This window comes from Pseudomaricurvus sp., assembly GCF_965662505.1.
Taxonomy (GTDB): domain Bacteria; phylum Pseudomonadota; class Gammaproteobacteria; order Pseudomonadales; family Cellvibrionaceae; genus Pseudomaricurvus.
Genome location: NZ_CBFIHX010000005.1, coordinates 1 through 57,671 on the forward strand (window position 1 = coordinate 1; position 57,671 = coordinate 57,671).

The following is a 57,671-nucleotide window of genomic DNA, read 5'->3' on the forward strand; positions in this document are numbered from 1 at the left end:
TGGATACATCCTTCGACAGGCTCAGGATGAACGGTGATTCGAGCCTATTCCATTACCGCTCGCTCTGAGCCTGTCGAAGAGCATGTCTGGGTGGGTACATCCTTCGACAAGCTCAGGATGAACGGGGTCCGAACCTGCCGCTAAGCTTCACTCACTGCCAGCTGAATACCCGCCTGCTGAGCAAGCTCGATAAACGTCGGGAAAGATGTAGCCACATTGGCACAATTCTTAACCACGATATCGCCAGTGGCGCGCAAACCCGCAACCGTAAATGACATGGCAATGCGGTGGTCACCGTGGCTTTCCACTTCTCCGCCGCCGATAGGACCACCTTCAATCACAATACCGTCCGGTGTGGCTTCGGCTTTCACACCCAAAGTCACCAAGCCATCCGCCATCACCTGAATACGGTCGCTCTCTTTGACTCGCAGCTCTTCAGCGCCAGTCAGAACCGTCGTACCTTCGGCGCAGGCCGCGGCGACAAACAATGCCGGGAATTCATCAATAGCCAGCGGTACCTGATCTTCCGGCACATGAATGCCTTTCAGGGGTGCGTATTTGACGCGGATATCGGCGACAGGCTCGCCACCCACTTCGCGCTGATTGCTTAGGGTAATGTCCGCCCCCATCAAGCGCAGAATATTGATAACACCATCACGGGTAGGATTAATGCCTACATGAGTCAGAGTCACATCGGAACCCGGCGCAATAGCAGCCGCCACCATAAAGAAGGTGGCAGAAGAGATATCCGCAGGCACTTCAATTTTGGTGGAGGTCAGGCTGCCACCGGAACTCAGGCTTGCTTTCGCACCATCGCGCTCAACGGTATAACCAAAACCCGTCAACATGCGCTCAGTATGGTCACGGGTCGGCGCAGGCTCTGTAACCTGGGTTTTTCCGTCGGCGTATAAACCCGCCAACAACACACAGGATTTCACCTGAGCACTGGCCATCGGCATTTGGTAATCAATAGCCTTCAATGTTGCGCCGCCTTTGATTTTTACCGGAGGCAAACCACCCTCAGCGGTGTCGATCTGCGCTCCCATTTCACGCAGTGGATTGGCTACGCGATTCATCGGACGCTTGGAGAGGGATTCATCACCAGTCAGCTCAGAATCAAATTGTTGTCCTGCCAGCAAGCCAGACAGCAGGCGCATGGAGGTTCCGGAGTTGCCCACGTACAGAGGGCCCGGAGGTGCCTGCAAACCGTTCAGACCCACACCGTGAATACGAACGCGCCCCTGATCAGGCCCTTCAATAACAACACCCATATCGCGGAATGCCTGCAGGGTGGCAAGAGCATCCTCCCCCTCCAGAAACCCTTCCACCTCGGTAATGCCCTCGGCCAGAGAGCCCAACATGATGGAGCGATGGGAAATGGACTTGTCGCCGGGAACACGAAGCTCGCCGGACACACTGCCACCTGGTTTAACCGTGTATGTAATCTCTTGATCTTGCATGGATGGACTGTACGCCTGCTTGGTTAACATTTTAGTAAAGTGATCGCGAGCGGCTTTGGCGCGGGTAAACACCCCCAACAGATACTCGCTGTCTTCGCTGGCAATGGCCGAGCGCAGACGGTTAAGGTTTTCGCTGAACAAATCCAGCGCAGTTAACACGCTGTCTTTGTTGGCTTTCATAATATCGTGCCACATCAACGGATCGCTGGAGGCGATGCGGGTAAAATCCCGGAAACCGCCTGCGGCATAGCGAAAGATGTTTTCGTTTTCTGAATCGTGAGCCAGTGTATCCACCAACGAAAAGGCGATTGCATGGGGCAAATGACTGGTAGAAGCCAAAACCTCGTCATGCTCATCAACAGGCATGGACAGCACTTCGGCACCCACCGCCTGCCACATGGCGACCACTCGCTTGAGATGATCCTGACCCGATTCCGGCGTCGGCGTAATAATCACACGGTGGTTTTTGTACAAATCCGGATTACTGGCTTCGACACCGCTTTTTTCCGAACCGGCGATGGGATGACCGCCCACAAACTGAGGCGGCAAACAGCCATAAGCAGCTTCCACCGCAGCAATCACGGAACCCTTGACGCTCGCGCCATCGGTGATCGTAACGTCAGAAGACACACAGCCTTTGATTTGCTGCAGAATAGCTTCAACTGTCAGCGTGGGCACAGCAATGAATATCACATCACCCGCCGTCAGCTCGCTGGCGATCTCTTCAATGGACGTCACCGCACGATCAGCAACCCCCAGACGCACCGCATCCACACAGGTTTGCTCACGACGCGCGACACCAATAACTTCCTTGCAGGCTCCGGCTTGCTTTAAAGCAACCGCCAGGCTGCCTCCAATCAAACCAATACCAACAACGACTAAACGATTTACACAGGCTTCCAACTGACGGATTCCTAAATTAATTTTCTACCGGTTTTACCTCGTCATTGCGAGGAGCAAAGCGACGCGGCAATCCACTATTAGCACCATGTAACTACACCCCACCAAACATGGATCACCCAGGCGACACTCTCTTGCCTTGCAGGCAATTCACCTTGTTGCCGCGCTACGCTCGCAATGTCGGGACGCAAAATCAACAAAGTCTTACAAAACACCCTGCGGGTAGGAACCCAACATTTTGATGTCTGCCGCTCTGCTACCCACTTCTTTCAAGGCGGCCTGCACGTTGTCATCATCTTTGTGACCGTTGAAGTCGATGAAAAACACGTAATTCCAGTTGCCGGTACGTGAGGGACGAGTTTCAACGCGAGTCAAATCGATCTTGTGAGTCTGGAATGGCACCAACAGATCGTGCAAAGCACCCGGCTCATTGCGCATGGAAATCACGACGGTGGTTTTATCCACACCACTGGCATCAACCACCTGAGTACCAATAATCAGGAAGCGAGTGGAGTTGTCCGGCTGATCTTCGATATTTTCCGCGAGCTTGGTCAGGTCATATTTATCCGCTGCCATTTCGCCTGCAATGGCCGCTGCATTCCACTCACCTTTAAGGCGTTTGGCCGCTTCAGCGTTACTGTTCACCGCAACCCGCTCGGCATTGGGGTAATGAGCGTCCAGCCATTTTCGGCACTGCGCCAAAGACTGGGAGTGCGAGTATATGCGGGTAATGCTGTCAGTCTTGGTCACATCCGACACCAGCAAATGCTGATGAATGCGAAGCACCACTTCACCGCAAATTCTCAGATTGGACCCCATGAAACTGTCCAGAGTGTGATTCACCACACCCTCTGTTGAGTTTTCCACGGGCACGACGCCGTAGTGAACCGCGCCGGATTCTACTTCACGGAAGACATCATCAATCGCCGAGAAAGGCAAAGTAACGGCGGAATGACCAAAGTGCTTGAGCGCCGCCTGCTCGGTAAAAGTCCCCTCGGGCCCCAGAAACGCCACCTTGATAGGCTGTTCCAGAGCCAGACACGCAGACATTATCTCCCGAAAGAGACGCGCCATTTCTTCGTCGCCCAAAGGCCCCTGATTGCGCTCCATCGCCTTGCGCAGCACTTGTGCCTCACGCTCCGGACGATAGTAAATAATGTCGCTGCCGTCGCTGTTGGCTTTTTTCACCTCTGCGACTTCCTGCGCGCACACTGCACGCTCACTGATCAACTGCCCAATCTTCAGGTCAATGTCATCAATGCGGTCACGCAATGCCGCCAACTGAAGCTTTTCTGTATCTTGTGTCATACCTGTAAACCCTGCCATCGGACAAACCGTGAAGTCTTGTACCTTACCGACTCAATCATCCGAGATAATCAACCTGTAAAAACCAAACTGCCCGATTAATCTTAGCAGCATCACAGTCCATCAGGACTGCTCCATACCGCCAGGATTCAATCGGGCAATTTCAAACTCTAAAGAGAAGAACCAAGCGACGAATTACGCTTCGCCGCCCTCTTCACTGCTCTCTTCTTCGGCCTCTTCAACGACGCCGCTACCCTCTTCAATACGCTCGACACCCACCAGGTGTTCATCCGTCTTCAGCTTGATCAGACGCACGCCCTGGGTATTCCGGCTCAATACAGACACTTCAGCCACGCGAGTCCGGACAAGAGTCCCCTGATCCGAAATCAGCATGATTTCGTCAGTGTCGAAGACCTGAACAGCACCAACCACGGCACCATTACGGTCTGTAGTCTGCATACCAATGACACCCTGGTTGCCACGTCCCTTGGTTGGGAAATCTTCAACACTGGTGCGCTTGCCGTAGCCGTGCTCACTGACTGTCAGCACGTAACCGTCTTCCTGCGGAATAACCATGGAGATGACGTACTGATCTTCTTGCATACGGATACCACGAACACCGCGAGAAGTCCGTCCCATAGCCCGAACATCGCTCTCTTTAAAGCGAGCGGCTTTACCACTGGACGCAAACAGAACCACGTCGCAGTTGCCGTCCGTAATCGCCGTACCCACCAGACGATCACCTTCGTCCAGATCAATGGCGCGCAAACCGACACTCCGTGGACGGGAAAACTGACTCAGAACTGTTTTCTTCACGGTACCGTTGGCGGTCGCCATAAAGATAAAGTGCTCATCCGTGTATTCTCTGACCGGCAGAATCGAGGTAATGTGCTCACCATCTTCCAACGGCAACAGATTGACCATCGGACGCCCGCGAGATTGACGACCCGCTACTGGAATCTGGTACACCTTCAACCAGTAAACCTTACCGGAACTGGTAAAACACAGAATGGTATCGTGCGTGCTGGCAATCAGCAGGTGCTCTACAAAATCTTCGTCTTTCACCGAGGTCGCCGCTTTACCCATGCCACCGCGACGCTGAGCCTGATAAGAATCCAGCGGCTGGGTCTTGGCGTATCCGCCGTGGGAAATGGTCACCACGCGGTCTTCTTCGGTGATCAGATCTTCAATGGTCAGATCCAACTGAGAACTCTGGATGTCAGTACGACGCTCATCGCCGTAGCTGTTCATCACTTCTTCCAATTCTTCACGGATCACTTCCATCAAACGGTTTGAGTTACCCAGGATCTCCAGGAACTCAGCAATCATTTCCAGCTTCTCTTTATACTCTGCCAGCAGCTTGTCGTGCTCCATGCCGGTCAGACGATGCAGACGCAATTCCAGAATAGCCTGAGCCTGGGCCGGAGACAGGTAATAGCGCTTGCCATCTCCTTCCCCTTGCAATCCAAACTGGGGATCCAGATCTTCCGGACGGCAGGCATCGTCACCGGCGCGCTCCAGGAATTCACTGATATCGCCCACAGGCCAACCGCGGGCAATCAGCCCTTCTTTTGCATCTGCCGGACTGGCGGAGGTCTTAATCAACTCAATGACAGGGTCAATATTGGAGATGGCAACCGCCAGACCTTCCAAAATATGGCCACGCTCGCGGGCTTTACGCAGCAAATAAACGGTGCGGCGAGTCACCACTTCGCGGCGATGACGCACAAAGTACACCAACAATTCTTTCAGATTCAGCTGCTTTGGCTGGCCATCAACCAGAGCCACCACGTTGATACCGAACACACTTTGCAGTTGAGTTTGTGCGTACAGGTTATTGAGGACAACTTCGCCCACTTCACCACGCTTCAGCTCAATGACTACGCGCAAACCGTCTTTATCCGATTCGTCACGCAGTTCGGAAATCCCTTCGATTTTTTTCTCTTTGACCAACTCGGCGATCTTCTCGATCAAACGTGCCTTGTTCAGCTGGTAAGGGATTTCATTAATAATGATGGTTTCTTTGTTGGACTTATCGTCACGTTCAATATCCGCTTTGGCGCGGATGTAGATGCGGCCACGGCCTGTACGATAAGCCTGCACAATGCCGGCGCGACCGTTGATGACGCCGCCGGTAGGGAAATCCGGCCCAGGGATGATTTCCATCAACTCATCAATGGTGATGTCTTCGTTGTCGATATAGGCCAGACAGCCTTTCACCACTTCGCGAAGATTGTGGGGCGGGATATTAGTGGCCATACCCACAGCGATACCGGAGGAACCATTGACCAGCAGGTTGGGCACACGGGTCGGCAATACGCTGGGCATTTGCTCGCTGCCATCGTAGTTGTCGACAAAATCTACCGTTTCTTTTTCGAGATCGGCCAACAGATCGTGGGCCATCTTTTGCATGCGGATTTCGGTATACCGCATGGCGGCTGCGCTATCGCCATCAATAGAACCAAAGTTACCCTGACCATCCACCAGCATATACCGTAGAGAAAATGGCTGCGCCATTCGGACGATGGTCTCGTAGACGGCAGAATCACCATGCGGGTGATATTTACCGATCACGTCACCGACCACACGAGCCGATTTTTTGTACGGCTTGTTCCAGTCGTTGTTCAGTTCACTCATGGCAAACAGAACCCGACGGTGCACTGGCTTCAGGCCGTCGCGCACATCTGGTAAAGCTCGACCCACAATTACGCTCATGGCGTAATCCAGGTAGGATTGTTTCAGCTCGTCTTCAATATTAACGGGCAGGAGTTCTTTTGCTAAATCACCCATAGGGTCGGCATTCCTTATTATATCGCTCAGCGCAATTGCGGCTGTGGTCCAGAGCCTGTGACAAGGCCCACATACAATATTCTAAATACGGTCAATATTCTAAGTACAGCGCCCCAACACTATATACAGCTCCCCAACAACAAGGCCGTTTCCATTCCGCATGCGGGGGACACTGGAAGTCTGAAAACTGTTAGAGCCAGAAAACCACTAAAGCCGTCAATACTACCATAAAATCAGTAGCATAGGCACACTGATAGATTCTCAATTACAGGTATCCAAACTGCTTTCGCACTGCCCTTCGGGTTATACTGCGCAAGAGCAGTAAATCGGGTGACAACAAGCCCCCAAAACCGTTCACTTTTCAGGCAAAAAGCACACTCAAAAGTCTATTGTGATACTTTTTATTCACTGTCCCACGACCCCTATTTCAGCTACGGTAAGGTTATGAATCAAGGCACAGCCATCACCTCAGTCGATTTGATGATCCATGCGCGCTGGATTATCCCGGTTGTCCCGGAGAACCAGATTCTCAGTCACTGCTCGCTGGTGATTGATGATGGCCAAATTCTGGCGATTCACCCTACCCCCGAAGCCAAACGCCGCTACTCGGCCGACCGCGAACATCATCTGGATCAACACATTGTCACCCCGGGTCTTGTGAACACCCACAACCACGCGGCTATGTCACTGTTACGGGGTTTTGCCGACGACCACCCGCTGCAAACCTGGCTGGAAGAGCACATCTGGCCCACTGAGGCGCAGTGGGTGACACCTGAATTTGTCCGCGATGGCACCGAGCTGAGCGCAGCGGAGATGATCCGCAGCGGCACCACCACCTTTGCTGACATGTATTTCTTTCCGGAAGAAACGGCCAGAGCCGCTCTGAACAGCGGTATGCGCTGCCAACTGCACTTCCCGGTTCTGGACTTTCCTACCGCCTGGGGGCAAGGGCCTGACGATTACATTCAGAAGGGGCTCGCCCTCTCTGACGACTATCGTTCACACCCAACCATCAATATTGCCTTCGGCCCTCACGCACCCTATACCGTGTCGGACGAACCCCTGCAGCGCATTGCCACTCTTGCCGAGGAGATGCAAGTGCCGATTCAGATTCACCTGCACGAGACCGCCACTGAGGTCGAAGACGCCGTTGCCGCTTCTGGAGAGCGCCCCATCGAACGGCTCAACCGGCTGGGATTGCTATCGCCTCTGACCCAGTGTGTGCATATGACACAGGTCTCTGCCGACGACATCGAACTGCTGAAGCAAACTGGCGCCCATATCATCCACTGCCCGGAATCCAATCTGAAACTGGCCAGCGGTTTCTGTCCGGTCCAGTCCCTGATCGACAACGGCATCAACGTCGCTTTGGGCACCGATGGCGCCGCCAGCAACAACGATCAGGATCTGTTCGGAGAGATGCGCACAGCGGCTCTGCTCGCCAAAGGCGTCAGCGGAGACGCCAGCGCGGTCGATGCCCACGCAGCGCTGAGAATGGCCACTCTGAACGGCGCCAAGGCCTTGGGACTTGATACTGAGATTGGCAGCCTTGAAGTGGGCAAGCAGGCAGATATCACCGCCATCGCCATTGATCAGCTTGAGCAACTGCCGCTCTATAACCCGATCTCCGCTTTGAGCTATAACAATATTTCGCAGCAAGTCAGTCACGTTTGGGTCAACGGTCATCCATTACTGGAAGAGCGCCGACTGCTGACACTGGATGAAAAACAGATTTGTGAACGAGCCAAATACTGGCAAGATCGCATCCAGTCCTGACGTGGTCCCCCTATCAAACCGGACACCCGCTAAACTATCCACTGAATGAAAACAGTCTTTTTGAGTAAAACACTATGAGCAATGTCGATCAGGCAGAAATTGCCAAGTTTGAAGCCCTTGCCAGCCGCTGGTGGGACAAAGGCAGCGAGTTCAAGCCGCTCCACGATATCAACCCATTGCGCTGCAATTACATTGACGAGCGCTCTCCGGTTGCGGGCAAGAAAGTGTTGGATGTAGGCTGCGGCGGCGGCATTCTCAGCGAGGCGCTGGCTCAGCGCGGCGCCGACGTCAGCGGTATCGACATGGGCGCAGCCCCTCTGGAAGTTGCCAAACTGCACAGCCTCGAAAGTGGCGTCAGCGTAAACTACCGTCAGATCACGGCCGAAGAACTGGCCGAGCAAGAAGCTGGACAATACGACATCGTCACCTGCCTGGAAATGCTGGAACACGTCCCCGATCCCGCCTCGGTTATCCGTGCCTGCGCGACCCTGTGCAAGCCTGACGGTCATGTGTACTTCTCGACCATCAACCGCAACCCGAAAGCCTACGCTTTCGCGGTACTGGGTGCAGAATACGTGTTGAAAATGCTGCCCAAAGGCACTCACGAATACAGCAAATTCATTCGTCCTTCCGAGCTCGGCAACTGGATTCGCCAAACCAATCTTCAGCTGCAGGATATGACAGGCCTCACCTACAACCCGCTGACCAAAACCTACAAATTAAAAGCCAGCGATGTCGATGTGAATTACATGGTGCACACAACCAAAGATGCCTGATACTGATATGCAGACACCTAACGAGATTGAGCCCCGCTCGATCAAAGCCGTGGTCTTCGATCTGGATGGCACACTGCTGGATACCGCACCGGATTTTGTTTACGTGCTGAACAAACTGCGAGACGAAGAAAACCTTCCTCCTCTCGATGCAACCACCATTCGCAACACCGTCTCGGACGGTGCTCGGGCACTGGTAACGCTGGGGTTTGGTCTGCTTGAAAGCGATGACGGTTTTGAGCCTCTGCGCTTGCGTCTGTTGGCGCTATACACCAAGCACCTTGCGGTCAAAAGTGCGCCGTTTGCTGGCATCACAGAGTTGTTGAAATTTATTCAGGATCAAAAACTGAGCTGGGGAATTGCCACCAACAAACCGGAAGTCTACACAACCCCACTTCTGGCAGCGCTGGATCTGACACCCGACTGCGTGATTTGCCCGGATCATGTGGAAAACCGCAAACCTCATCCGGAGTCCATGCACCTTGCCGCCAAACTGCTGCACTGTGCCCCGGAAGAAATTATTTACGTCGGCGACCACGCGAGAGACATCGAGTGCGGCCGTGAGGCCGGCTGCCCCACCATTGCTGCGGCCTATGGCTACATCAACAATCACGATGATATTGACAGCTGGCAAGCAACGCACCGCGTCAGTCACGCGCAGGAGATGATCGCCATCATCCAACGCTATCTGGCAAAAAGCTGAGCACAAACAGAACACGCAAAAGACAGATTAAGACAAGGTACAAACCTATGAATACACTGCCCGACGGCTACACCCCTCGTCAGGATCTTCTGCAAGACAAAGTGATTGTCGTCACCGGCGCGGGAGCCGGGATTGGTCGCTCTGCAGCGTTGAGCTTTGCCGCTCACGGCGCCACCGTCGTTCTGCTCGGACGCACTATTCCAAAACTGGAAATGGTGTACGACGAAATCGAAGCCGCCGGTGGCCCGCAACCTGCCATTTACCCCATCAACCTCGAAGGCGCCGTGGCCAAAGATTATGACGATATGGCTCAGACCCTGTTCGATGAATTTGGCAAAGTCGACGGCCTGCTACACAACGCCGCAGAGCTGGGTGAGCGTACGCCGATGAACAACTACTCACCGGATGTCTGGATTCGAGTGATGCACGTTAACGTCAATGCGCCCTTTATGCTGACAAGAGCACTACTGCCGGTGATGAATCACTCATCAGCGGGCTCTATTGCCTTCACAGGATCCAGTGTCGGCTATGAAGGCCGTGCTTTCTGGGGAGCTTACGCTGCTTCTAAAGCCGCCAATGAAAACATGATGCAAACCCTGGCGCAGGAGCTGGATCAAACCACCCAAATTCGCGTCAACAGCATCAATCCAGGCGCTACCCGCACCAAGATGCGAGCCACTGCCTACCCTGCGGAAGATCCAATGAAGGTCAAACCGGCTGAAGAACTCATGCCGCTGTATTTGTATTTGATGGGGGATGACAGTGTGGGGGTTAGTGGAAAGCAATTTGAGCATCTAGCGAGTTAACCTCTGCTTTAATCTTCCCTCTGGTGCCGCCTTACTGTGAAGGCGGCTTGCCAACGATGCGATTCTCAGATCAAATCAACCCTCATAATCGCCACATCCTGCCCTTGATAAGGCTCATGCTTTAACGTCTGCCACCCCAGTGTTTGATAAAAATACTCCTGCCCCGGTGTAAACAAATACAACTCTTTCAGCCCCGCTTTGGCGCTCTCTTCCATCACTGTCTTGACCAGTAATTGTCCGAGACGTTGACCGCGAAGATCGGAGTGAACATAAACGCTGGCCAGCCAGGGACCCAACTCCTGATTGGTGGTCATATCCTGTTCAATCACAGAAGCCGAGCCCCAAACTCCCCGTTCATCGACAAGCACCCAGGTGGAGGGCACGGCTTCACCTTGCAAAGATTCACGCAAATCCTCGGTAAAGCTTTCGAGGGTATCGTCCGGGTAGAGATGCGCCCACTGATCAAAATGCCAGCGGGCCAGTGTCGGAATTGCCTCGGGGTGTTTTGTGATGTGTTCAACGTTCATGAAAGGACTCTGATAAGGTTTTGATAATACCGGCAGCCCAGTTTTTGGCTGCGGGATAGGCCCGACTGTCGAGTACGAATTCCTGTCCGCGAGCCACGCTCTGCAAAAAACAATGACGACTGTTGCGGCTCCAGCGTTCAGTTTTGTGGTGAAAACTCAGGGGTTCACGCGTATCACCGGGGTAAAACCAGCGGGGAAGGCGCCAGGCACTGGGACGATTGGCGGCAGGATCAGTAAGCACACAACCCTCGTGTACCCGCTGACCAAAACCAGCGCCTGCCAAGGGTTGATCCACCAGGGTCAGTTGTTCAGATCCCAGATACAGCATATTGTTGCTGTCCACTTCGCGCTGGCAGTGCGGATGATAAGCCAGCCAACCGCGATCGCTCGGGGATAAATCATCAACACCGATCACCTGCCCTACCTGCAGCCAGCCCCAGACAATATGCCGTGCGGGAGCCTGGGGAACGAAGCGCCAGCACTGACGGTGCAGCTCTACCGGTCGGAACAACCCGAAAAACAAAAACAGATCGCCAGTATCAATGCCCTGCTTGCGCAAATGCCCCTGGGCAGAACCGCTTTGTCCCAACACCGGACGCCAGCCGGGTTGTCGCTCAAAATGATCAACACACAGATCAGGATCCAAATGAGCTCCGTCACCCGCCAGCACCCGACCATTAGTCAACTGTTCTACCAGCGCTCCAACATTGATACCCTGATGAGTCAGCTGTTGATAACGCACGACCGAACGTTGATCCGGTATGGGCAAAGCCAACAGGGATCCGTCAGGAAAAATGGGATTCGGGCATCCGCCAGAAGACGAATCAAACCCTTTGCGACTGAGGATAATTTTCACAGGATAAACAATAGCAAGCTGTACATCGGGTGGGCTATGTTAGCATCTGACATGATCCACGTAACCGGCAATCATTTAGGTGGGTCACCATCTCACAAGACAAAAAAGGAAACCGTGGCCAATGAGAACGGCTATTGTAATTGGCGCCACTGGCGTTACCGGTCGACCACTGACCCAATACCTGCTGAACTCAGACCACTACCAAAAAGTGATTGTGTTGAGCCGGCGACCGATCGACGTCGATCATCCCAAACTCATCAACCACCTTGTAGATTTCGGGCAGCCGGAGGTGTGGCAGGACAAACTCCTGTGGCAAAACCAACCGGCAGACGACTTGTTTTCCTGCTTGGGCACGACCCGCAAACAAGCCGGCAGCCGAGAGGGGCAATATCAGGTGGATGTGACCTATCAGGCCAATGTCATCAAAGCCGCCGCACAACAGGGAGTCCAACGGCTGTTTCTGGTGTCCTCCCCCGGAGCCAACGCCAACTCTCGGTTCTTTTATCCAAAGATTAAAGGCGAAGTAGACGCTCTGGCGGAACAGCAAGGATTTAAAAGCGTGGTGCTATTCAAGCCTTCGTTAATTGTCGGTGACAGACCCGAGGGGCGATTGGGAGAGAAACTGGCTCACACCCTGCTGACGCCACTGACAACCAAAGTGAAAGCCTTTGCTCGCTATCAACCCATCAGTGGCGAACAGCTGGGGTATGCCATAGGTCACTGTGCCGAACACTGGACACAAGACGGGATACACACACTTAGCCTCAACGAGATTTTTGCATATCTGCCAGAATAAATTCGGCACCTTTCTCGGCAATCATCACGGTGGGCGCGTTGGTATTGCCTGAGGTAATGGTGGGCATAATAGAAGCATCGACCACCCTAAGCCCTTCAATCCCGTGTACTTTGAGCCGATCGTCCACCACCGCCATGGCATCACTGCCCATTTTACAGGTGCCCACCGGATGAAAAATGGTGGTACCGAGATCCCCCGCTTTCTGCAGCAAGGCTTCATCAGATTGGGCTTCGTCTCCAGGCAACCATTCCTTTGGAGAGAAAGCTTGCAGAGCTTTTGAAGACATAATCTCGCGAGTCATTTTCAGCCCCGCCAAAGCCACCTGTCGATCTTCTTCCGTTGACAGATAATTCAGAGTGATCACCGGTGGTGTGCCTGCCTGATCATCGCGCAGGCGGATATGTCCTCTGCTGGTGGGTCTCAGATTGCACACGGCCGGTGTAATTGCGTTGAACTTGTGTAACGGTTCGCCGAATTTATCCAGCGATAACGGCTGAACATGCCATTCCATATTGGCACTGGGCTGAGAGGGATCGCTTTTGGCAAAGGCACCCAATTGTGACGGCGGCATGGTCAGTGGTCCCCGTTTGAACAACAGGTATTCCAGCCCCATCATCGCCTTCCCTACCAGAGAATTAACCCTCTGGTTGAGCGTGACTGTATTGGATACTTTATACACACTGCGAATTTGCAGATGATCTTGCAGGTTTTCCCCCACACCGGGCAGATGGTGTTTAACTGCAATCTGGTGCTTTTCCAACTCTTCACTGTTCCCCACACCGGACAACTTCAATATCTGTGGCGAGGCCACCGCCCCCGCCGACAGCACCACTTCACGTCGGGCGTTGAATACCACCTCTTCACCACCTTTCATGCGTACACGCACCCCTGTGGCTCTCAGACCCGAATCAGCAGTATCAAATTCCAGAGACTGAACCATGACGTTGGTTTTGATGGTCAAATTGGATCGGCTTTTGGCAGGCTCCAGAAAAGCTTTGGCAGCACTCCAGCGTTTGCCGGAACGCTGATTCATCTGAAAATAAGCATTACCAAAGTTATCACCGCGGTTGAACTCTTCCACTTTAGGAATCCCGCACTCTTCGGCAGCTTCCCGCCAGGCATCGAGGATTTCCCAATTCACCCGACGCTCTTCCACCCGCAGCTCACCGTCTTCACCGTGGAAATCGTTGGCGCCATGTTGATAGCTCTCGGACTTGCGGAATACCGGCAACACATCGTCCCAACCCCAGCCACGATTACCCAGTGACGCCCAGTGGTCGTAGTCACTGCGCTGACCGCGCATGTAAATCATGGCATTGATGGAAGAGCAACCACCCAGCACCTTGCCGCGGGCATAGCCAATGGAGCGGCCGTTCAGGCCAGCTTCCGGCTCGGTCTGGAAACACCAGTCTGTGCGGGGATTGTTAATGGTGAATAAGTAACCAACCGGTATGTTTATCCAGAAATAATTGTCCTTGCCCCCCGCTTCCAGCAGCAGAACCTGATATTTGCCATTTTCACTCAGGCGATTCGCGAGAACGCAGCCAGCCGTGCCAGCCCCCACTACGATGTAGTCGTAGGTCTTGTCATAGGTATTCATAGGGAAAAGATCTTATAGCTGTATTATCGTTTTGTGCAGCGGTTACTGACGATACTGATAGCGAATATCCACTGTCATGGATGAACCGCTGGGATCCATCAAATTACTGATGCCAGAATATCGGATCAGACGACGGGAATCACGCTGATAATACAGATCTATCGGATCAACAAATAGCCTGAGGAAGCCATTGGCAGGTGTAGCCTGTATCCAGATGGCTTGATTTGAACCTTCATCACGGTCAGAAGGTAAAGTGCGGTGGCGTAGCTGCAAGGCCACGTAATCAAGTCGGGAGGGCATCAAAAAGTTCATGGTAAGGCGCTCGCCAGACATTAGTCGATCCCAATTCTGGCGAACAAACTCGTCAAAACCCGCATCCACGACTGCCTGCGGCTTACGCGGGAGAGATGCCTCTTCAATCGGATCGCGCTGACTTTCACGGTATCGAACCGTAATCGGATCCCCGTCGCCCTGAACCTCCATCAGCCGGCCATTGAGCAGATTTTGGTGATCAACAGACGGAAACGTCAGCTCAGAAGGCTCACCAGACTGATTAAATTGTAAAGCCTTGGTCGCCAATAGCCGGTCATCTGGCAAACGATATTCGACTTTACGAGGCAGGCCACGCTCATCCAGCGTGTAAAACTCACGGTACAGAAGGTTGTTGGACTCAATATCCCTGGCTTCGCCAACAATATCCGGTGGGTGTTTTTCAGAACCCTGCGCTTGGGCAGCAACCGGATCAGCCAGCCACACAACCGGACAGAAGATCAGCCATAACACACTGGCACCTGATGATAACAAGCCGAAGTTAATTCTTGGTATAAACACGTTGAGCCAGCCCCACAAATAAGGGCATCAGCAATGCCCATGCAACCGCCAGAGCCAGTAGCGATTGCCACTGTGGCTCCCCCAAGGACAAACCACTGAGTTCTGCCCCTCCGAGATAAGACACAGGCCCTGCCACTGCGCCAAGAACGGCGGCGAGAACATAACGACCATGAAGCCAGGAGAAAACATGACAGAGCGTCATAGAAAACATGAGCCAAATGCAAGCCAGCCAGGCTGGCATAAACCAGCCACTCTGGACTTTAGCCAGCGGTTCTTCATTAGTAACCAAATCACCGGAAGCCAAATCGCCGAGAGCCAAAGGCTCTGCACCGGGGATTAGCACACCCTGAGCAAACCAGAAGCTGTCCAGGCAACAACCCAGCAAACTAACGACCAGTATCAGCCACCACTCTTTTGGAGAACGCACCCACCACAGGCTGTGCACAATCAACATCACTAACAAGGCAGTCACAGCCCAGGCATTGCCACCCAGGACAGCGGCAAACCAGCCAACCTGAAACAGCACGCCGTTCAGAAGTTTTTTCTGAAGTTCAGCTCCGGGCATGCGGCTAGAAACGTGCGTCAAAAATACGGGCATCGGGCTTGGCCATCATAAGCTGAACGGTACTGATTACACGCTCGCGGAACCCCCCTTCGCAGTACGCCAGATAAAAGTCCCACATACGGCAAAAGACGTCGTCAAAGCCCTGCTGTTTAACGTCCTCCATACGCTGATGAAAGCGTTCTCGCCAATCCGCCAGGGTTCTTGCGTAATCCAGGCCGATATCATGCAAATCCACCATCATCATATTGGTGCAGTCGGCAACACACTCAGCCATCACGGCATTGGAAGGTAAACCGCCACCCGGGAAAATATATTTCTGGATAAAGTCCACAGAACCTTTAGCCGCATGATATCGCTGGTCGGCAATGGTGATGGCCTGAATCAACATCAACCCATCGTCCTTCAACAGTTTGGAGCACTGGGTGAAATAGGTTCGATAGTATTCATGGCCGACGGCTTCAATCATTTCGATCGACACCAACTTATCGTATTGGCCCGTCAGATCCCGGTAGTCTTGTAATAGCAGGGTGATTTGATCTTCCAAGCCCGCTTCGGCGACGGCTTTCTGAGCATGCTGATACTGCTCTTTTGACAGGGTCGTGGTAGTGACACGACAGCCATAATATTTTGCAGCGTGTATGGCCAAGCCTCCCCAGCCGGTGCCAATTTCCAAAAGGTGATCATCTTCTGTCAGTCCCAGTTTTGAACACACGGCATCCAGTTTGTAGAGCGAGGCCTCTTCCAGAGTGCTGCTTTCTGAGGGATAAATAGCGGATGAATACATCAACGCCGGATCAAGGAACAGTTTGAAAAAATCATTCCCCAAATCGTAATGGGCGGCTATGTTTTTGCGAGATCCTGCGTGGCTGTTACGGTTCAGTTTATGCATCAGCCGATTCACCAAACCTTTCACGGATGACCAACGCCCATCCATCTGATTCAGCACATCCATATTGGCGCAAAGCACTCTGACCACACTCACAAGACAGGGCGTACTCCACTCTGCCATCATGTAGGATTCCCCAGCGCCGATAGAGCCACCAAACAACAGCTCTCGGTAAACGCCGGGGCTGTGAACTCGAATGTGAGCATGGAGCTCTGTCGCGTCATACTCTTCGCCAAAATGGTAAGTGGACTTTCCCTCCACCACGGTCAAAGAGCCATTTTTCAGTGACTGAAAGGTACCGAGCACCAACTTGCGGGAAATATTATCTAGCCACCCGGCATCCTGCTTCGCGGATAAGAAAGCATTATGTTCAACGGCTTTTCCTGAATGGGTCACCCCGCTAACCTCAAGATCACTCATAGCTACACAGTCCTGTTATTTTTGCTCGTTTGATTCATCGCTGTTTGATGGATGATTGTCTTATCCACGATTGTCTTATCAACGATTGTTTTATCCTTTAAGGGCTCTTGCGCGTCACCTGGATGAGAATAAAACGGCACCTTCTTGATAAACAATTTCAACGCGTTCCAGTAAATTAACCCTAGAATCTTCATAGTCATCAGAGGGTATTGATACAAAATTCGGTTCAATGCACTCGCAGTGATTTCCTGTCGGCTCATCGTCAAACTGGCATCCATGACCATCTCCTCCCCCTCCTGTCGCTGCTCTTGAACGTGTACCTGCTCTTGGCTCTGTTCTTGGCCCTGGACTTGGTCCTGAGGAATCATCCAGTTTTCCAGATGCAGAAATAATTTTTCATCCGGTAACCGGCTCCGCCAGTGGTACATCATCGACATGGGATTGAACGGCGACACATGCATAGCCTTTGGAAACTTTATACGCTGTAAGTTTTTATCCGGTTCACAACTCAGAACATACGCATGCTTTTCAGACCAGGGGGTATTTGTCACCTCTACGACGATATGAGACAAGCGCTCGGATTGATCGAAACAGTAATAACAAGTAATCGGATTGATGATAAATCCAAAGTAACGCAGATTCGTGAGCACCCGAACAGGGCCTGCTGGACGAACTCCTGTCTCTCTCTCTACCCGCTGCACTACCGCCTCTTTTAGCGGTAAATCCGTAGGACCGAGGTAATCTTTGCGTTTAAAGCAGGCCAGAGCCCATTTGGAATCGGACCAGAGTGATGTCAGTGAAAACACTTGATTCATCTCATCGAGATCCAGGTACATCATAAACACCGGATGCTTTAATAGATGAGACCGTGGCTGAAAGCGACGATGACGCACCCAGCCACGATAAATCGCGCTATGCAACATCACCTGTTCCCACCCGATTTTCAAAATCTACTACGTTCTCGTTTTCAGGAGCACCGGCAGTTTCAGAAATACTGGATTGAGACTGTTGGGCTATGGCTTCTGCCACCCGAATGCCACTCGTGCAACCATCCTCATGGAAACCGTTGGCCCAGTAGGCGCCGCAAAACCAGGTTTTGTTAACGCCATTAATATCCTCCCATCGTTCACAGGCCGCCACTGATTCCAGGGTAAACACGGGATGGCTATAATAATAACGGCCCAGAATATGCTCTGGCCGGATAGCGTCGGTGTAATTGAGGGTAACGCAGAAAGTCACCGGGGCTTCAATGCCCTGAAGAATGTTCATGTTGTAGGTCAGCACCGCGTCTTCCTGCTGCGTCTCTGGCAACCGATAATTCCAACTCGCCCACGCCAATTCTCTCTGCGGTAACAGCTGGGTGTCTGTATGCAGCACCACTTCATTCATCTGGTATTGCATCGCAGATAAAACGGTTAGCTCTTCATCCGTAGGATCTTCGAGCATCGCCAGAGCCTGATCGCTGTGACAGGCAAACACCACCTCATCAAAGACTTCGACCTCACCACTTTCCAGGGTGATCGAAACACCGCCATCTGAACGCCTGACGCTCTTGACGGCGCAATCTGTATGAATCCTGTCGGAGAAGCCTTGCGTTAACGGCTTCAGATAGCTGCCTGAACCACCCTCAATCACGCGCCACTGGGGTCGATCATTAACACTGAGCAATCCATGATTCTTGAAAAAGCGAATGAAAAACACCAAGGGAAACGACTTCATGGTGTCAATGGAAGCTGACCAGATGGCACTGCCCATAGGCACCAAATATTTATGGATGAAGGTTTCGCCATACCCCCTGGACTCAAGATATTCTCCAAGACTGGCGTTCGGTGGAATCACACCGTCCTCCAGGTCTTTCACCGCTTCTCGATTAAACCGCAAAATATCTTTCAGCATTCCCCAAAATCGGGGCTTTAGCAGGTTAGATCTCTGTGAAAACAACGTATTGAGGTTATTGCCACTGTACTCCAAACCCGTATTTTCACAGGCGACGCTAAAACTCATTTCAGTGGGTTTGGAGGCCACACCAAGGGTATCCATCAGCTCAATAAAGTTAGGGTAAGTCCAGTCGTTGTAAACAATGAATCCGGTATCAATCGCATAATGCTTTCCAGCGACCAGGACATCTTTGGTCGCGGTGTGCCCACCGATCGACGATTCAGATTCATACACTGTAATGTCATGGTGCTTATGGAGTCGGTAAGCGCAGGTCAATCCTGAAATACCCGAGCCAATCACTGCTATTTTCAATCTCTACTCTCCTTTAGCGAGTCAGTTTTGGAGCAACCCAGTTTCGCCAAAACCAGGGCAGTGAACTGCCAACGGCCAGCACACTGCTCAACGAACTCGGAAAACGAATAAAGGCGGGCTTTTTCATTATTCGCTTCAAAATATGGTCAGCAGCTTTATCAACGGTCATCAAAAAAGGCATGGGGAAATCGTTGTTGGCGGTTAACGGCGTCTCAACGAAACCCGGCTGCACAACACTCACTTGAATTTTCTGATCAGCCAGATCCACCGCCAGGGTTTCCATAAAGTATGTCAATGCAGCCTTGGATGCGCCGTAAGCCTCAGCTTTAGGAAAAGTCACTCTGCTGGCCTGTGAACCCACCGCGACGATATGGCGTGCACCGCGCTCATTGGCCTGCAGTAATGGCAGAGCTGCTTCCAGGCTCCTGATTGCGCCAAAGAAGTTCACTTCCATGACTCGCTCCATCATCTTCCAATCCGGGTTACTCACCTCAAGATATTCGCAGGTTCCGGCATTGAGAATAATGCGGTCCAAATAAGTCACGTGCTGCTTGAGTTGTTCGTTCAAACTGCGGCTGCAGTCCGGATCCGTGAGATCGCCGGGTATCGGGGTTATACCGGGATATTGTGCAGCCATGGATTCCAGTACTACGTGATTTCTGGCCGTGGCAAACACCTGATTGCCCTGCTCGGCCAGGCGTTCAGCGAGTTCACGGCCAATACCGCTACTGGCTCCGGTTATCCATATCTTTTCATTGGTGGGCATAGTCATTTCCTGTTGAGTGAGCATTCTCAGGCCGCAAGTCTGCGCTTCAGATAACGAGTGGCGACACCGAGCAACGGCAAATGCTCATACAGCATTTCACCCAGATCATAGATATCTTCGTGATAATGAATATGGTCGCCGAACTCAATGTGGCTCATGCCGCGCACGGTGTGAACTTCTTTGCCCAGACTTGGATGACGGAAATTCATATTCCATTTGATGTAGGCTTTGTTCTCAGTGATCAGCTCATCCAAGTATTCAAACTGGCACAACTCAACACGCTCACAGAGTCCCTCCAGATAACCCAGCAAATCACCGGCACCGCGCAGCTCGTGGACAGGGTCACGGAAGATAATATTTTCGGCATAGACCTTGGAGAATTCGTTCACCCGTACGCTGCTGAGATCCCGATAGAACCGCTTAAAGCGATCGACAACTGCTGGCTTGGTCTGACTTTGAAGAACTGGTGTGTCCATTGGCTTACTATTCTCCGAAGGGGTAATGCCCAGAGGGCTTAGATCTCTGGGGTTTTGTGTGCTGATGTCACTGATTACGAGGGAGGTTGAGAAGTGGATCATCATGAAGTCGTTTTTTGCAAAATTGGCACCTAAAGCAATATTAGGAGATATCAGCTACCCCGAAAGAGCTTATTCCCCTACCATCAAGCACGTCTCATCATTTGGTACGTCTTATCATTAGGTACGTCTTGGTAATTTATAGGTCAAGAAAGTGATCCGGGGGTGATCTGGCGGCGTATATACAGTAAATTCTGCCAACTGGTGCCAAAACCCGCTCAGGACCCCATGAAGCATGGTTCAACACAAATCAAAAACGTTAGAGATTGACCAGCTACAGGTATTAATTGGTCAAATCGCCACGGTTCGGGATCGCGAGGCCTTCTCGCGTCTGTTTGAACACTATGCCCCGCTGCTTAAGTCCTACAGCCTGGCCAAAGAACCTGGAGCCTATCTGGTCGCGGATGAACTGGTGCAAGAGGTTCTGATCAAGGTCTGGAATAAAGCGCATTTATACGACGCAACCAAGGCCAATCCAAACACCTGGATTTTTACGCTGGCCAGAAACTGTCGGATTGACTATTTAAGACGCAACGGTCGATACGCCAACGAAGTCACCTCAGAGGAAATCTTTGATCAGATTGAAGATACCCAGTCCGGCCCGTTCGAGCAGACACAGCAAAGGAAAACAGCCCAGCAAATTCACAGCGGTTTGAAGACACTGCCCAATGAGCAGTCACAGGTACTCCGAAAAGTGTATTTGGAAGGCAAAACCCAGCAGGAAGCGGCGGCTGAACTCAGTTTGCCACTGGGAACAGTGAAATCACGCATCCGTTTAGCGTTGCAGAAACTCGAAATTTTGATTCGAGGTCATGAGAAATGATGTCCACAACTGAAATGATGTCCACAACTACAGTCCAACACCCTCAAACCATGACTAAACATCACCCAGGCATAGACAGGCTTACGGCCTTTTCCGCTGGCAGCCTGCCTTTTAATCAGGCTCTGTGCATCAGCGCCCATCTGCAATACTGCCCTCAATGTCGGCAGGCGGTTAAGCGTCTCAATCAGGTAGGCTCCGAACTGTTTTCCGAGCTGCCCACGGTTACCGTTACCGATACCTTAAAAGAACGGGTTATGGCGCAATTGGACGCACCTGCTGCGCCCGAACTGACAGAACCACAAAGTGCTGTAGACGGAAGGGCAGAAAATAACGCAGGAAGCACCGCAGCTAACAGCAATGTTCCGCGCTGTTTACAAAAGCTCATTCCCAACGGTCTGGACGCTCTTCGCTGGAAACGCCTGAGCCCATCCATCTACGCCACCAAACTGTGCCGTGATGTGGATGGCAGCAAGGTTGAAATGCTCAGGATTAAACCCGGAGGCCAGGTTGCTGCTCACAACCACACCGGTGAAGAGGTGACTCTGGTACTGCAGGGCAGTTTTTCGGACAGCGAAGGTGTCTACAATCAGGGTGATATCATCTATCGCAACAAGGACGACAAACATCACAGGCCTCTGGCTAGCCAGGATGCCGAGTGCATTTGCCTCACCTCCGTACAGGCGCCAATTCAATTCACCGGGTTCTTTGCACGCCTGTTTAACCCGTTTATTCGTCGAAGCCATTACGCGAGTTAACAGAAACCCATTACGCCAGCTAACTCACTGGTGTAATGGGTTAACCCCTCCCTGACTGGCGACCGCTACATCAATCTGTCATCCTGAAACATCACAATCAATAGCCCAAAGGTTCGATGGTCAGTCTGGATGTCACAGAATCTCGGTAACAATTTAAAAACAGCAATCTTCCCTACGCTAGCTTTAGCAGGGCTATTGGCTTTAACTGCCTGTACGGATATCAGCGAGCCTGTGGCTCCCGCCTGCCCCGCCAACCCCACTAACCTTACAAATCAGCCCGCTAAGAGCGCAGGCTGTCTGAGTATTGATCAGGGAAAATTACTGGTCGTACAGGGATTAAATGGGAAGGTCAGTATTCCTGGTGGTAGCGGCAACCCTCAAGAACCCGCACACTGCACTGCTCATCGGGAGACTTGGGAAGAAACTGGACTCAGTACCAATCCCACCCGGTTGATTCGGGTGTTCGACAATGGCTTCCACTTGTTTGAATGTGAGGCCGACAGCCATGCGCCATTGCCAAAACCTCCTTTCTATCTGGAAATTAAACAGGCCTTGTGGCTTCGCAGCGATGACTTTGATCAGTTCCAGTGGCGCTTCCCTGAGCAGAAAGACTGGCTAAAACAGCAGCTGCTTAAATCTGCCCCTGCTCCAGATTGAATATTTCCTGCAGGATATTTTGCCACTTCTGGTACTGATCCTGCAGATTGCCATCCAGCTGCACCACATTGTCATCCAGGTTCAACACGGTTGGCAGAACCTCGTTGTTAAAGCCCGACGCCAGCTCGCTCAAATTCAGCTCCTGCATACGATACCATTCATAGTCACCGTAGACTTCATTCATAGAGGCCAGACTGCCCCGACGAAAACCACTGCTCTGCCCGGCTTGCCGCTGCTTGTAATCGCGCATGTATACCATCAGCTCACGACTGTACTGACGCCAGCGTTGATAGGTTTGTTGCATCTGCACAAACAGATTGGAGTATTGATCATCGACCGTATCGATAAAATAGTATTCGTACTCCCGCAGTTTCTGAACCCGTCGCAACATGGGGTCACCATGAGCGGGAAGTCGCTGTATCTGCAACTGTCCTAACTCATTCTGCTGCACGTATTGGCCGAACGCATCCGGTGCCAGCTGCTGACCGTAACGCAACACCGCCAACTGGCGAAGCTCTTCCAACTGCGAAGCTGTCAGACGATTTCTGGCTTCAATCAAATCCAAAGACAAGCGATCAAACAAGGACTGAAAAGGATCGAGCTGTGGATCCTCGTAGGCCTGAGCACCCACATTCTGACGATAGACCTTGTTCAACCACAACCGCTCGCTGCTGTCATGAGCCTGAATATGGATCTGCAACTGCTCACCATTGGATATCTGAATATCACCAGTCACCACCAGCTCTGCCGATGCGTGGGTATCTGGCATTACCCTCACCACCCCCCATTGACCTGAGGCCGCCATGGTCTGCCGCAGCAAATACGGCAAATAGCGAGACTCGGCTTTTCTGACCAACGGAAAAACACCCTGCTCTTGAAGCCGGGTATTACCCGTCACATCTTGGGATTCAAAAATCAGAATCCCCACATCGAGCTGAACAGAGGATCCTGCCGGTGCCGTTAGTTTTCCTGATGGCAAGGCCGGTAAATCTTTCAGTGCCTGGGCTGACTCACGGGTTGAGCGAGCCGCAGAGTTAATCACTACCGTATCGATTGCGTCTTCACTATCGGTCGGAGCGGAAGTTGCACATCCCGCCAATAACCAGACACAGGCGAACAACCACAAAGACAGGCGCATACCGCGGCCTGTCAGTCTTAAATTCATCATGCAGTAAAACTCATATCGCGTTTAATCGGCGTTCATAATAATAGGTTTAGGTGCGTCCGGTGCTGCAGGCCGCTCCTCGGGTTGAGAGGTCAATGTACACACTTTGCCCTTGCTAACCGTTTGCTCGCAGGTGTATCCACGACTGCGCTTATCAAACCGGGAATAGGAGCGATTCAGAGTGAAGGGCTCCGGTGCACGGTCAGACATCATCGTGGTTGCCACATTGATTTGATCGCCACTGGCGGCAAGACTAAAACGCTGCTGTACGAGCAGCCCTTCCGGCAACCTGAGTTGAAACACCAGCTGGTGCCCATCCCAGCCACAAACTTCAGTGGCGAATGGATTATCGGTTTGCTCCAAACCCTGACTCGGGAAATCACAATCCAGTGAAAATGTCCCTTCCCGATCAACACGGATATCGGTGTAGGTCTGTTCGATATCCATCACCTGAACCCGCGAGATCCTCTCAACAAATTGCGCCATGGCAATCACCGTTTGGGCCGTGCCAGGATGAATCGAAGGCATGCTGCCCCGTTCAAGCTGACGACCATCGGACTGACGGCTAAGCGTGCGACGCATACGGTAAAAATAGGCATCCAGTTTTCCCTCAACGCTGTCGTTCAGGCTGTAATCCATTTCCCAGCTGCCTGAAAGATCAGTCCGAACCGCTTTACGCGCTTCGATCTCGCCTTGAGGTGACTGACAACCGGCCAGAAACCCGCCACAAATCAGCAGCCATATTGGGAAAGCTATTTTAAACCGGTCAATCAAGCTCTATCCTTAATTCAATCGCAATTCGTTATGATCGGTGCCGCTATCATCACCTCTAGCCAGCCCCGACAACTGTCCAGTCCGACAACTGTTCAGCTCAAAAAACAGTATAGAGTAAAGAAGTTATAAGACAGTCTGACTGTCGCTTTGCTCTCAGGTTCACCTAATCGTTAAATAAGCGGTCACAAATTCAGAGTTTTGTGATCAAGCTGTACAGAGGTGGAAATGACCGACACAGCGTGTTTCAATATCTTCACCATCAACAGAAACTGCGGCTATTCAAAAGAATCAGTACTAAACCAGAATCAGTACTAAATCTGAAGCAGTACGACATCAGAACCAGGCACTGAGCCCGAAGCAGACACAAAGCCGGTCATCGATGGCACAATCCACCCTATGATCATTTCCCCAATGGACTCCCACTTATCCATAAGGATGTCAGCCATGAAAAACTCCACCGATCCAAGCACTGTAAAGTCATCCGACGCAGAGTATCCCCTTAACGGCGCCTGCCAGTGCAAACAGGTACGCTATCGATTATTACAAGCGCCCATTATGGTCGTGTGTTGCCACTGTAAAGAGTGCCAGAAACTGTCGACCAGTGCGTTCAGCATCACTGCCGTGGTCAAGCGCGAGCACCTGGAGTTTGAGGGCGATCTCAAACACTGGGAAAGATCTTCAGACAGCGGCAACATCAATGCCGCAGCGTTCTGTCCCGACTGCGGAAACCGGATGTATCATTTCGATCCGCAAAAACCGGATATCATCAAACTGAAACCCAGTACTCTGGAGAATACCGGCATCATAAAACCCAGTAAACATCTCTGGGTCAGCGAAAAACAGAATTGGTTTGAAATTCCCGAAGGTGTGGAACAGTACCCGAAACAAGCGGATTTGACGGAGAAATCATGAGCCTTACTCAACCTGCGGCCCTAAACCCCTGCTTTCGCTCTTTAACGTCTGGTTTATCCTTGTTAAAGCCCGGCCTGCTTTCAATCGGTTTGTTGATCGGCAGTAATAGCTCCGGCATCCACGCGGAATCAGTTCAGTCTCCTTCTCCTTCTCCTTCTCTTAGCCAGACTGCCATCGAAATTGCCCACAAGTACCCTATCGTCGATGGCCATATCGACGTGCCCTTTCGCCTGCAAAGGCATTGGGAAGACGTCGCCGAAGCGACTGAAACCGGAGACTTTGACTATCCTCGCGCCAAACAAGGGGGATTGGATGCACCTTTCATGTCGATCTACATTCCCGCGGTCAAAGAGAATGATGGCGCCAAAGCGCTGGCCAATGTGTTGATAGATCAGGTGGAAGCTCTGTTCTATCGCGCGCCGGACAAATATGCGCCAGCACGGACGGCCGCCGATATTCGCAACAATTTTGCAGCTGGCAAAATTTCACTGCCACTGGGGATGGAAAATGGTGCCGCGATTGAGGGTGATCTGGCTAATCTGACCCACTTCTATAATCGTGGCATCCGCTATATCACCCTGACCCACTCAAAAGCCAATCACATATCCGATTCGTCCTACGACGACAAAAAAATCTGGAAAGGACTGAGTCCCTTTGGTGTGTCTTTGATCGAAGAGATGAACAAACTTGGCATCATGGTGGATATCTCCCATGTGTCGGATGCCGCCTTCTATCGAGCCATTGAAGTCAGCAAAGTGCCGGTTATTGCCTCACACTCTTCTTTGCGCCACTTTACACCGGGCCTTGAACGCAACGTGGACGACAAAATGCTCAAGGCGCTGGCAGATAATGGCGGCGTCATTATGATTAATTTTGGCAGCTTCTTTGTCACCGAAGAAGCCATGGAATGGGGCAACCGCTACAAGACGGCCAAGGCAGCCTTTGAAAAACTGCAGGGTGATCGCATCCACGCAGAAGTCAGGGCGGCTTTTGACGTGGCTTATCGGAAGCGTTTTCCCTACCCGTTCGCCACGGTGGACGACGTCGTCGCTCACATCGATCGCGTCCGTCAAAAGGTCGGAATTGAACACATTGGGCTTGGCTCAGATTACGATGGTGTCGGCAACACACTACCTACCGGTCTTAAAGACGTATCGACTTATCCCGTGCTGATTGATGCACTACTGAAGCGTAACTATAGTGAAAGCGATATCGCGAAAATCATGGGTGGCAACGTGTTAAGGGTGATGGAACAAGTAGAAGCTTATGCGGCAGCTCAGCAAGAGCCTTCAATCACCGAACCCGCAAGCGGAAACGCTGCCGCATCAGACGATTCGCCTTCACTTAACTCGTCTTCCCACAATTAAGGTACAGAACCACGACTATGAACACCTCCTCCCCCCTTTTTGTCTGGGATCTTCACACCCGTCTGTTTCACTGGCTGCTGGTCATTTTAATCAGCGTCTCTTTCGCCACCGGGCTCTACGGTGATATGGACTGGATGGACTGGCACATACGGTGTGGCTATGGACTGCTGGGGCTTATGTTCTTCCGCTTGTACACCGGTCTCATTGGACGTGATTACGGACGCTTTTCACACTTCCAGTTATCACCCCGAGCGGCGTTGCGCTATGTACGCGGGCAGCAAGCCTTTAACGGACACAACCCTCTGGGCTCATGGATGGTGGTAGCTATGCTTTGCGCAATCTCCGCGCAAATTCTAAGCGGCCTGCTAACCACCGATGATTATTTCTTTGAAGGCCCGTGGGTGTACTGGTTTGATGAAGAGTGGGTCAGCCTGGGCGGATCAACGCACCACCTGGTGTGGCAGTTTCTCGCAGGGTTTATCGGCCTGCATATTGCGGCCGTTCTGTTTTACCAATTTGTAAAAAAGGACAAATTAGTCAACGCCATGATCACTGGCCGAAAAGAATCAGCCAATGGTACCAACGGTGAGGCGCAAAACATCACCCCACTCCCCTTTTGGGGATTGCTGCTACTGGCCGGGCTGGCAGGAGGTTCAGCCTGGGCTCTGATCCAGTTACCCAGTTGGCTGTTTTAAGCTGGCCGCTTTAGGGGGTTGAACTTACTTCGAAGAGTTTATGTAACTCAGAGATCATAAAAGCAACAGGCCAGACAGAATGACTGCCTGGCCTGTTATAAGTGCCATCTAGCTAAAGAGCAATACTGGCTAAAGAACCATCAATCAGCTTTAAAGTCGTCGTGACAGCCTTTACAAGAACCGCCTAAGTTCTTCGCAGCCATGGCGAACGCCTTGCGATCAGTTCCTTTTGAAGCTTCTGCAAATGCATCAGCCCGAGTCTGGAAGGTATCCATGGCTTCTTTGAACTCTTCCGGATTGTCCCAAATTTCTTGCTTGGCGTCAGTCTTACCCTCACCAGAGCCTTCAGGGAAGCTCTTGGCAGCGATTCGGGACAAGCGGGCAATGCTCTCGGCGTGGAACTGATAATCCTCAGCAAACTCACCGGGATTCTTCATGGTCGACATGATCGATGTGAAGTGACCGGCAATGGCCTCCATGGTGGCATCGCGGTGTTTGATCTGCGCCTTAACATCCGCCGCCTGAGTGGTAGTCGTCACGGTTGCTGCCGCTGCTACGCTGACCCAGAGAGCAGCTGGCAATAGTTTTTTTAGCATGTTTTTTCAACTCCTTGAATTAGGTGTAAAACAAGGTTGCCAAAAGTCATAATACCTCGCAACAACCCCGTCTCAATATTTACACTTCCCTTACATTTAAGCCACTTTTTTGTTTAAAGCCAGTACGTTCAGCCTAATTCTTTTTCAAGTTGCTCTGCTTTTTGGCAGGCTTCGTGAGTTCTGAGGCGCTTCAGATAAGCTTCCAGAACCGGGAAGAAAGCCAGGCTACCGGATTGCTCCACCATATCCACCACAAAAAACACCATGATGTCTGCGCCACTGAGCTGGTTACCGACCAGATAGTCTTTACCTTCCAACTGCTCACTCAGGTAAGTGAGAATTTTCAGGGCTTCACCATCCGCATAGCCTTCCAGAAAATTGGTTTTGCAACCGTCTTTTCTCAGAAACATTTTCAGCAGCAACGGCACCATGGCGGAGCTTTCCGCAAAGTGCAGCCATTGCAGGTATTCAACGTACTCAGGGGTACCACGCTGAGGCGCCAGACGGTCGGCGGCGTATTTATCAATCAAGTATTCAGTCATGGCGCCGGACTCGGCAATCACCAGATCGTCGTCTTTAATCACCGGCGACTTGCCCAGCGGGTGGATGGCTTTCAGGGCTTCCGGCGCAAGGGAGGTCTCTTTATCCCTTTGGAAGGCTTCAATCTGATACTCAACGCCCAGCTCTTCCAGCAGCCAAATGATGCGTTTCGAGCGGGATTTGTTCAGGTGGTACAAGGTAATCATAAATTTCTCCGTCTTTGGGTGTTCCTGTCACACAGGTGATGAGATGGCAGATGATGGAATTGTTGAGATGGCAGTTGATGAACAGCCTCTAAGTGATGAATAGCCTCTAAGTAAAGCAGACAATACGGCCGACACCGACTTTTGGATCTGTTTAATCAGTATAAACCCTTAAAACGATTAAAACGCCACCCTGTTGATCTAAAAGCATCCACAGAGCCTGATTGCGGCCAAGTTCTGAGCCTCACTAACTGTTTGATATCTGGACAAAAGTTGATTTAAATCACCCCAAGAAAACAACCCACAGAAGCTGTGGATAAGTCTGTAGACAAGTTTCTGACAACTGCCTCAACGCCAGTAAGAACCACGCACTCAGCAGATTGATCACTCGGCGATCAGCTTTTTGCTGACCGCCCATTCCCTGTGCAAGTGTCTGTTTTTATTAACCAATTTGATGCAATCTCACACAGTTTCAAACGATCAGAAACCGTTCAGAATTAAAGAGATCACCACCACCTGCGGCAAGGTCACCAGTGGAAGGAATAAAGCGATCTTCCAGGAACTGGTGGTGTCTTTCAGCACCATGACTTCCGTATAGTCTGTAGAAACTCCCGCCATCATAAAGGCGAAGCTGTTGCCTGGTGCCGACGCACGGGTCAGAAGGTCTGCAGCAATGGGGGTTGAGCCTTCAGAGCACACCTCGATAATGGTTGCCGCCACCAGGGTGATGACCAGCCCCAAGGTGGTGGGTCCAAACCAGGTCTGAAAATCGTCGAGAGACAAAAAGCCTCGCAGCGCGGTGGCCAACAAGACGCCAAACAGCAACCACTTGAGCACCATCTTTGAGCCTTTGATACCTTCCCAGAAAATCCCTAGCAACAAACCGGGACGCCAGTCCACACCGGACAGCGATCGTTTCAGCTCTGACCACAGGTGATAATCTTCAGGAAGATCTGCAGTATGAGGATTTGCTGGCAAGGTGCCGCGCTTTACCAAGCGGTCAAAGATACACCCGCTGATGACCGCGATCACCATCGACAAAGCAATAAACGCCAGCGTCCAGGGCAGACCGATCAGAGCAATCAGGATGATCGTCAGCGACAGGGAGTTCCAGGGGCTGGCAATTAAAAACGCCATCACCTGTCCGAGACTGGCACCGCGCTTATAGAGCTGCATGCCCACCATCAAGATGCCGTGACTGCACAGATCCATCAACACACCGGCCAGCGTCGCCCGCCAGACACCCCTCAGATCTCCACCCTGCCCCAGCACAGCAGTGATCATGGCCTGTGGAATCCGGCTCAGTAAACCGACAAACAAGGCTGCGGCCAGTACCCCCCACCACATAGTATTCATCAACTCGAACACCCCGTGACTCATGGTTTGCAGCCAGCCGGGGGCTGAACCTTCCAGGCCCAGCACATGCAGACCATAGGTGATCGCTACCCCGGTAAAACTCCCCCAGAGCAACCAGTCAAAACGTTTTTTACCGCCAGACGCCCCGTCTTCAGTGTCACAACAGGAACTCGTGGCTGTTTTCTCAGCGTTAGTCTCTGTTGCACTCTCTGTTGTACTCTGAATATCGGTAGCAGCCGCAGCAGGTTTCTTCATGTCAGAAGCCGTGCTCCCACAACAACCTTGAGTGTGTTTCTCAGCTTCACCGGTATCTGTCAGATCTCGCGTGGTCATATCAGCGCTCCTCCTGCTCGGCCAGTCTGTCAATAATGGCGCACTGTGCCGCTTCGTTCCCCGGACAACGGGTCACCAATTCTTCCAGCGTATCGCGCATGTGCTGCAATTCCGTAATCTGCGCTTCAACCCGTTGCAGTTTTTCCTGCACCAGCTCTTTCACTTCTGAGCTGTGTCTCTCTGTATTCTGATACAGAGATAGCAACTGACGACACTCTTCCACACTAAAACCGGTGGATCGGGCTCGCTGAACAAAACGCAGCACGTCCAGATCTTTGTTGCTGTAATCCCGGTAGCCGTTCTCACTGCGACTGGCCGGATCAATCAACTCAATACGCTCGTAATAACGAATGGTTTTGGGCGACAAACCACTGATTTTGGCGGCCTGGCTGATGTTCATAACGCACTCCTATACCCGTAACAAACGGAGACAATACCCATCTGTCCACAACCTTAGACCTTACACCTACTGGAAGGTCAATCACAGATCCTGATGTTTTCAGTTCGAGGCTTACTGGGCTTTCCCCATGGCATCGGTATAATCCTGCCATGCCGAAATTTCCCTCCCCATCATTGCTTCGCAAACCCCAAACCCGCCTGATCACGGTGGAAGATCCGGGACATTTGGGTTTTGATTACAAGATTCGTCTGTCCAAACGCAAAAGCGCGGCGATTGAAGTGCGCTCCGGCAAAGTTGTGGTTGCTGCTCCCCACCGTGTGGCCCAAAGAGACCTCAAACAGTGGGTCAACGAGAAAGCGGCCTGGATCCGTGACAAGCTCCAACAACAAGCTGAGCGCGAAGACGAAATCCCGGAGCGTCAATTTGTGGATGGGGAAGCCTGGCCGTGGTTGGGAGAATCATTGACGCTGCGTTTAGTATCCGGCCCCAAGCTTCTCTGTGAACGCCATGATGGTCACCTCCAGATTGCGCTGCCAAAACGTATCACCTCAAACCCGGACAAGCCTATTACCACCGCCGTGCAGAAAGCCCTGCAAAGCTGGTATCAACAACAGGCTCAGAGCTTACTGGAAGCGAAAACACAGGCGGTTTGCCAACAACTGCAGAAGAATTTCCCTCAGGCGCAGTATCAGAAAGTTCAACTGCGACGGACGAAAAGCAAATGGGGTCACTGTACCCGTCAGGGTGTGATTCAATACAACTGGTTGATCGTTCAAGCCCCTGAGTGGATCGTGGACTACCTGGTGGTTCACGAGTGCTGCCACCTGGTACATCACAACCACAGTCGCCACTACTGGAATCTGGTCGCCAACCTCAATCCGGATTACGACTCGGCACGCCGCTGGCTTCACCAGCACGGTCACACTTTGGTGGTTTAAGACTTTGGTATTGTATGACTTTGGTACTTGTATGACTTTGGTGGTTTAAGGCTTTGAGGGTTTAAGACTTGGGAGCTTTAACAGACCTTAAAATCGGATTTTTTGCCAAAAAGGTCACACTTAAAAATAAAATATCTATATATATCAGTCAATTAAGACATAGTGTTGACAAAGGAAGTTAACAAACTGCACTATCAGCACCACTCAAAGTGGTATCTCGATAGTCGTACTTGATGAAATAAGCTGAATTCGAAGAATCAGCTGCACTCATAGAATAAAAAGATCAACGCAGGGGATTATGGCATGGAATACCTGGATTCGACGCACGGCGAGTGGGACAGCATGTGGCAGGAACTCGCTTCTTACGACATCAACGACGGCGATCCACTCTGTATTCATCAGGGGTTATGCTGGGAATACATGGGATCCACCGATAACCACCACAACTTCCGTCATTCCAGACATCCTGCAACCGGCCGTATCGAGCACGTCTATATTGAGCGCTACCAAAGCGCGATCCGCTGGGCCTGATTCGTCAGGCTCGACAAATACTTCTCCGCCCTTCCCCTCACTCCAAGCCCTTTTCTAGTTCATTATTTCCCGAAGCTGCACAATCGCAGTGCCAGACATTGTTCATTTTTAAACCAGAAGCGCGTCTGTTTCAGGTTGAAGACAATTTCTTCACTTTCATACAATTGTCATGTTGCCAGCCTAGTTTGTTTTCTGGTACAACTTGTTTCAAGAGTTCCTAAAACTCTCATCAGCCTTCCCGCTAATGAGCAACTTTAAGACTCTCTCCAAGCACTGAGTAAACCGGTGCAATGCCGGGCGACTCGAGTGCGTGCTATCAGCCAGAAGGAAGGATGCTCGCTTATGGTAGATATACAGCTCGCGGAACCACTGTCACAAAAACAACCCATCCTCTACGTCCTCGACACCAACGTACTGATTCACGACCCCACCGCCATACTGAATTTTGAAGAACACCACGTCATGATTCCCATGACCGTCTTGGAAGAACTCGACAAGCTCAAAAGCGGCAACAAAACGCTCTCAGCAGATTGTCGACAGGCTATACGGGAGATCGACAAGATCCTCGGCAGAGCCACCCCCGAAGAAGTTGAAGGGGGCGTGCCGATACGGCGAGAATGCTACGATAACTTCAACGGCAAACTCTCCATCCTGATGACCACCCCTCCCGAAAACATCGCGGTACTCCCGACCCACCTCAACGACAACAAGATCATTAACGACCTCTGCCTGCTTCGACACGAACACCCCAACCACCGCGTCATTCTCGTCACCAAAGACATCAACATGCGTCTGAAAGCGCGCGGCTGCGGTATCGAGTCTGATGATTACCACAGCGATCAATTGGTCACCGATATCGAACAGCTCAACAAGGGTTATGTCGAGATTGAGGGCAACTTCTGGGATCAGGTACAGAAAGTCGAAACCCAGCAGCAAATGGGACGCACGGTACATCGCATCCCGCGGGAAGATTTTCAGACCGAGGTTTTTCCCAACCAGTTTATCGTAGATGAAATGGGCTTTATCGGACGCGTGATTGACGTTCAGGAGGATGAAGTACACCTGCTGCACATCGATACCAACAGTTTCCTGGAGCAGGAAGCCTGGGGACTGAAACCGCGAGATACCTATCAGGCAATGGCGCTAAATCTGCTGATGGATCCGGATGTCCATCTGGTGAATTTAACCGGTGCCGCCGGTTCGGGTAAAACCATTCTGGCATTGGCCGCCGCGATTGAAATGACCGTCGCCACTAAACAGTATCGCCGCATCATCGCCACCCGCAGCACGCAGGGCCTTGATGAAGACATTGGTTTCTTACCGGGTACTGAAGCGGAAAAAATGGAACCCTGGCTCGGCGCCATTACGGACAACCTGGAAGCTTTACATTGCGATGATGAAGACTGTTCCGGCAGCATCGATTACGTGCTGAACAAAGTGCCACTGCACTTTAAGTCACTGAACTATATTCGTGGCCGCAGTTTCCAGCACAGTCTGATCCTGATCGATGAATCACAAAACCTAACCCCTCACCAAATCAAAACGATCATCACTCGCGCTGGCAGTGGCTCAAAAGTGATCTGTCTGGGCAACCTGGCTCAAATCGATACACCCTTCATGAACGGCACCAGCTCGGGATTAACCTATTTAACGGAGCGCTTTAAAGGCTTCCAGTTCGGAGGCAACATCAAACTGCAGGGCGTGCCTCGCTCTATCCTGGCTGAATACGCAGAAGCCAATTTATAATCGCTATATTCTCTGTCACGGCGCCATGTTGCATGGCGCCCTAACCTCCCGCTCTAAATCTCCACCTCTAAACGTCCAGCTCTAAATCTCCACCTCTAAACGTCCAGCTTTTACGCCAACTCGCGCAACATCAAACCCGGCGGTGTACTGACAACCTTGCGACAGGAAATAACACCCAGGGTGCCGACCAATAGCGACGATCCAAGAATCCCCCACACCCAGATACCCCAGTGGAAGCTTAAGGGCATATCCAGCACCCAGTACTGAATCGACAGCAGCAGAATCTCAGAGCCCGCCGCCGCCATGATGCCGGAAAACAATCCCAGCAAAGCAAACTCAACCCACAAGCTGCCCAACAAACGGTGACGGCTACTGCCCAAGGCACGCAGCAATGCGGCTTCCTGCATACGGTCGTCCATACTGGACCCTACCGCAGCCCACATCACAAAAAAGCCACCCAGCAAGACCAGTCCCAACATCAGCTCTACACCGGTACTGACCTGAGCCACAATGGTCTGAATCTGGGCGATCACACGATCCATTTCGATGACCACCACCGTTGGGAAGCGGCCGAGCAACTGGTTAATAAACTGCTTTTTCTCTGGCGGTAGATAGATACTGGTCAAGTAGGTGGGCGAGAACTCGTCCAGTGCGCCGGGGGACAACAGAAAATAGAAATTGGGGTTCATGGAATCCCATTTCAGTGTACGAATGCTCGCCACACGAGCTTCCAGCGGCAAACCACCAATATCAAACGTCAGGTCATCTCCCAACTCCAGGCCCAGATCACTGGCTGCTTCGGCTTCTACTGAGACGCCGGCAATACCCGGTTCGCGCCACTGATCCCACCACTCTCCGGCAATGACTGTATTGTCAGAATTTAAATGCTCCGACCAGCTGAGATTGATCTCACGACGCAGCATTTCTGCCTGCTTGCGGATCTCATCCGACGGCTCTTCACCATTGATCTGCGTCAGTCGTGCCCTAACCATCGGGAACAGATGCTGAACGTTCAGGTTCTGCTGCTCCATCAACTGGGCAACTTCTGTTGATTCAGCCGGAGAGATATTGAGCAAGAAATGGTTCGGGGTTTCAGGGGGTAATTGCAGTTTCCAGTCCTGCAGCAAACTGGTTCTCAAGCTAGTCAGGCTCAATAACAGCATCAGCGCCAGAGCAAACACCATCATCTGCACCACACTTTGACGTGAGTTGCGCTGCAAACTGGCCAATGCCAGACGCCAGATACTGCCGGCTCCTCGCCCCAGCTTCTGCCCGAGCCCCAGTAAAACCGTGGCAAAAACCGCAACCAGCATGAGTAGCGCCAGCATCGCTAAGATAATGCTGCTACTGAGCCACCAGTCACGGCTGAAGGCTGCCACCAGAACCACCATGGCCAACAGTCCCAACAGGGCCTGCCAGTAAAAATGCACACTGTTGACCGCCAGTTCCCGGCGCAATATCTTCAGCGGTGGTATCGTCGGCAGATGCCACATGGGCGGCGCGACAAAAAACAGCAAACAAACCAGTCCGGTGAGAACTCCCGGCAACATCGACGTCCAGCGCGGTGCCGCAAGCGCCACGGGCAAGATTGAGGAGACACCAGAAGCAATCACCTGCTGCAGAATCAATCCCAACCCCAGTCCGATCGCCGACGACAAAACGCCCAGCACCAGTAACTGAATGCCATATAGCTGGCGAATAGAGCTGCACCCCGCCCCCAGACTTTTCATCAACGCCACCTGATCCACATGGCGGTTGGCAAAACGACGAGCCGCAATGGCAATTGCTACCCCAGCCAGCAAAACGCTGATCATCGCCGATAGCATTAAAAACTTGCGGGATGTGTCCAGTGTGCGAGCCAATCCACGCTGAGCAGACTCGACATCCACAATCTTTTCATGGGACGTCAGTCGCGGAGTTAACTCGGTCAACATTGATTCCAGGTTGCTCTCGGTACCGGCGACCAGCCAGCCGTAACTGATGCGGCTGCCGGGCTGAATCACATTCGTGGCTGCCAAATCAGCATCATTCATTAACAGCCGTGCACCATAGGCGCTAAAACTGCTACCACGGTCCGGTTCGTCGACAATGACTTTCGTCGCTGTCAGTGGTTTTTCACCCACAACGATTTCATCGCCCAACTGAATTTTCAACAGCGGTAATAAGCGTGAATCTACCCACGCCTCTCCTGCAGGAGGGCCGCCTTCAGCAACGGTTATCTGTGCTTTGTCGGTGGCAAATGGCTGCTGACTGACGGTCAATTCACCCACCAAAGGATAGGCGTCGGTAACGGCCTTTACGGCAGCCAGGTGCATCTCGTCCCCGGCAAACACCATAGAGGCAAACTGGGTTTTGGAGGCGGTGCGCAATTGGTATTTATCGGCAAGGACTTGCCAATCGGACGGGATAGGCCGGCTACTTCGCACAACCCGATCCGCGCCCAGAAACGTATGGCTCTGAGCCGTCAGCGCGGACTCTAATCGATCGGTAAAAACAGAAATGCAGGATACAACAGCAACAGCCAACACCAGTGCGCCGGCCAGAATCCGAACTTCACCACTGCGCCAGTTGCGCCACAGCAGACGTAGCGCCAGTAACCGTGAAGAAAGCATCAGGCTGCCTCACACGGCTTTCGCTCTACCACCTTGCCGCCTTCGAGGCGAATGCGCTGACGACAATGTTCGGCTAAACGCTGCTCATGGGTGACCAGCACCAGAGTCGTGCCCTGCTCGCGGTTCAGCTCGAACAAGAGATCGATGACGTGAGCACCGGTTTCCGAATCCAGATTGCCGGTAGGCTCGTCTGCAAACAAGATATCAGGCTCACTGGCAAAGGCCCGGGCAATGGCTACCCGCTGCTGCTCACCGCCGGAAAGCTGTTTCGGGTAATGATGCAGACGGTCGTTCAGGCCGACTCGGGTCAGAAAGAATTCCGCTTTGCCTTTGGCGTTGGCTACGCCGTGCAGCTCCAGAGGCATCATCACATTCTCCAGAGCGGTAAGCCCCGGCAACAGCTGGAAAGACTGAAACACGAAACCTACATGATCTGCCCTCACCCGTGCACGGCGCTCCTCATTAAGAGCTGTCATATCATGCTGATGAAGCTTCACACGGCCACTGCTGGGCTCATCCAGCCCCGCCAGAATCCCTAATAAGGTCGATTTGCCTGAGCCGGAAGACCCCGTGATCGCCAGGCTGTCACCGGCTTTGACGCACAGGGATACCTCGTTGAGTATCGTCAGTGTGCCTGCGGCGGTGGTTACCTGTTTGGACAGGGTTTGGGCTTCCAGCATATCAATTCCGGTTGTCGCTATAAGATTGAAGGGTTGTTGACTCTAATGTTGATGGGGGGCGGTGTCAGTGTCCAAGATTTTCACAGAACTTTACCCTGATTCGGGACTCTGAGAAGCAGCCAGTGTTAGCATATAACGCTGGTATAACCCTTTTCCGCCATCAATGGACACCACTTACCCAATGGAATACCTAAGAACCAACACACTCCGCCAGTACATGACCTTCACCCTGCGCCTGATTATCGGCCTGTGGCTGTGTGCGGGAATCGTTGGCACCAGCACGGCGGAGCCTGCCTGCGCACCGAATAGCGAACGTAGCGGCGGCAAAATTCTGGTGCTCGGGGACAGCCTAAGCGCAGCGCACGGTATCGATGAAAGAGAGGGTTGGGTTGAGCTGCTGAGGGAACGCCTGAACCAGGAGGACATCAATCGTGAGGTGGTGAACGCCAGCATCAGCGGTGAAACCAGCGGTGGTGGCGCAGGACGTCTACCCGCCCTGCTGAAGAACCACCAACCGGCTCTGGTGATTATTGAACTGGGCGGTAATGACGGCTTACGCGGTTACCCAATTCCCACCCTGCGTAAAAACCTGCAAAAAGCCATCACTCTGAGTTCTCAGCATAACGCTCAGGTGCTGCTCGTCGGTATGCAGATCCCGCCCAATTACGGCCCTCGTTACAGCCGGTTATTCAGCGAAGCTTATCCTAAACTCGCGTCGAAGAATCAGGTGGCGCTGGTACCCTTCTTACTGGATGGCGTGGCAGTGAATCCCGAGCTGATGCAAAATGATGGCATCCACCCCACAGAAGAAGGCCAGCCGCAAATGCTGGATAATGTCTGGCCATCATTGGAAAAGCTCCTGACTGCCGATCAATGCAGCTGAGCTGGCAGCACTAACCCACACTGCTCTCACCCACAACAAACTGCTCTCACCCACAACAATCAGTTGATGGCTTCCAGATAGACCGCCATCAACTGTACTGACTCCCGCCCCCGAAACTCATTCACATCCAAGCGATAAGCCAGTCTGATTTTCTCCGCACTGTGATTCGGCCACTCTTTCACATCGATATTGAACGCAATAGCGTCCACCAGCTGCTGGCGGGCCTCGTCAACCGCCAACACCAGTTTCAAATGTTTTTCACCGACGATTCGCTGCTGAACCAGGTAAAACTCGCCGTCAAATACCGGTTCCGGAAAGTGCTGCCCCCAGGGGCCTGCCTCTCTGAGAGTGTGGGCCAGCGGTAGACTGAATTCGTCAGTGGCCAGCTCACCGTCGGATAAAATCTCAGCCTGTAAATCGTCCAGCGTCAGGCTCTGACGAACCACTTCATCGAACGCCTTTTGAAAACGCGGGAAATCACTTTTCTTCAAACTCATACCCGCCGCCATCGCATGGCCGCCAAACTTGGTTAACAGGCCCGGATTAGCACTGGCAACAGCATCCAGAGCGTCCCGGATATGCAACCCGGGAATGGAGCGCGCCGAGCCTTTAATCTCTTCCTCATTGGCATCAGCAAAAGCAATCACCGGACGGTGAAAGCGCTCTTTAATGCGGGAGGCCAGAATACCAATGACCCCCTGATGCCACTGCCCATCGTAAAGGCATAGCCCCCAGGGCATGTCTTCGCTGTCATTGATGGTCACTGACTCAAGAGTCTTGAGTGCCTCCTGCTGCATTCCTGCCTCAATCGAGCGACGATCCTTGTTCAGATCGTCCAGCTCGATAGCCATCTCACGAGCCAGATCAGGGCTGTCGCACAACAGACACTCGATACCCAGAGACATATCATCCAGTCGGCCCGCGGCATTTAAACGTGGCCCCACCGTAAAACCCAGGTCCGACGCCACCAGCCTGTGACGCTGTCGCCCTGCCACATCCAGCAGCGCCAGAATACCGGGGCGAGCACGGCCGCTGCGGATACGCTGCAAGCCCTGATGTACAAGAATGCGGTTATTGCTGTCCAGCGGTACCACATCGGCAACGGTTCCCAGAGCTACAAGATCCAGATAATTACCCATATTGGGCTCCGGTATGCCCTTGCGGGCAAACCAATCCACTTCTCTCAGAGCGGAACGGAGTGCACTCATGAGGTAAAAGATCACCCCTACTCCGGCCAGGTTTTTACTGGGAAAATCACAGCCGGGCTGATTGGGATTTACGATCGCTTCTGCGTCCGGCAACGTCTTACCCGGCAGGTGATGATCCGTCACCAACACACCAATGCCCGCCTCTTTCGATGCCGCCACTCCCTCAATGGAAGAAATGCCGTTATCCACCGTGATGATCAGATCGGGCTTGTAGCCTTTTGCCACTTCCACAATTTCCGGTGTTAAGCCGTAACCAAACTCAAATCGGTTAGGGACCAGATACTGAACACTGGCTGCCCCCATATCCCGCAACGCCAACATACCCACAGCACAACTGGTGGCACCATCGGCGTCAAAGTCACCGACGATCAGCAGTGACTCCTGCTCCGTAATGGCCTTTACCAAACGCGCCACAGCGGTATCCAGCCCTTTTAGATGCTGTGGGCGCAACATGGCCTGCAGCGATCGCTCCATTTCAGCTACCGAGCTTACACCTCGATTTGCGTAAATCGGCTGTAGGCGCGGATGCAAAGTGTCGGGCCAGGACGACGACCACTCGGACGCAGCGCGGCGGGTAATTTTAGGGTTCATAGCTCTCCGAAAATATCTGGACTCGATTTATCATACGCAATCGATACCAATAAAAAAGCCCGCCAATGGCGGGCTTTTGCGAACACGACAACCATTCAGATTACGCTCGAACGTTCGCCGCTATGTGTTTTTGCACAGTCGCCATGTCGTTATCCAACACTTCAAAACGCTCTTCGCGATCAAACAAATCTGCCATGTGATGAGGCAAAGCTGGATCGTCCGTCTGACCGGCCTTACGTACCGCTTCAGGGAATTTCGCCGGATGCGCTGTCGACAAACACACCATAGGAATATCCTGACGGCGACGGGTCTTGCGCGCGGCCTGTACACCGATCGCAGTGTGTGGATCCATTAGATACTCTGTGTGATCGAAGACTTCGCGAATCACTTCCATCATCTCATCATCATCCAGACGGTAAGACGTGAACAACTCACGAGCCGTGCTCAAAGCGTCTTCACTCAGCGACATGGATCCGGATTTGAAATCTTCCATCAACTGTTTAATGGAGCTGCCTTCACGACCGTAGAGATCAAACAGCAGACGCTCGAAGTTGCTGGATACCATAATGTCCATACTCGGCGACAGCGAGTGAATCAGATCTTTCTTGGTATGATCGTTTTCACTGATGCAGCGATGCAGGATATCGTTGGCATTGGTCGCAATAACCAGCTGGTCAATTGGCAGTCCCATTTGCTTGGCCAAATAACCCGCAAAGATATCACCGAAGTTACCGGTAGGTACTGAGAAAGACACCGGACGCGCAGGCGCACCCAGAGCCAAACCCGCGTAGAAGTAATAGACGATCTGCGCCATGATACGCGCCCAGTTGATGGAGTTTACCGCCACCAACTGTCGATCTTCCGGCAGGAAGGATTGGTCGCCAAAGCTGGCTTTGACCATGTTTTGACAATCGTCAAAGTTACCTTCCAACGCGATGTTGTGAACGTTCTTTTCCAGCACTGTAGTCATTTGCTTGCGCTGTACGTCAGACACACGCTTGTTCGGGTGCAGAATAAAGATATCGATGTTGTCGCAATGACGGCAGCCTTCGATCGCCGCAGAACCGGTATCACCGGAAGTCGCACCCATAACCACAACTTTCTGATCACGCTTCTTGAGAATGTAATCCAGCAGGTTGCCCAAAAACTGCAGTGCAAAGTCTTTAAACGCCAGCGTCGGCCCCTGGAACAATTCCAGAATCCATTCGTTATGACCCGTCTGTACCAACGGTGCAATCGCATCGTGACGAAACGTGGAGTAGGACTCATCAATGATCTTTTTCAGCTCGGCATCCGGCACTTCACCGGCGACGAATGGCGCGATGACCTTAAACGCCAGCTCCTGATAGCTCAACCCTGCCCAGGAAGCGATTTCTTCCTGAGAAAATTTGGGCAGATTCTCTGGCACATACAAACCGCCATCTGGCGCCAGACCGGTTAACACAACGTCTTCAAATGACAGCGCGGGCGCTTCGCCGCGAGTACTAATATATTTCACGATAACCTCAAACTTGGTTATTACTGCTGCTTATGACAGCGAATGAACGGCTTAATTAGCCAGTTATTCTAAATTTTAGCCCAGAGATTCTACCCGAATATGAGTAATCTCGCCTTGAATCGCATCCAGGCACTCAATGCTGCCAATCGCTTCCAGCAAACGCTTCTCTACTGCCCGATTAGTCAACAGCACCAGAGGTACCGTGTTGAGCCCTTCTTCAGGCTGCTTCTGGATAACCGCTTCAATACTGATGCCGGAATCACTCAAAATTTGCGTCACCTGATTCAGCACCCCGGGGCGATCTTCAGCGGTCATACGCAGATAATAGGCGGTGGTCACCTCGGAAATAGGCAGAATCGGCAAATCCCTCAGAGAGTCTGCGGCAAAGCCCAGGTGAGCCACTTTGTTCTCGGTAGGTGCAGAGAAACTGCGAACCAGATCCACCAAATCAGCCACGACCGCAGAAGCGGTAGGTTCGGCACCGGCACCAGCTCCGTAATACAAGGTCGCACCCACAGCATCACCCTTCACAACCACCGCATTCATCACGCCATTGACGTTGGCGATCAGGCGTTTGGCCGGGATCAATGTCGGATGCACACGCAGCTCAACGCCCTCTTCCGTTTGACGGGCAATACCCAAGTGCTTGATACGATAGCCCAGTGAGTCGGCATAGTTCAGATCCTGAGTCTCAATGGAGCTGATGCCATCGGTAAAGATCTTGTCGAACTGTAATGGCATACCGAAGGCAATTGAGGCCAGAATCACCAACTTGTGCGCCGCATCGATGCCTTCCACATCAAACGTCGGATCCGCCTCGGCGTAGCCCAGTTTCTGCGCTTCTTTCAAGACTTCAGCAAAATCACGCCCCTTATCCTTCATCTCGGTGAGGATAAAGTTGCCAGTACCGTTAATGATGCCCGCCAGCCACTCAATTTTGTTACCGCTCAAGCCTTCACGCAGGGCTTTAATGATCGGAATTCCACCCGCAACAGCGGCCTCGAAGGAAATGGTAACGCCCTTGGCTTCAGCTTTGGCAAACAACTCATTACCAAACTCGGCAATCAATGCCTTATTGGCAGTGACAATATGCTTACCATTTTCGATAGCTTCTTCGACCAACTCTTTGGCAACGGTGGTTCCACCGATCAGCTCCACAACCACATCCACATCCGGATTGCGAACCACATCGAAGATATCGCGGGTGACATTGATACCAGAGGTGTCACAGGCAGGGTTGTCACGACGACACCCCACCTGCTCAATAATAATGTCGGTACCGGCACGGGCGCTGATTTCACGCGCATTGCGTGTCAATACATTAAAGGTACCGCTACCCACGGTGCCCAACCCACATAGACCTATTCTTACCGGTTTCAACGTGTATACCTCAATTTGCGAGCGCTCAGTTATTAAGCACTGGGTGAATTTTCCAGAAGCCACGAATCGAAAGATTCTGCCCTGAAAACAAAAGGGGGAACATTACTGGCCACCCCATGCGCTGTCAATCAATTCAAGCGTGTTTGGGCTCTTTAGCCCGCTGGGGCCGAGGGTTTGACGAGATTCAGCCCGTAACCCGACAACTGGCGGGATACGAATGCTGAACAATGGAGTTCGAATGAAGAATTACGAGAGAGGAACCGGGCTGCAACCCTCCACCCAGAATTCCGATGAGCAGAACTCATGAAGAGTGGAAGGGCTAAAACCCATGTTAGAGCCTGTGGAGCAAGTTATTTCAGTAAATGCAGGGAAAACCTCATCACAACCCGAGCATACCTTCGAGCTCAGCAGCAGTCACATAACCAGGCAGCATTTTGCCATCTTCCAGAATAATCGCTGGAGTACCACGAACCCCCAATTCACCACCCAGATTAAACTGGCTGGCCACAGGGTTATCTTCACAGTATTCAGCACCGGAAGGCAGGCCGTTTTTCAAACGCGTCAGGGCTTCAGCTGGATCTTTCGCGCACCAGGCGGCCGCTATTTTCTTGTAGGAGGGTGAGCCAATACCCGCCCGAGGATAAGCCAAATAACGAACCTCAATGCCTTTAGCATTCATTTCCGGCACTTCCTGATGGAGCTTGCGACAGTACCCGCAATCGACGTCCGTAAATACATAGACATAGGCCTTACGCTTGCCTTCAGCAGGGAAGACAATTTCGTCTTTAGCCTCGACCTCATCCAGCTTCGCCTTGCGTACAGGCTGTAATGCTAACTCCTGTACATCCACAAATCCGTCAGCCGTAACCCCCAACAGAGTACCGGTCAGGACATAATCGCCACTGGCACTGACATAAACCAGAGGACCACCCTGTATCTGAACCTGATAAACACCTTCCAGCGGGCTTTGGGTTACGGCACCGTAAGCAAAATCCGGCCGGGCATTCTGTAATTTTTCCAGAATCGCACTGGAGACCTCTTGCGGCACGACATCTGCGGTATCTGCCTGAACACTCAATCCAACGGTAAGTGCACATGCGCACAACATCGCTTTCAACATTTGTTGCATTCCCAAACCTCTGTCCATTGATCGTTTTTTCATCTGCCCAACCTATGCGGCAAGACACTCTATCATATCCTGCTCTTGGAACCCTTTATCAAGGCTCAGTTCCCAAATACACAACCCATGTGCATTTTGAGACCCATAAAGAGACTTTTCCCATCTGCTTAAGCTCTCGGGTGGTGCTCACTGTGCAACGACTTCATCCTCTCAATAGCGACATGAGTATATATTTGCGTAGTGGACAAATCACTGTGTCCGAGCAGCAACTGTACCACCCGCAAGTCCGCCCCGTGATTGATTAAATGCGTCGCAAACGCGTGGCGCAGCGTATGGGGCGAGATCTCTTTATGGATATCCGCCACCAGCGCCCAATGCTTAATTCTGTGCCAAAAGGTCTGACGGGTCATCTGCTTGCCGCGGGTACTGGGAAACACCACATCCGATGAGTGTTGCTGCTTCAGCAACTGCGGCCTGGCTTCCTTAACGTAGCGGACCAGCCACTGAGCGGCTTCATCCCCCATCGGCACCAGACGCTCCTTGCCACCCTTCCCCATGACTCGCACTACCCCCTGACGCAGGTTCACATCACCCAACGCCAGACCCACCAGCTCGCTGACTCGCAAACCGCAGGCGTAGAGCACTTCCAGCATGGTACGGTCACGCAAACCAATGGGATCCTCAACATCAGGAGCTCCCAACAACGCCTCAACATCCGTCTCCGTCAGAGATTTGGGCAATGGCCGCCCCTGCTTAGGACTTTCAACCAGCGCCGTAGGATCTTCGCTTATCTGACCCTCACGCAAAAAATAGGCATAAAACCCGCGACAACAGGATAAAAATCTGGCCGTCGAGCGGGCCGAAGACTTCTGCACTTCCAACCTGTACCCCAGATACTCACGCAAACGAATGTCATCAACCTTAAGTAGAGACTCGACCCGCTCACCACTCCAGCGAGCAAACAGTTTCAAATCCTGAGCGTAGGAAGACAAGGTGCTATCACTCAGCCCTCGCTCCATCCAGACCGCATCCAGATATCGCTCAATGAGCTGCTGATCAACAGCGTTCACAGTTTCAGTTGATCTCCCGCCAGCCCTTTCTGATAGAGCTGCAGGATTTTCAGGGTTGTCGATTTTCTTATTCGAGTCAGTCATGGCTCTACACTAACCAATTCATCACTAAAGGCACAGAAGAATTCACTTCACCCTGTCCAGGCCTGCATCAGGTGAACAAAGCGATAAGCAAAAAATAACAGGCACAAAAAAACGGCGTCCCGAAGGTACGCCGTTTTTAGTACTAACCTTAAGAAGAACTTAAGATTTAGCAGACAGCTTTTCTTTAATACGTGCTGCACGGCCAGTCAGGTTGCGCAAGTAGTACAACTTGGCCTGACGAACGTCACCGCGACGCTTAACAGCAACACTGTCAATCAGCGGGCTGTGAGTCTGGAAAGTACGCTCAACACCGATACCGTGTGAAATTTTACGTACAGTAAAAGCAGAGTTCAGACCACGGCTGCGAACGCCGATCACTACACCTTCAAACGCCTGCAGACGCTCACGGGTACCTTCTTTTACTTTAACCTGGACAACAACAGTGTCACCTGGGGAAAAATCCGGCAGGTCTTTTTTCAGTTGTTCGTTTTCCAGTTCCTGGATAAGTTTGTTGCTCATGGTCTGCTCCTTTAGAGTCAGTAGTGTAGCTTCACAGCTATATGAGGAACGATAGTTGGCTCCTGTACAGGGTATTCTGTATCAGGTTAGACCGACCGTAAGTTCCCCGGTTAAACGTCCCGATCGCTGTCCAAATCTTGCTGGAAACTTTCCAGCAAAGTATTTTGCTCAGCGGTCAGATCTAATTTCTCTAACAGATCCGGGCGTCGTTGCCAGGTTCTGCCCAACGCCTGCTGTAATCGCCAGCGCCGGATTTTTTCGTGGTTGCCGGATAAAAGCACTTCCGGAACCTCGCGTCCTTCAAAAACTTCAGGCCGCGTATAATGTGGGCAATCCAGCAAACCATCCGTGAAGGAATCCTGCTCTGCGGATTGTGCATGCCCCAGTGCGCCTGGCAATAGCCGGGTCACGCTGTCTATCAAAACCATTGCAGCAAGCTCGCCGCCACTCAGTACGTAATCACCAATGGACCATTCTTCGTCCACCTCCAACTCAATCAGGCGTTCATCAATGCCTTCATAGCGGCCGGCGATTAGCACCAGATTTTGCCCTTCTGCCAACTCAATGGCACCCTGCTGATCCAGCTGTCTGCCCTGAGGCGACAGATAAACCACCTTACAACCTGCACCACCGTCTTCACGGCAATCGGCCCAGGCACGGGCTTCGGCTATGGCTTCCCGGAGTGGCTGAATCATCATCAGCATACCCGGACCACCGCCGTAGGGTCGATCGTCCACCGTTTGATGACGATCTTTGGTAAATTGCCGGGGATTCCACATCTCCAGCTCAACCAGTCCCTGCTTAATCGCTCGACTGGTGATACCGTAATCACTGATGGCCGCAAACATCTCGGGGAACAGTGTTACTACAGCAATGCGTTTCGAACCACTCGTCACGTCTGCTGCTCTCCCGCTGTTCTGGAAAATGGTTTGCACGCTGGCGTCTTATGAGAAACCGAACCCGACACTAAAATTCCGGATCCCAGTCCACTCGCATTTCACCTGCGTCCAGATCAACCGCTTTCACAAATTGACCCGGAATGTAGGGAATCAAGCGCTCTTTTTCATCGAGACTGTCACTGTCGCCTTTGACCACCAGCACATCATTCGCACCGGTTTCCAACATACGAGAGACAATTCCCAAGCGGCTGACCTGCCCTTCAAACTCAGTCATTACAGCCAACCCTTCCAGCTGATGCCAGTAGTACTCACCAGCGTCCAGCTCCGCCATCTGTCCACGTTCTATCGCAATAGTCACCTGACAGAGTTCTTGCGCCTTATCCCGGTCGTCGACCCCTTTAATCAGAGCCACCAGACCTTTGCCATGAGGACGATAATCTTCAACCTCAACGGATTTGACGCCGTGGCGGGTTTTTAACCACCAAGGGCTGTAGGAGAAAATATTCTCCATCGGTTCGGTCTCTGAATGGATTTTCACCCACCCTTTAACACCGAAAACCGTTGTAATGCGCCCGACATTGACCAGATTTGAACTGCGGTTGCTATTCTTCTGATCAGTCATAAAGTTCGCACATTACAATAATTACTGGCTAATTAAGCAGCAGCTTGTTCCTGCTCTTTCAGCAGCTTGGCTACACGCTCGGAGCACTGAGCACCTTGAGCTACCCAATAAGCAATGCGCTCGTTATCGATACGCAGACGCTCTTCCTGGCCTTGGGCCACTGGGTTAAAGAAACCAACGCGCTCGATGTAACGACCGTTACGTGAGCTACGGCTGTCGGTTACGTTCAAGTGGTAAAATGGACGCTTCTTGGAGCCGCCACGAGATAGACGAATGCTTACCATGTAAGTCTACTTCCTATTAATCAAATTTAGCGCACTGCCTTTCGGCAACGCAGTCACACAACAAAAACGGGTCAAATAAAAAACCGTTAAATAAATCGGCAATACGCAGGCTCAGCCTACGAAAGGCGCGATATTCTAAGGGAAAGAGATGGAGATGTATAGAGGTTTGACCTCGGATGTTTGAAGTTTCAGCAGCGCCGGCCCCCAAAGAGGCGCCAACGCTGCGAAATCAAACCAAAAAGAGGTTTGTCAGAGACAAATATTCCCTGTAAAAACAATCACTTAAAGCCAGGAGGCAGGCCGCCACCGCCACCGGGTAAACCACCGCCGGGAGGCATTCCACCAGGAGGCATTCCACCACCACCACCGCCCATCATGCCGCCCATACCGCGCATCATTTTGGCCATGCCGCCACCCTTCATCTTCTTCATCATCTTCGCCATCTGCTTATGCTGCTTGAGCAAACGATTGAGATCCTGAATCTGAGTGCCGGAACCCATGGTGATACGACGCTTGCGCGAGCCGTTCAAGAGATCGGGATTGGAGCGCTCAGCTGGCGTCATGGAATCAATAATCACTTCCATAACCTTGAATTGCTTGGTCATGTTATTTTGCTCGGCAAGCTGAGCCATATTGCCCATACCTGGCAGCTTTTCCAGCATGGACGTCATACCGCCCATATTCTGCATTTGCTGCAACTGATCCCGCAGATCTTCCAGATCAAACTTCTTACCCGAGGACACCTTTTTAACCAGCTTTTCAGCTTTGGTTTTGTCGATGTTCCGCTCTGCCTCTTCGATCAGAGAGAGCAAGTCACCCATACCCAGGATACGGGAGGCAATTCGGTCCGGATGGAAAGGCTCAAGTGCATCGACTTTCTCACCCATCCCAAGGAATTTGATTGGCTTGCCAGTAACATGGCGCACTGACAGGGCGGCACCACCGCGGGCATCGCCATCAGCCTTGGTCAGAATCACACCGGTCAGCGGCAATGCGTCATTGAACGCTTTGGCGGTATTAACCGCATCCTGACCGATCATGGCGTCGATGACGAACAAAGTTTCCGCGGGATCAATCGCCGCGTTGAGTTCTTTGATCTCATTCATCAACTCGTCATCGACGTGCAAACGGCCGGCGGTATCCACAATGACAACATCAGCGTAGTGCTTGCGGGCGTGCATGATCGCGCCATTGGCGATATCCACCGGTTTTTGATCCGGAGTGGACGGGAAGAAATCAGCACCGACCTCGCCAGCCAATGTTTCCAGCTGCTTGATTGCCGCAGGACGGTAGATATCCGCCGACACGACAACCACTTTCTTCTTTTCACGCTCTTTCAGATACTTGGCCAGTTTCGCCACAGAGGTGGTTTTACCCGCACCTTGCAGACCCGCCATCATGACAACGGCGGGCGGCTTAACCGCCAGATTGAGAGTTTCATTGGCCTCGCCCATCATGGCGACCATTTCACTCTCAACAATCTTGATAAACTGCTGCCCAGGATTCAGCGCACGCGAAACTTCCTGGCCGACAGCGCGCTTTCTGACACTTTCAATAAATGCCTTAACCACTGGCAAGGAGACGTCCGCCTCCAGCAACGCCTTGCGCACTTCGCGCAGGGTGTCTTTGATATTGGCATCGGTGAGTTTGGCTTTGCCGGTAACCTTTTTCAGGGTACGGGACAAACGATCCTGTAAGTTCTCAAACATGGTGAATCACAACCGTTTCGCTGACTGAGTCCGTAAAACCGGCAGTATACCCAATTTTTCCATCAGTTGCTTCCGTGTGTTCGCTCTGGAAAACCTGATTTGCGACGGATGGCAGCACAACCCTCTGACATACTGACTGCTGCAATAACCAGCACCAATGATAATGGCTTCCATTTATGTCTTCTATTTATAGAAACGCTGTGACACACTGCGTTACACAGAAAAAAGTCTCATGCAGTACCACTGCCCAGAGCTATCGCACAATCACGACCAAGCAAAATCCACGCATATGACCATCATCACCCACATAGCAACAAGCATGGCAGCTATTGCACTTTATCTGTGCGGTGCGGCTTACTTAATCACTTCGATTCTTCAGCAGCGCAGCGCCACTCATCAGTGGATCACTGCTTTTGCTGTCACAGCACTGGCGCTTCACGCGTTGGCACTTTACCCCATGCTGTTTCACTCACAGGGACTGAATCTGGGCTTGTTTAATGTCATCGCCCTCACCTTCTGGGTCATCAATTTACTGGTGCTGGTCAGCGGCCTGAAAAAACCATTGCATACGCTGTTTGTCTTTCTCTTCCCGATATCCGCCGTGGCGCTACTGTTGGCTGTCGTCAGTCACGACCAAAGTCTGGTGACTCAAGTAAACGGCGAAATGATTACCCACATCCTGCTTTCACTTCTCGCCTACAGCCTGCTGATCATTGCCACCCTGCAAGCTGTGTTATTGGCTTATCAAAATTATCAGCTTAAACACAAGCACCCCAGTGGCCCTATTCGCCTGCTACCTCCCCTGCAAACGATGGAGGCCCTGTTCTTTGAAATACTCTGGGCCGGAGAGATCCTGTTGACACTCTCCATTGTCACCGGCTTTATTTTTATTGAAGATCTGTTTGCACAACACCTGGTACACAAGACAGCGCTGTCGATCCTCGCCTGGTGCATCTACGCCATCCTGCTGTGGGGGCATACGGTGCGAGGCTGGAGAGGCTTTATGGCAATCCGATGGGCTCTGGGGGGCTTCACGGCGCTGATGCTGGCGTATTTTGGCAGTAAATTCGTCCTTGAATTCCTCCTTCACTAGAGGCGGAAATCCGCCCTCGCAGAATTGCCTGCAGCCCTTACTGCACTAAGGCTCCCCTTGCAGGAGTCCCGGCAATGCAAGAAACGGTTGCACCCACTCTACTTCTGGGCCAAGATACGCGAAATCTGTTTGGCGATATAGGCTCCACCCTCTTTGAACGACGCTCCCCTTGGCCTCCTGTTTGGGATACTGGCCATTCTGATACTGCTCTCCGGTTTCTTTTCCAGCTCCGAAACGGGCATGATGTCTCTAAACCGTTACCGGCTAAAACACCTCGCCAAAAAAGGGCATAAGGGGGCCATTCGTGCCTCGGATTTGCTGGCGCGCCCCGATCGCCTGATCGGTGTGATTTTGATCGGCAACAATCTGGTCAATATCTTTGCAACGGTCATTGCCACCGTGATTGCCTCTCGCCTGTACGGTGAGATCGGACTGGCCGTGATGCCTGTTATCCTGACCATTGTGATCCTGATCTGCTCGGAAGTAACCCCCAAGACGATTGCCGCCCTACACCCTGAAAACGTAGCCTTTCCGGCCAGCCTGATACTTAAACCCCTGCTGACCCTGCTCTACCCACTGGTTTGGCTGGTCAACAAAGTCTCCAACCGACTGGCCAAGGTATTTGGGGTTGATCCCAGCAAAGCCAGCACCAGCGAACAACTGAACCCGGACGAGCTGCGCACCGCGGTGGATGAACACGGCGACCTGATTCCCGATCAGCACCAGGGCATTCTGCTGAATGTACTGGATCTGGAAAAAGCCACCGTGGAAGACATTATGATCCCGCGCAACGAGGTCTACGGTATCGATCTGGAAAGCGATATCTCAACGATCATGAAGCGTATCCGCACAGCCGAATACACACGCCTGCCGGTTTACGAAGGGGATATCAACAACATCGTCGGCCTGCTGCACCTGCGCAACGCCGCCCGCTTTATCCACGGCGACAACACCTCAGTGACTCACGAAGCGATTCGCCGCTTTACTCGCGACCCTTACTTTATTCCCGAGGGAACCCCGCTACACACCCAATTGATGCACTTTCAGCAACAAAAGCGTCGCATGGCGATTGTGGTCGATGAATACGGGGATGTTCAGGGGATTGTCACCATGGAGGACCTGCTGGAGGAGATCGTCGGTGAATTTACCACCAATCTGGCGGAGGACGAAAATCCCGAGATTTCTCCACTGGACGACGACTGGTATCTGATCGAGGGTGGCACTTCCATCCGCGATATCAACCGTCATCTGACCTGGGAACTGCCAACAGACGGCCCCAAAACCCTAAATGGTTTGATCGTGGAAGAGCTGCAGAACATTCCGTCCGGGCATACCGGCATCAAGATTGGTCAATACAAAATAGAGACGGCTGCGCTCTCGGATAAAATGATTGAAAGCGCTCGCGTCAAAGCGATCTGATCAATAATTTACAACTCCACCGTCACCGCTTTAGCCGCGACTACGGCCTTCGCCTTAGCCTCTTCTACGGATTCACCACGAGCCAGCGCCACTCCCATACGGCGCTTGCCAGTGACTTCCGGCTTACCGAACAGCTTCAGGCTGGTGTCCGGCTGCGACAGTGCTTCCGCCAAATTACCAAAGGCCGGGTTAGTCGATTCACCTTCCACCAAAATCACGGCCGACGCCGAGGCGCCGTGCAGACAAATGTTGGGGATCGGCAACCCCAGAATCGCACGCGCATGCAGGGCAAATTCCGACAAGTCCTGTGAAATCAGCGTTACCAGTCCCGTATCGTGAGGGCGTGGAGACACTTCGCTGAAATAGACGTTATCGCCTTTGATAAACAGCTCAACGCCAAACAGCCCCCAGCCGCCCAACGCTTCAGTCACTTTGCGTGCAACATCTTCCGATGCCTGGCGCGCCGCCACTGACATGGCCTGAGGCTGCCAGGACTCTTGATAATCGCCATCCTCCTGACGATGCCCAATCGGTTCACAGAAGCTGGTGCCGTCTTTGTGGCGCACGGTGAGCAAGGTGATTTCATAATCGAAATCCACAAACCCTTCAACAATCACCTTGCCCGCTCCCGCACGCCCACCTTCCTGTGCGTACTGCCAGGCAGACTCAACATCATCGGCTGACTTAACCACACTCTGGCCCTTGCCGGATGAACTCATAATAGGTTTGACCACACAGGGACAACCGATGCGCTCAATGGCTGCGGAGAAATCCTCAAAGTTGTCGCAGAACTCATAAGGCGATGTAGGCAGCTGTAACTCTTCCGCGGCCAATCGACGAATGCCTTCACGATTCATCGTCAACTGCGTCGCGCGCGCCGTCGGCACCACGTTATAACCTTCAGACTCCAGCTCAACCAGAGTGCCCGTGGCGATTGCCTCAATCTCCGGCACGATATAATCCGGCTTCTCCATTTCAATGACCTGCCGCAGAGCAGCGCCATCCAGCATGGACAACGAATAGCTGCGATCTGCCACCTGCATCGCCGGGGCATTGTCGTAGCGATCACAGGCTATGACTTCAACGCCCAGACGCTGCAATTCAATAGCGACTTCCTTGCCCAGCTCGCCTGAGCCACACAGCATGACCTTGGTGGCCGTGGAAGAGAAAGGAGTACCGATCGTAGGCATAGCTGTCATCCTGTTAAAAGCTGTCGTTCTGTGATGAAGGTAGTTGGTACCGAATCGCCGAGGATAGAGTCCGAACCACTGACAGAGAGCTGTTCAGCAGTCTCGAAAGGCGAATTCGTTAATGCTCAGAATTATAGAAGGTAAAGCGCTAGAGGAAAGGATTGGTTTTGCGGGCTCTCTCAATAGAGAGTTTCAGCACTTCGCGCCGCTCATCGTTGCTGTAACGACCCCAGCGGGTGATTTCCTGACCGGTACGGTGACAACCCACGCAGACATCTTCTTCATTCAGCGCGCAGACGTGTATACAAGGGGATTTGACCGGTTTTTCTATATCACTCATACCGCAGCTTTCGGGGGACTCTGAAGGAGGCGCGATTGTAGCCCAAACGACCCTTGATTTCTAACCTTCGACAGAGCCGCCCTGCTGCCAGCTCCCGCTCAACTCTCTTGCGACCAATCCCTGATTGGCGCGGGATTATCCTTCTGAATCTCAAGCTCATACACGTCATTGAGAAGGTTCACCAATAACCGGGCGGTAAAGCCCCAGATTTCATAACCTTCAAAATCGTAGGCAGGAGACCACAGATGACCAATCTCTCGCTGAAAAACATCAGTACGCACACGACGGTCTTCCATAAAGAACTTCAACGGCACCTGAAAAATAGCGTCCAGCTCATCATAATTAGGAGTAAAGGTCAGCCCCTGGGGAATCACCCCCACAAACGGCGCCACGTTGATGCCTTTCCAGGTTTGAAACACCGGCAAACCACCCAGCACTTCAACCTTCTCCGGCGGCAAACCAATTTCTTCCTCGGTTTCCCGTAATGCAGTTTCCTGCAGGTTTTGATCCTGAGTCTCCCACTTCCCGCCAGGCAGAGACACCTCTCCGCTGTGGTTATTAAGATGGGCCGCGCGGCGAGTCAGGATCACTTCCGGTTCATCTGGATGATCCGTGATGGCAATCAGTACCGCCGCAGGATCTGGCAACTCACTTAAAGGGGGGAGTTCGTAAGAGGATGCCTCTAAATACAAACGCAGGCGCTCTATCATTATTTTCAACCAATCTTTATTTCAATCCCCTCAAACTAACCAACTTTACCGCTCAGGTCTAGGGAACCCTGGAAATACTCATCACCTCTCGCGGAATTAAAAAACAATTACCTGACGTCATGAGACGAAGCTCTTATTATAAGAAATTCGTCTAGTGAACGGCATATCGATTACCTATTGTCGCGTGATAGACTGTTTTTCAGTCAGATTGGCGCGCAAGGTTTTGTTTCGGCACAAAAACAAGAAAGTAAGTCAGTAACCAAGCAAGTAAGTTAAGCAAGAAGCAAGACATCGCGGTCAGGCACTAGGCTAATGAGCCAAGACACAGGGATCAAACAGAAGGAATCGACAAGATGGCAGAGCACTCACAATCCAGCACGCCTCACCTGTCCTTTGATGAGCTGGCAGAGCTCGCACAAAGCGATCCCCAAGCGTTTGAAGCCTATCGCAGTCAGCAAATCGACAATGTCATCAATGAAGCGCCGGAGTACCTCCGACACCGTCTCCGCGGATTGCAGTTTCAGGTAGATGCACAGCGCTCACTGCACGACAGCCCTCTGGGCAGCTGCATCAAAATCAGCCAGATGATGCACGATTCCTTTGCCCAATTGCAGACCGCCCTTAACTCCGCCTCAGACCTGACAAATGGCTCTGTCGACACACAATCCGCCACAGAGCAAACAAATCAGGCAGAACACGCTCCTCACAGCGCCAAGGTGCTGCATTTTCCCGCACACCCCTAAAAAAATTTCAGCCTCAGAGATTTCAGGCTCAGAGAAACGTTAGCGCCGCGAATATCGCACGATCTCACAGACTCCCCTATAATGGTTCGGTCTACAATGCACCGGGAGTTACAATGAAGTTTTGCAGCAGTTGCGGCGCCAATGTTTCTATCACCATTCCTGAAGGCGATGACCGCGAACGTCACGTCTGTATCGAATGCGAAACCATCCACTACCGCAATCCCAACATCATTGCCGGCAGCCTGCCCGTGTACGGAGACAAAGTTCTGCTGTGCAAACGAGCCATCGAACCGCGCTATGGTTTATGGACGCTGCCAGCCGGGTTTATGGAAAATGGTGAAAGTGTCGAGGAAGGCGCACTGCGGGAAACGTGGGAAGAAGCGCGGGCAACCATGGAGCTGGACAGCCTGTACACAATTTTCAGCCTGCCCCAAATCAATCAGGTGTACATGATATTTAAAGGGGAGCTGATTAATCAGGACTTTGGACCTGGCCCCGAGTCTCTCGAAGTGGAGCTGTTCAGCGAAGACGAAATCCCCTGGGAAGAACTGGCTTTCCCCGTCATGAAGAAAACCCTGCAGCACTACTTCAGTGACCGCAAAGAGGGTCACTTCCCCTTGCGCAGCGAAGCCCTATACCGCCCCAAGAAAGTGTAATCTTTAAGACCTAACCACGCGTCGTGGCCGGAACATAGCGACGCGTTAGGCCGAAAGATAGCCACGCGTTAGACTGAATCCTAGCAGTGCGTTAGGCCGAAAAATAACAGCGCGTTAAAAGTCCAATACCTGAATCACGTCGTAAGCGGGCTCCTCGAATGGATGAGCTCGCTTCAGTGCCGCCACCGCAGCGGCAATACTCTCATCAGAGCACACCATCTCGACCCGATATTCATCCACCACTTCGACCTGCCCATGCTGACCGATATGGGGCTGACTGCCAGGCAGAGGACGAAACTGCCCCTGCCCTAACACCTGCCAGCAGCAGCTGTCGTAATCGCCGATCTTTCCGGCCCCGGCTTCAAACAACGCTTCTTTGACCGAGTCTAATTGCGGCTGGGGTACGAAGAAACACAACTTGTACATCACCTACCCTCCTATTTCAGAACGCTCTTAGAAACCCATCGGCAACAGTTTTACTGTTCGGCTGACCGATAAGTTCGATTAGCCCAATACCCGTACGGACGTTACATGCTCAATCTCACGAATAGCCGAGATAACCGACTCAGAAGGCATCTGCTCGACATCAATGATGTTGTACGCAATGCTTTCGCGACTTTTGTTCATCATATCCAACACGTTAATGTTGTTGTCAGTAAAGATCGACAACACATTACCCAGCACACCCGAGACATTATCGTTAACAAAGGTGATGCGGTAACCATCGGCGCGTGGCAGATTGATCTGCGGGAAGTTCACCGAATTTTTAATATTGCCGCTTTCCAGGAAGTCTTTCACCTGATCCACCGCCATGATCGCGCAGTTCTCTTCAGCTTCCGCAGTACTGGCGCCAATGTGCGGCATGGCCAGAACATCTGCACGATTCAACAGGATAGGCTCCGGAAAATCGCACACGTACATGCCCAGCTGTTTGGCTTCCAGTGAGGTCACGACGGCATCGGCATCGACAATGGATTCACGGGCAAAATTCAACAGTACGGCGCCCTGCTTAACGGCTTGTAAGGCTTCACTGTTGATCATGTGACGGGTGGGAGCAATAGCAGGCACATGCAAGGTCACGTAATCAGAACAGCTCAACAGCGCTTGCAGGCTTTCCATCTTTTCGACCTGGCTGGGCAATTTCCACGCGGCTTCCACCGATAAGGCCGGATCAAAACCAACCACGTTCATACCCAAGGCCAGCGCCATATCAGCCACCATGGAACCAATGGCTCCCAGCCCGACAACACCCAGCGTGCGGCCGTAAAGTTCGTTACCGGCAAAGCGCTTTTTCTCTTTTTCCAGCAGTTTGCCCATGGCATCGGCGTCAGTCATGTCTGTCAGTGACTGCACATAATTCATACCGCCAGTAATGTTGCGAGAACTCAGCAATAACCCCGCCAGAACCAGCTCTTTCACTGCATTGGCATTAGCGCCCGGGGTATTGAATACCACCACACCGGCCTCGGTGCATTGCTCAACCGGAACGTTATTCACTCCGGCACCCGCACGGGCAATGGCTTTTACACTGTCAGGAATGGGTTCATCGTGAAGTTTGTGACTGCGCAGGACATAAGCATCGGGAGCTTCACAACCCTCAGAGACTTGATAAAAGTTGCGATCCAAACGATCCAGTCCTTTGTTTGAAATCGCGTTATAGGTTTTAACTTTGAACATCTTCCCTCCTCTCGTGCCAACGAGTCCCAGCGGGGCAAAAAAGCCGCGCTGGGGGATTGTCTCATTGCACATCATTATTGTTATCGCGCCATAGTGTTATGGCGCAGTTGAAGCGTGTGTTCTGTAATCTTGTCAATGTAAATCTCTTGAAGCTTACATTCTTAGAAACTTACATCCGTAGAAACTTACATCCTTTAAAACTTACATCTTTGAAAGATTACATCGTTAAACAATCAGGCAGTGACCTGCTCATAAGCCCATTTCAGCCAAGGCATCAAAGCTTCCACATCGGATTTTTCAACCGTTGC

At 52.1% G+C, this 57,671-nt stretch carries 57 protein-coding genes (1 of these 57 running past the window's edge); 19 read left to right on the top strand and 38 right to left on the bottom strand.

Annotated elements, in window-relative coordinates:
* Positions 1-140: 140 nt before the first annotated feature.
* From ACTG33_RS01145 to gyrA, 3 genes are all read right to left on the bottom strand, one after another.
* Complete coding sequence (locus tag ACTG33_RS01145) at positions 141-2,363, bottom strand: bifunctional prephenate dehydrogenase/3-phosphoshikimate 1-carboxyvinyltransferase (protein ID WP_439133329.1); 2,223 nt, start codon at positions 2,361-2,363, stop codon at positions 141-143.
* A gap of 201 nt (positions 2,364-2,564) precedes the next feature.
* Positions 2,565-3,668: a prephenate dehydratase gene (pheA, locus tag ACTG33_RS01150; protein WP_439133330.1), complete on the bottom strand. Its 1,104-nt coding sequence runs from the start codon at positions 3,666-3,668 to the stop codon at positions 2,565-2,567.
* A 192-nt stretch (positions 3,669-3,860) separates the two neighbouring features.
* The gene (gene gyrA, locus ACTG33_RS01155) at positions 3,861-6,455 is read right to left on the bottom strand and encodes a DNA gyrase subunit A (RefSeq protein ID WP_439133331.1); all 2,595 of its coding nucleotides are present in this window, start codon (positions 6,453-6,455) and stop codon (positions 3,861-3,863) included.
* Between the two features lie 444 nt (positions 6,456-6,899).
* Between gyrA and ACTG33_RS01160 the strand changes: the two genes are divergently transcribed.
* The 4 genes from ACTG33_RS01160 (at position 6,900) to ACTG33_RS01175 (ending at position 10,513) form a co-directional block, all read left to right on the top strand.
* Entirely contained in the window at positions 6,900-8,231 is a 1,332-nt protein-coding gene (locus ACTG33_RS01160; RefSeq protein WP_439133332.1) for a TRZ/ATZ family hydrolase, read from the top strand.
* 74 nt (positions 8,232-8,305) lie between these two features.
* Positions 8,306-9,007, top strand: a complete 702-nt coding sequence (gene ubiG / locus ACTG33_RS01165; RefSeq protein ID WP_439133333.1) for a bifunctional 2-polyprenyl-6-hydroxyphenol methylase/3-demethylubiquinol 3-O-methyltransferase UbiG — start codon at positions 8,306-8,308, stop codon at positions 9,005-9,007.
* Between the two features lie 7 nt (positions 9,008-9,014).
* Entirely contained in the window at positions 9,015-9,707 is a 693-nt protein-coding gene (locus ACTG33_RS01170) for an HAD family hydrolase (RefSeq protein WP_439133334.1), read from the top strand.
* 47 nt (positions 9,708-9,754) lie between these two features.
* Positions 9,755-10,513 (top strand): YciK family oxidoreductase, encoded by a 759-nt coding sequence (locus tag ACTG33_RS01175; RefSeq protein ID WP_439133335.1) that lies wholly within the window; start codon positions 9,755-9,757, stop codon positions 10,511-10,513.
* A 65-nt stretch (positions 10,514-10,578) separates the two neighbouring features.
* Here the strand turns inward: ACTG33_RS01175 and ACTG33_RS01180 are convergent, their stop codons facing one another.
* Complete coding sequence (locus ACTG33_RS01180; protein WP_439133336.1) at positions 10,579-11,040, bottom strand: GNAT family N-acetyltransferase; 462 nt, start codon at positions 11,038-11,040, stop codon at positions 10,579-10,581.
* Complete coding sequence (locus ACTG33_RS01185) at positions 11,030-11,896, bottom strand: hypothetical protein (RefSeq protein WP_439133337.1); 867 nt, start codon at positions 11,894-11,896, stop codon at positions 11,030-11,032. Before ACTG33_RS01185 ends, ACTG33_RS01180 begins: the two co-directional genes overlap by 11 nt.
* Before the next feature lie 121 nt (positions 11,897-12,017).
* On the opposite strand from ACTG33_RS01185, the gene ACTG33_RS01190 reads away from it, so the two are divergent.
* Entirely contained in the window at positions 12,018-12,692 is a 675-nt protein-coding gene (locus ACTG33_RS01190) for an NAD(P)H-binding protein (RefSeq protein WP_439133338.1), read from the top strand.
* Here the strand turns inward: ACTG33_RS01190 and ACTG33_RS01195 are convergent.
* The 8 genes from ACTG33_RS01195 to ACTG33_RS01230 are packed head-to-tail and all read right to left on the bottom strand — an operon-like array spanning position 12,661 to position 20,486.
* Positions 12,661-14,292, bottom strand: coding sequence for a GMC family oxidoreductase (locus ACTG33_RS01195; RefSeq protein WP_439133339.1), 1,632 nt, complete (start codon positions 14,290-14,292; stop codon positions 12,661-12,663). The genes ACTG33_RS01190 and ACTG33_RS01195 overlap by 32 nt on opposite strands.
* 42 nt (positions 14,293-14,334) lie before the next feature.
* Complete coding sequence (locus ACTG33_RS01200) at positions 14,335-15,075, bottom strand: hypothetical protein (RefSeq protein WP_439133340.1); 741 nt, start codon at positions 15,073-15,075, stop codon at positions 14,335-14,337.
* 28 nt (positions 15,076-15,103) lie between these two features.
* Positions 15,104-15,688, bottom strand: coding sequence for a DUF2878 domain-containing protein (locus ACTG33_RS01205; RefSeq protein WP_439133341.1), 585 nt, complete (start codon positions 15,686-15,688; stop codon positions 15,104-15,106).
* Positions 15,689-15,692: 4 nt separating this feature from the next.
* Positions 15,693-16,994: a class I SAM-dependent methyltransferase gene (locus tag ACTG33_RS01210; protein WP_439133342.1), complete on the bottom strand. Its 1,302-nt coding sequence runs from the start codon at positions 16,992-16,994 to the stop codon at positions 15,693-15,695.
* A 2-nt stretch (positions 16,995-16,996) separates the two neighbouring features.
* Complete coding sequence (locus ACTG33_RS01215; protein ID WP_439133386.1) at positions 16,997-17,917, bottom strand: DUF1365 domain-containing protein; 921 nt, start codon at positions 17,915-17,917, stop codon at positions 16,997-16,999.
* Positions 17,907-19,244 (bottom strand): NAD(P)/FAD-dependent oxidoreductase, encoded by a 1,338-nt coding sequence (locus ACTG33_RS01220; protein WP_439133343.1) that lies wholly within the window; start codon positions 19,242-19,244, stop codon positions 17,907-17,909. The genes ACTG33_RS01215 and ACTG33_RS01220 overlap by 11 nt, the downstream gene beginning before the upstream one ends.
* Before the next feature lie 13 nt (positions 19,245-19,257).
* Complete coding sequence (locus tag ACTG33_RS01225) at positions 19,258-20,010, bottom strand: SDR family NAD(P)-dependent oxidoreductase (RefSeq protein WP_439133344.1); 753 nt, start codon at positions 20,008-20,010, stop codon at positions 19,258-19,260.
* 26 nt (positions 20,011-20,036) lie between these two features.
* Entirely contained in the window at positions 20,037-20,486 is a 450-nt protein-coding gene (locus tag ACTG33_RS01230; protein ID WP_439133345.1) for a nuclear transport factor 2 family protein, read from the bottom strand.
* Positions 20,487-20,820: 334 nt separating this feature from the next.
* On the opposite strand from ACTG33_RS01230, the gene ACTG33_RS01235 reads away from it, so the two are divergent.
* The 3 genes from ACTG33_RS01235 (at position 20,821) to ACTG33_RS01245 (ending at position 22,820) form a co-directional block, all read left to right on the top strand.
* A complete protein-coding gene (locus ACTG33_RS01235) occupies positions 20,821-21,408 on the top strand; it encodes a sigma-70 family RNA polymerase sigma factor (protein ID WP_439133346.1) in 588 nt (195 codons plus the stop codon).
* On the top strand, positions 21,405-22,163 hold the full coding sequence (locus ACTG33_RS01240; protein WP_439133347.1) for a ChrR family anti-sigma-E factor: 759 nt from the start codon (positions 21,405-21,407) through the stop codon (positions 22,161-22,163). The genes ACTG33_RS01235 and ACTG33_RS01240 overlap by 4 nt, the downstream gene beginning before the upstream one ends.
* A gap of 129 nt (positions 22,164-22,292) precedes the next feature.
* The gene (locus ACTG33_RS01245; protein WP_439133348.1) at positions 22,293-22,820 is read left to right on the top strand and encodes an NUDIX hydrolase; all 528 of its coding nucleotides are present in this window, start codon (positions 22,293-22,295) and stop codon (positions 22,818-22,820) included.
* On the opposite strand, the gene ACTG33_RS01250 is transcribed toward ACTG33_RS01245, so the two are convergent.
* The 3 genes from ACTG33_RS01250 to ACTG33_RS01260 form a co-directional block, all read right to left on the bottom strand.
* Positions 22,795-23,988 carry a hypothetical protein gene (locus ACTG33_RS01250; RefSeq protein WP_439133349.1) on the bottom strand — a complete coding sequence of 398 codons (1,194 nt, stop codon included), beginning with the start codon at positions 23,986-23,988 and terminating at the stop codon, positions 22,795-22,797. The genes ACTG33_RS01245 and ACTG33_RS01250 overlap by 26 nt on opposite strands.
* A 21-nt stretch (positions 23,989-24,009) precedes the next feature.
* On the bottom strand, positions 24,010-24,759 hold the full coding sequence (locus ACTG33_RS01255; RefSeq protein ID WP_439133350.1) for a hypothetical protein: 750 nt from the start codon (positions 24,757-24,759) through the stop codon (positions 24,010-24,012).
* Between the two features lie 311 nt (positions 24,760-25,070).
* Positions 25,071-25,205: a hypothetical protein gene (locus tag ACTG33_RS01260; RefSeq protein ID WP_439133351.1), complete on the bottom strand. Its 135-nt coding sequence runs from the start codon at positions 25,203-25,205 to the stop codon at positions 25,071-25,073.
* Between ACTG33_RS01260 and ACTG33_RS01265 the strand changes: the two genes are divergently transcribed.
* Genes ACTG33_RS01265 through ACTG33_RS01275 form a run of 3 tightly spaced genes read left to right on the top strand, consistent with a single transcriptional unit; the run spans position 25,204 to position 27,733 of the window.
* Positions 25,204-25,671, top strand: a complete 468-nt coding sequence (locus tag ACTG33_RS01265; protein WP_439133352.1) for a GFA family protein — start codon at positions 25,204-25,206, stop codon at positions 25,669-25,671. The genes ACTG33_RS01260 and ACTG33_RS01265 overlap by 2 nt on opposite strands.
* Positions 25,668-27,038: a dipeptidase gene (locus tag ACTG33_RS01270; protein ID WP_439133353.1), complete on the top strand. Its 1,371-nt coding sequence runs from the start codon at positions 25,668-25,670 to the stop codon at positions 27,036-27,038. The genes ACTG33_RS01265 and ACTG33_RS01270 overlap by 4 nt, the downstream gene beginning before the upstream one ends.
* A gap of 17 nt (positions 27,039-27,055) precedes the next feature.
* Complete coding sequence (locus tag ACTG33_RS01275) at positions 27,056-27,733, top strand: cytochrome b/b6 domain-containing protein (RefSeq protein ID WP_439133354.1); 678 nt, start codon at positions 27,056-27,058, stop codon at positions 27,731-27,733.
* Between the two features lie 140 nt (positions 27,734-27,873).
* On the opposite strand, the gene ACTG33_RS01280 is transcribed toward ACTG33_RS01275, so the two are convergent.
* From ACTG33_RS01280 to cueR, 4 genes are all read right to left on the bottom strand, one after another.
* The gene (locus tag ACTG33_RS01280) at positions 27,874-28,329 is read right to left on the bottom strand and encodes a c-type cytochrome (protein WP_439133355.1); all 456 of its coding nucleotides are present in this window, start codon (positions 28,327-28,329) and stop codon (positions 27,874-27,876) included.
* A 128-nt stretch (positions 28,330-28,457) separates the two neighbouring features.
* Complete coding sequence (locus tag ACTG33_RS01285) at positions 28,458-29,075, bottom strand: glutathione S-transferase family protein (protein WP_439133356.1); 618 nt, start codon at positions 29,073-29,075, stop codon at positions 28,458-28,460.
* A gap of 477 nt (positions 29,076-29,552) precedes the next feature.
* Complete coding sequence (locus tag ACTG33_RS01290) at positions 29,553-30,761, bottom strand: permease (RefSeq protein WP_439133357.1); 1,209 nt, start codon at positions 30,759-30,761, stop codon at positions 29,553-29,555.
* A 1-nt stretch (position 30,762) separates the two neighbouring features.
* Positions 30,763-31,161: a Cu(I)-responsive transcriptional regulator gene (cueR, locus tag ACTG33_RS01295; RefSeq protein ID WP_439133358.1), complete on the bottom strand. Its 399-nt coding sequence runs from the start codon at positions 31,159-31,161 to the stop codon at positions 30,763-30,765.
* A gap of 149 nt (positions 31,162-31,310) precedes the next feature.
* Here cueR and ACTG33_RS01300 point away from each other — a divergent pair, with 149 nt between their 5' ends.
* The 3 genes from ACTG33_RS01300 (at position 31,311) to ACTG33_RS01310 (ending at position 34,376) form a co-directional block, all read left to right on the top strand.
* Entirely contained in the window at positions 31,311-32,099 is a 789-nt protein-coding gene (locus tag ACTG33_RS01300) for a M48 family metallopeptidase (protein WP_439133359.1), read from the top strand.
* Positions 32,100-32,402: 303 nt separating this feature from the next.
* Positions 32,403-32,630, top strand: coding sequence for a 4-diphosphocytidyl-2C-methyl-D-erythritol kinase (locus ACTG33_RS01305; RefSeq protein ID WP_439133360.1), 228 nt, complete (start codon positions 32,403-32,405; stop codon positions 32,628-32,630).
* Positions 32,631-32,972: 342 nt separating this feature from the next.
* Positions 32,973-34,376, top strand: coding sequence for a PhoH family protein (locus ACTG33_RS01310; protein WP_439133361.1), 1,404 nt, complete (start codon positions 32,973-32,975; stop codon positions 34,374-34,376).
* 110 nt (positions 34,377-34,486) lie between these two features.
* Here the strand turns inward: ACTG33_RS01310 and ACTG33_RS01315 are convergent, their stop codons facing one another.
* Positions 34,487-36,988, bottom strand: coding sequence for an ABC transporter permease (locus tag ACTG33_RS01315; protein ID WP_439133362.1), 2,502 nt, complete (start codon positions 36,986-36,988; stop codon positions 34,487-34,489).
* Positions 36,988-37,668, bottom strand: a complete 681-nt coding sequence (locus ACTG33_RS01320) for an ABC transporter ATP-binding protein (RefSeq protein ID WP_439133363.1) — start codon at positions 37,666-37,668, stop codon at positions 36,988-36,990. The genes ACTG33_RS01315 and ACTG33_RS01320 overlap by 1 nt, the downstream gene beginning before the upstream one ends.
* Before the next feature lie 181 nt (positions 37,669-37,849).
* On the opposite strand from ACTG33_RS01320, the gene ACTG33_RS01325 reads away from it, so the two are divergent.
* Positions 37,850-38,551, top strand: a complete 702-nt coding sequence (locus ACTG33_RS01325) for an arylesterase (protein WP_439133364.1) — start codon at positions 37,850-37,852, stop codon at positions 38,549-38,551.
* A 59-nt stretch (positions 38,552-38,610) separates the two neighbouring features.
* On the opposite strand, the gene recJ is transcribed toward ACTG33_RS01325, so the two are convergent.
* From recJ to ffh, 10 genes are all read right to left on the bottom strand, one after another.
* Positions 38,611-40,350 carry a single-stranded-DNA-specific exonuclease RecJ gene (recJ, locus tag ACTG33_RS01330; protein WP_439133365.1) on the bottom strand — a complete coding sequence of 580 codons (1,740 nt, stop codon included), beginning with the start codon at positions 40,348-40,350 and terminating at the stop codon, positions 38,611-38,613.
* A 100-nt stretch (positions 40,351-40,450) separates the two neighbouring features.
* Positions 40,451-41,848 carry a threonine synthase gene (gene thrC, locus ACTG33_RS01335; protein ID WP_439133366.1) on the bottom strand — a complete coding sequence of 466 codons (1,398 nt, stop codon included), beginning with the start codon at positions 41,846-41,848 and terminating at the stop codon, positions 40,451-40,453.
* A 75-nt stretch (positions 41,849-41,923) separates the two neighbouring features.
* Complete coding sequence (locus tag ACTG33_RS01340) at positions 41,924-43,228, bottom strand: homoserine dehydrogenase (protein ID WP_439133367.1); 1,305 nt, start codon at positions 43,226-43,228, stop codon at positions 41,924-41,926.
* Positions 43,229-43,607: 379 nt separating this feature from the next.
* Positions 43,608-44,390, bottom strand: a complete 783-nt coding sequence (locus ACTG33_RS01345; RefSeq protein WP_439133368.1) for a DsbC family protein — start codon at positions 44,388-44,390, stop codon at positions 43,608-43,610.
* 125 nt (positions 44,391-44,515) lie between these two features.
* Positions 44,516-45,418 carry a site-specific tyrosine recombinase XerD gene (gene xerD, locus ACTG33_RS01350; protein ID WP_439133369.1) on the bottom strand — a complete coding sequence of 301 codons (903 nt, stop codon included), beginning with the start codon at positions 45,416-45,418 and terminating at the stop codon, positions 44,516-44,518.
* A gap of 243 nt (positions 45,419-45,661) precedes the next feature.
* Positions 45,662-46,021 carry a 50S ribosomal protein L19 gene (rplS, locus tag ACTG33_RS01355; RefSeq protein WP_439133370.1) on the bottom strand — a complete coding sequence of 120 codons (360 nt, stop codon included), beginning with the start codon at positions 46,019-46,021 and terminating at the stop codon, positions 45,662-45,664.
* A gap of 110 nt (positions 46,022-46,131) precedes the next feature.
* Positions 46,132-46,917, bottom strand: coding sequence for a tRNA (guanosine(37)-N1)-methyltransferase TrmD (gene trmD, locus ACTG33_RS01360; RefSeq protein WP_439133371.1), 786 nt, complete (start codon positions 46,915-46,917; stop codon positions 46,132-46,134).
* A gap of 70 nt (positions 46,918-46,987) precedes the next feature.
* Positions 46,988-47,542 carry a ribosome maturation factor RimM gene (rimM, locus tag ACTG33_RS01365; protein WP_439133372.1) on the bottom strand — a complete coding sequence of 185 codons (555 nt, stop codon included), beginning with the start codon at positions 47,540-47,542 and terminating at the stop codon, positions 46,988-46,990.
* Between the two features lie 32 nt (positions 47,543-47,574).
* A complete protein-coding gene (rpsP, locus tag ACTG33_RS01370; RefSeq protein ID WP_439133373.1) occupies positions 47,575-47,826 on the bottom strand; it encodes a 30S ribosomal protein S16 in 252 nt (83 codons plus the stop codon).
* A 278-nt stretch (positions 47,827-48,104) separates the two neighbouring features.
* Entirely contained in the window at positions 48,105-49,535 is a 1,431-nt protein-coding gene (gene ffh / locus ACTG33_RS01375; RefSeq protein ID WP_439133374.1) for a signal recognition particle protein, read from the bottom strand.
* A 319-nt stretch (positions 49,536-49,854) separates the two neighbouring features.
* Between ffh and ACTG33_RS01380 the strand changes: the two genes are divergently transcribed.
* Both ACTG33_RS01380 and ACTG33_RS01385 read left to right on the top strand, forming a co-directional pair.
* Complete coding sequence (locus ACTG33_RS01380; RefSeq protein WP_439133375.1) at positions 49,855-50,628, top strand: cytochrome C assembly family protein; 774 nt, start codon at positions 49,855-49,857, stop codon at positions 50,626-50,628.
* Between the two features lie 153 nt (positions 50,629-50,781).
* Positions 50,782-52,047: an HlyC/CorC family transporter gene (locus ACTG33_RS01385; RefSeq protein WP_439133376.1), complete on the top strand. Its 1,266-nt coding sequence runs from the start codon at positions 50,782-50,784 to the stop codon at positions 52,045-52,047.
* A gap of 8 nt (positions 52,048-52,055) precedes the next feature.
* Here ACTG33_RS01385 and purT read toward each other — a convergent pair whose 3' ends face one another.
* From purT to ACTG33_RS01400, 3 genes are all read right to left on the bottom strand, one after another.
* A complete protein-coding gene (gene purT, locus ACTG33_RS01390) occupies positions 52,056-53,237 on the bottom strand; it encodes a formate-dependent phosphoribosylglycinamide formyltransferase (protein WP_439133377.1) in 1,182 nt (393 codons plus the stop codon).
* Positions 53,238-53,385: 148 nt separating this feature from the next.
* A complete protein-coding gene (locus ACTG33_RS01395; RefSeq protein WP_439133378.1) occupies positions 53,386-53,577 on the bottom strand; it encodes a DUF1289 domain-containing protein in 192 nt (63 codons plus the stop codon).
* Between the two features lie 98 nt (positions 53,578-53,675).
* Positions 53,676-54,287, bottom strand: a complete 612-nt coding sequence (locus tag ACTG33_RS01400; RefSeq protein ID WP_439133379.1) for a CoA pyrophosphatase — start codon at positions 54,285-54,287, stop codon at positions 53,676-53,678.
* A 353-nt stretch (positions 54,288-54,640) separates the two neighbouring features.
* Between ACTG33_RS01400 and ACTG33_RS01405 the strand changes: the two genes are divergently transcribed.
* A complete protein-coding gene (locus ACTG33_RS01405) occupies positions 54,641-55,030 on the top strand; it encodes a DUF3135 domain-containing protein (RefSeq protein ID WP_439133380.1) in 390 nt (129 codons plus the stop codon).
* Positions 55,031-55,143: 113 nt separating this feature from the next.
* The gene (locus tag ACTG33_RS01410) at positions 55,144-55,686 is read left to right on the top strand and encodes an NUDIX hydrolase (RefSeq protein WP_439133381.1); all 543 of its coding nucleotides are present in this window, start codon (positions 55,144-55,146) and stop codon (positions 55,684-55,686) included.
* A 114-nt stretch (positions 55,687-55,800) separates the two neighbouring features.
* Here the strand turns inward: ACTG33_RS01410 and ACTG33_RS01415 are convergent, their stop codons facing one another.
* The 3 genes from ACTG33_RS01415 to ACTG33_RS01425 all read right to left on the bottom strand — a co-directional run.
* Positions 55,801-56,112, bottom strand: a complete 312-nt coding sequence (locus tag ACTG33_RS01415) for an NGG1p interacting factor NIF3 (protein WP_439133387.1) — start codon at positions 56,110-56,112, stop codon at positions 55,801-55,803.
* Positions 56,113-56,190: 78 nt separating this feature from the next.
* Positions 56,191-57,363: a phosphoglycerate dehydrogenase gene (locus ACTG33_RS01420; protein ID WP_439133382.1), complete on the bottom strand. Its 1,173-nt coding sequence runs from the start codon at positions 57,361-57,363 to the stop codon at positions 56,191-56,193.
* Positions 57,364-57,596: 233 nt separating this feature from the next.
* Positions 57,597-57,671: the final stretch of a phosphoserine transaminase gene (locus ACTG33_RS01425; RefSeq protein WP_439133383.1), read on the bottom strand. It continues 1,041 nt past the right edge of the window; 75 of the gene's 1,116 nt are visible here — the last part of the coding sequence; the start codon falls outside the window, past its right edge; it ends in the stop codon at positions 57,597-57,599.

What these genes read in the sequence shown, in the direction of transcription:
- ACTG33_RS01290 (WP_439133357.1), bottom strand. Translation starts at nt 30,761, where the DNA reads ATGACCACGCGAGATCTGACAGATACCGGTGAAGCTGAGAAACACACT.
- recJ (WP_439133365.1), bottom strand. Translation starts at nt 40,350, where the DNA reads ATGAACCCTAAAATTACCCGCCGCGCTGCGTCCGAGTGGTCGTCGTCC.
- ACTG33_RS01285 (WP_439133356.1), bottom strand. Translation starts at nt 29,075, where the DNA reads ATGATTACCTTGTACCACCTGAACAAATCCCGCTCGAAACGCATCATT.
- cueR (WP_439133358.1), bottom strand. Translation starts at nt 31,161, where the DNA reads ATGAACATCAGCCAGGCCGCCAAAATCAGTGGTTTGTCGCCCAAAACC.
- ACTG33_RS01270 (WP_439133353.1), top strand. Translation starts at nt 25,668, where the DNA reads ATGAGCCTTACTCAACCTGCGGCCCTAAACCCCTGCTTTCGCTCTTTA.
- ACTG33_RS01260 (WP_439133351.1), bottom strand. Translation starts at nt 25,205, where the DNA reads ATGGCTGACATCCTTATGGATAAGTGGGAGTCCATTGGGGAAATGATC.
- ACTG33_RS01420 (WP_439133382.1), bottom strand. Translation starts at nt 57,363, where the DNA reads ATGTTCAAAGTTAAAACCTATAACGCGATTTCAAACAAAGGACTGGAT.
- ACTG33_RS01190 (WP_439133338.1), top strand. Translation starts at nt 12,018, where the DNA reads ATGAGAACGGCTATTGTAATTGGCGCCACTGGCGTTACCGGTCGACCA.
- ACTG33_RS01415 (WP_439133387.1), bottom strand. Translation starts at nt 56,112, where the DNA reads ATGTACAAGTTGTGTTTCTTCGTACCCCAGCCGCAATTAGACTCGGTC.
- gyrA (WP_439133331.1), bottom strand. Translation starts at nt 6,455, where the DNA reads ATGGGTGATTTAGCAAAAGAACTCCTGCCCGTTAATATTGAAGACGAG.
- pheA (WP_439133330.1), bottom strand. Translation starts at nt 3,668, where the DNA reads ATGACACAAGATACAGAAAAGCTTCAGTTGGCGGCATTGCGTGACCGC.
- ACTG33_RS01250 (WP_439133349.1), bottom strand. Translation starts at nt 23,988, where the DNA reads ATGATGAATTTAAGACTGACAGGCCGCGGTATGCGCCTGTCTTTGTGG.
- ACTG33_RS01275 (WP_439133354.1), top strand. Translation starts at nt 27,056, where the DNA reads ATGAACACCTCCTCCCCCCTTTTTGTCTGGGATCTTCACACCCGTCTG.
- ACTG33_RS01345 (WP_439133368.1), bottom strand. Translation starts at nt 44,390, where the DNA reads ATGAAAAAACGATCAATGGACAGAGGTTTGGGAATGCAACAAATGTTG.
- ACTG33_RS01280 (WP_439133355.1), bottom strand. Translation starts at nt 28,329, where the DNA reads ATGCTAAAAAAACTATTGCCAGCTGCTCTCTGGGTCAGCGTAGCAGCG.
- ACTG33_RS01315 (WP_439133362.1), bottom strand. Translation starts at nt 36,988, where the DNA reads ATGCTTTCTTCACGGTTACTGGCGCTACGTCTGCTGTGGCGCAACTGG.
- ACTG33_RS01215 (WP_439133386.1), bottom strand. Translation starts at nt 17,917, where the DNA reads ATGTTGCATAGCGCGATTTATCGTGGCTGGGTGCGTCATCGTCGCTTT.
- ACTG33_RS01410 (WP_439133381.1), top strand. Translation starts at nt 55,144, where the DNA reads ATGAAGTTTTGCAGCAGTTGCGGCGCCAATGTTTCTATCACCATTCCT.
- rpsP (WP_439133373.1), bottom strand. Translation starts at nt 47,826, where the DNA reads ATGGTAAGCATTCGTCTATCTCGTGGCGGCTCCAAGAAGCGTCCATTT.
- ACTG33_RS01300 (WP_439133359.1), top strand. Translation starts at nt 31,311, where the DNA reads ATGCCGAAATTTCCCTCCCCATCATTGCTTCGCAAACCCCAAACCCGC.
- ACTG33_RS01170 (WP_439133334.1), top strand. Translation starts at nt 9,015, where the DNA reads ATGCAGACACCTAACGAGATTGAGCCCCGCTCGATCAAAGCCGTGGTC.
- ACTG33_RS01160 (WP_439133332.1), top strand. Translation starts at nt 6,900, where the DNA reads ATGAATCAAGGCACAGCCATCACCTCAGTCGATTTGATGATCCATGCG.
- ACTG33_RS01405 (WP_439133380.1), top strand. Translation starts at nt 54,641, where the DNA reads ATGGCAGAGCACTCACAATCCAGCACGCCTCACCTGTCCTTTGATGAG.
- ACTG33_RS01320 (WP_439133363.1), bottom strand. Translation starts at nt 37,668, where the DNA reads ATGCTGGAAGCCCAAACCCTGTCCAAACAGGTAACCACCGCCGCAGGC.
- ACTG33_RS01180 (WP_439133336.1), bottom strand. Translation starts at nt 11,040, where the DNA reads ATGAACGTTGAACACATCACAAAACACCCCGAGGCAATTCCGACACTG.
- ACTG33_RS01310 (WP_439133361.1), top strand. Translation starts at nt 32,973, where the DNA reads ATGGTAGATATACAGCTCGCGGAACCACTGTCACAAAAACAACCCATC.
- ACTG33_RS01395 (WP_439133378.1), bottom strand. Translation starts at nt 53,577, where the DNA reads ATGAGTGATATAGAAAAACCGGTCAAATCCCCTTGTATACACGTCTGC.
- ubiG (WP_439133333.1), top strand. Translation starts at nt 8,306, where the DNA reads ATGAGCAATGTCGATCAGGCAGAAATTGCCAAGTTTGAAGCCCTTGCC.
- ACTG33_RS01325 (WP_439133364.1), top strand. Translation starts at nt 37,850, where the DNA reads ATGGAATACCTAAGAACCAACACACTCCGCCAGTACATGACCTTCACC.
- ACTG33_RS01230 (WP_439133345.1), bottom strand. Translation starts at nt 20,486, where the DNA reads ATGGACACACCAGTTCTTCAAAGTCAGACCAAGCCAGCAGTTGTCGAT.
- purT (WP_439133377.1), bottom strand. Translation starts at nt 53,237, where the DNA reads ATGCCTACGATCGGTACTCCTTTCTCTTCCACGGCCACCAAGGTCATG.
- ffh (WP_439133374.1), bottom strand. Translation starts at nt 49,535, where the DNA reads ATGTTTGAGAACTTACAGGATCGTTTGTCCCGTACCCTGAAAAAGGTT.
- ACTG33_RS01305 (WP_439133360.1), top strand. Translation starts at nt 32,403, where the DNA reads ATGGAATACCTGGATTCGACGCACGGCGAGTGGGACAGCATGTGGCAG.
- ACTG33_RS01195 (WP_439133339.1), bottom strand. Translation starts at nt 14,292, where the DNA reads ATGAATACCTATGACAAGACCTACGACTACATCGTAGTGGGGGCTGGC.
- ACTG33_RS01225 (WP_439133344.1), bottom strand. Translation starts at nt 20,010, where the DNA reads ATGCCCACCAATGAAAAGATATGGATAACCGGAGCCAGTAGCGGTATT.
- ACTG33_RS01205 (WP_439133341.1), bottom strand. Translation starts at nt 15,688, where the DNA reads ATGCCCGGAGCTGAACTTCAGAAAAAACTTCTGAACGGCGTGCTGTTT.
- rimM (WP_439133372.1), bottom strand. Translation starts at nt 47,542, where the DNA reads ATGACTGATCAGAAGAATAGCAACCGCAGTTCAAATCTGGTCAATGTC.
- ACTG33_RS01265 (WP_439133352.1), top strand. Translation starts at nt 25,204, where the DNA reads ATGAAAAACTCCACCGATCCAAGCACTGTAAAGTCATCCGACGCAGAG.
- ACTG33_RS01235 (WP_439133346.1), top strand. Translation starts at nt 20,821, where the DNA reads ATGGTTCAACACAAATCAAAAACGTTAGAGATTGACCAGCTACAGGTA.
- ACTG33_RS01175 (WP_439133335.1), top strand. Translation starts at nt 9,755, where the DNA reads ATGAATACACTGCCCGACGGCTACACCCCTCGTCAGGATCTTCTGCAA.
- ACTG33_RS01380 (WP_439133375.1), top strand. Translation starts at nt 49,855, where the DNA reads ATGGCAGCTATTGCACTTTATCTGTGCGGTGCGGCTTACTTAATCACT.
- ACTG33_RS01245 (WP_439133348.1), top strand. Translation starts at nt 22,293, where the DNA reads ATGTCACAGAATCTCGGTAACAATTTAAAAACAGCAATCTTCCCTACG.
- ACTG33_RS01400 (WP_439133379.1), bottom strand. Translation starts at nt 54,287, where the DNA reads ATGATAGAGCGCCTGCGTTTGTATTTAGAGGCATCCTCTTACGAACTC.
- ACTG33_RS01240 (WP_439133347.1), top strand. Translation starts at nt 21,405, where the DNA reads ATGATGTCCACAACTGAAATGATGTCCACAACTACAGTCCAACACCCT.
- rplS (WP_439133370.1), bottom strand. Translation starts at nt 46,021, where the DNA reads ATGAGCAACAAACTTATCCAGGAACTGGAAAACGAACAACTGAAAAAA.
- ACTG33_RS01210 (WP_439133342.1), bottom strand. Translation starts at nt 16,994, where the DNA reads ATGAGTGATCTTGAGGTTAGCGGGGTGACCCATTCAGGAAAAGCCGTT.